General features: G+C 61.3%; 35 protein-coding genes. 6 read left to right on the top strand and 29 right to left on the bottom strand.

Features of this window, described 5'->3' with window-relative positions; all coding sequences use genetic code 11:
- Nucleotides 1-661: 661 nt before the first annotated feature.
- Both tyrS and Q0H50_RS00570 read right to left on the bottom strand, forming a co-directional pair.
- Nucleotides 662-1,873, bottom strand: coding sequence for a tyrosine--tRNA ligase (tyrS, locus tag Q0H50_RS00575; protein ID WP_294418210.1), 1,212 nt, complete (start codon nt 1,871-1,873; stop codon nt 662-664).
- Between the two features lie 48 nt (nt 1,874-1,921).
- The gene (locus Q0H50_RS00570; RefSeq protein WP_294418209.1) at nt 1,922-4,438 is read right to left on the bottom strand and encodes a U32 family peptidase; all 2,517 of its coding nucleotides are present in this window, start codon (nt 4,436-4,438) and stop codon (nt 1,922-1,924) included.
- A 141-nt stretch (nt 4,439-4,579) separates the two neighbouring features.
- On the opposite strand from Q0H50_RS00570, the gene Q0H50_RS00565 reads away from it, so the two are divergent.
- Entirely contained in the window at nt 4,580-6,781 is a 2,202-nt protein-coding gene (locus Q0H50_RS00565) for a transglycosylase domain-containing protein (protein WP_294418208.1), read from the top strand.
- Between the two features lie 245 nt (nt 6,782-7,026).
- Here the strand turns inward: Q0H50_RS00565 and Q0H50_RS00560 are convergent, their stop codons facing one another.
- The 10 genes from Q0H50_RS00560 to Q0H50_RS00515 form a co-directional block, all read right to left on the bottom strand.
- The gene (locus tag Q0H50_RS00560; protein ID WP_294418206.1) at nt 7,027-7,536 is read right to left on the bottom strand and encodes a hypothetical protein; all 510 of its coding nucleotides are present in this window, start codon (nt 7,534-7,536) and stop codon (nt 7,027-7,029) included.
- A gap of 35 nt (nt 7,537-7,571) precedes the next feature.
- Nucleotides 7,572-9,761 carry a transglycosylase domain-containing protein gene (locus Q0H50_RS00555; RefSeq protein WP_294418204.1) on the bottom strand — a complete coding sequence of 730 codons (2,190 nt, stop codon included), beginning with the start codon at nt 9,759-9,761 and terminating at the stop codon, nt 7,572-7,574.
- A 243-nt stretch (nt 9,762-10,004) separates the two neighbouring features.
- A complete protein-coding gene (argH, locus tag Q0H50_RS00550; protein ID WP_294418202.1) occupies nt 10,005-11,393 on the bottom strand; it encodes an argininosuccinate lyase in 1,389 nt (462 codons plus the stop codon).
- A 3-nt stretch (nt 11,394-11,396) separates the two neighbouring features.
- Complete coding sequence (locus Q0H50_RS00545; protein WP_294418198.1) at nt 11,397-12,731, bottom strand: argininosuccinate synthase; 1,335 nt, start codon at nt 12,729-12,731, stop codon at nt 11,397-11,399.
- A 261-nt stretch (nt 12,732-12,992) separates the two neighbouring features.
- Nucleotides 12,993-13,421, bottom strand: coding sequence for an ArgR family transcriptional regulator (locus Q0H50_RS00540; RefSeq protein ID WP_294418196.1), 429 nt, complete (start codon nt 13,419-13,421; stop codon nt 12,993-12,995).
- Nucleotides 13,422-13,683: 262 nt separating this feature from the next.
- Nucleotides 13,684-14,949: an acetylornithine/succinylornithine family transaminase gene (locus tag Q0H50_RS00535; protein ID WP_294418195.1), complete on the bottom strand. Its 1,266-nt coding sequence runs from the start codon at nt 14,947-14,949 to the stop codon at nt 13,684-13,686.
- Between the two features lie 33 nt (nt 14,950-14,982).
- A complete protein-coding gene (gene argB, locus Q0H50_RS00530; protein WP_294418192.1) occupies nt 14,983-15,981 on the bottom strand; it encodes an acetylglutamate kinase in 999 nt (332 codons plus the stop codon).
- Complete coding sequence (gene argJ, locus Q0H50_RS00525; protein ID WP_294418189.1) at nt 15,978-17,303, bottom strand: bifunctional glutamate N-acetyltransferase/amino-acid acetyltransferase ArgJ; 1,326 nt, start codon at nt 17,301-17,303, stop codon at nt 15,978-15,980. Before argJ ends, argB begins: the two co-directional genes overlap by 4 nt.
- A gap of 46 nt (nt 17,304-17,349) precedes the next feature.
- Nucleotides 17,350-18,414 carry an N-acetyl-gamma-glutamyl-phosphate reductase gene (argC, locus tag Q0H50_RS00520; RefSeq protein WP_294418188.1) on the bottom strand — a complete coding sequence of 355 codons (1,065 nt, stop codon included), beginning with the start codon at nt 18,412-18,414 and terminating at the stop codon, nt 17,350-17,352.
- Entirely contained in the window at nt 18,411-20,234 is a 1,824-nt protein-coding gene (locus Q0H50_RS00515) for a nucleoside-diphosphate sugar epimerase/dehydratase (RefSeq protein ID WP_294418186.1), read from the bottom strand. The genes argC and Q0H50_RS00515 overlap by 4 nt, the downstream gene beginning before the upstream one ends.
- Nucleotides 20,235-20,401: 167 nt before the next feature.
- Here Q0H50_RS00515 and Q0H50_RS00510 point away from each other — a divergent pair, with 167 nt between their 5' ends.
- Together Q0H50_RS00510 and Q0H50_RS00505 are read left to right on the top strand one after the other, a co-directional pair.
- On the top strand, nt 20,402-21,712 hold the full coding sequence (locus tag Q0H50_RS00510) for a glutamate-cysteine ligase family protein (protein ID WP_294418184.1): 1,311 nt from the start codon (nt 20,402-20,404) through the stop codon (nt 21,710-21,712).
- Nucleotides 21,713-21,822: 110 nt separating this feature from the next.
- Nucleotides 21,823-22,251, top strand: coding sequence for a peptidylprolyl isomerase (locus tag Q0H50_RS00505; protein WP_042436837.1), 429 nt, complete (start codon nt 21,823-21,825; stop codon nt 22,249-22,251).
- A gap of 63 nt (nt 22,252-22,314) precedes the next feature.
- On the opposite strand, the gene Q0H50_RS00500 is transcribed toward Q0H50_RS00505, so the two are convergent.
- From Q0H50_RS00500 to pheS, 5 genes are all read right to left on the bottom strand, one after another.
- A complete protein-coding gene (locus Q0H50_RS00500; RefSeq protein WP_294418180.1) occupies nt 22,315-22,821 on the bottom strand; it encodes a hypothetical protein in 507 nt (168 codons plus the stop codon).
- Nucleotides 22,822-23,122: 301 nt separating this feature from the next.
- Nucleotides 23,123-23,428: a hypothetical protein gene (locus Q0H50_RS00495; RefSeq protein WP_294418178.1), complete on the bottom strand. Its 306-nt coding sequence runs from the start codon at nt 23,426-23,428 to the stop codon at nt 23,123-23,125.
- 230 nt (nt 23,429-23,658) lie between these two features.
- Nucleotides 23,659-24,543, bottom strand: a complete 885-nt coding sequence (locus Q0H50_RS00490; protein WP_294418176.1) for a methionyl aminopeptidase — start codon at nt 24,541-24,543, stop codon at nt 23,659-23,661.
- 128 nt (nt 24,544-24,671) lie between these two features.
- Complete coding sequence (gene pheT / locus Q0H50_RS00485) at nt 24,672-27,167, bottom strand: phenylalanine--tRNA ligase subunit beta (RefSeq protein ID WP_294418174.1); 2,496 nt, start codon at nt 27,165-27,167, stop codon at nt 24,672-24,674.
- 181 nt (nt 27,168-27,348) lie between these two features.
- On the bottom strand, nt 27,349-28,431 hold the full coding sequence (pheS, locus tag Q0H50_RS00480; protein ID WP_294418172.1) for a phenylalanine--tRNA ligase subunit alpha: 1,083 nt from the start codon (nt 28,429-28,431) through the stop codon (nt 27,349-27,351).
- A 415-nt stretch (nt 28,432-28,846) separates the two neighbouring features.
- Here pheS and Q0H50_RS00475 point away from each other — a divergent pair, with 415 nt between their 5' ends.
- A complete protein-coding gene (locus Q0H50_RS00475) occupies nt 28,847-29,449 on the top strand; it encodes a GNAT family N-acetyltransferase (RefSeq protein WP_294418170.1) in 603 nt (200 codons plus the stop codon).
- A gap of 257 nt (nt 29,450-29,706) precedes the next feature.
- Nucleotides 29,707-30,123, top strand: a complete 417-nt coding sequence (locus Q0H50_RS00470) for a hypothetical protein (protein ID WP_294418168.1) — start codon at nt 29,707-29,709, stop codon at nt 30,121-30,123.
- 154 nt (nt 30,124-30,277) lie between these two features.
- On the opposite strand, the gene Q0H50_RS00465 is transcribed toward Q0H50_RS00470, so the two are convergent.
- Both Q0H50_RS00465 and Q0H50_RS00460 read right to left on the bottom strand, forming a co-directional pair.
- Nucleotides 30,278-31,933, bottom strand: coding sequence for a lipopolysaccharide core heptose(II) kinase RfaY (locus Q0H50_RS00465; protein ID WP_294418165.1), 1,656 nt, complete (start codon nt 31,931-31,933; stop codon nt 30,278-30,280).
- Between the two features lie 15 nt (nt 31,934-31,948).
- Nucleotides 31,949-32,311, bottom strand: coding sequence for a hypothetical protein (locus tag Q0H50_RS00460; protein WP_294418163.1), 363 nt, complete (start codon nt 32,309-32,311; stop codon nt 31,949-31,951).
- 395 nt (nt 32,312-32,706) lie between these two features.
- On the opposite strand from Q0H50_RS00460, the gene Q0H50_RS00455 reads away from it, so the two are divergent.
- The gene (locus tag Q0H50_RS00455; protein WP_294418161.1) at nt 32,707-33,603 is read left to right on the top strand and encodes a LysR family transcriptional regulator; all 897 of its coding nucleotides are present in this window, start codon (nt 32,707-32,709) and stop codon (nt 33,601-33,603) included.
- A 219-nt stretch (nt 33,604-33,822) separates the two neighbouring features.
- Here the strand turns inward: Q0H50_RS00455 and Q0H50_RS00450 are convergent, their stop codons facing one another.
- From Q0H50_RS00450 to Q0H50_RS00405, 10 genes are all read right to left on the bottom strand, one after another.
- Nucleotides 33,823-35,592, bottom strand: a complete 1,770-nt coding sequence (locus Q0H50_RS00450; RefSeq protein WP_294418159.1) for a proline--tRNA ligase — start codon at nt 35,590-35,592, stop codon at nt 33,823-33,825.
- Nucleotides 35,593-36,648, bottom strand: a complete 1,056-nt coding sequence (gene ispG, locus Q0H50_RS00445; protein WP_294418212.1) for a flavodoxin-dependent (E)-4-hydroxy-3-methylbut-2-enyl-diphosphate synthase — start codon at nt 36,646-36,648, stop codon at nt 35,593-35,595.
- Between the two features lie 221 nt (nt 36,649-36,869).
- A complete protein-coding gene (locus Q0H50_RS00440) occupies nt 36,870-37,988 on the bottom strand; it encodes a site-2 protease family protein (protein WP_294418158.1) in 1,119 nt (372 codons plus the stop codon).
- Nucleotides 37,989-38,143: 155 nt separating this feature from the next.
- Complete coding sequence (dxr, locus tag Q0H50_RS00435; RefSeq protein ID WP_294418156.1) at nt 38,144-39,358, bottom strand: 1-deoxy-D-xylulose-5-phosphate reductoisomerase; 1,215 nt, start codon at nt 39,356-39,358, stop codon at nt 38,144-38,146.
- 66 nt (nt 39,359-39,424) lie between these two features.
- Nucleotides 39,425-40,351 carry a phosphatidate cytidylyltransferase gene (locus Q0H50_RS00430; RefSeq protein ID WP_294418155.1) on the bottom strand — a complete coding sequence of 309 codons (927 nt, stop codon included), beginning with the start codon at nt 40,349-40,351 and terminating at the stop codon, nt 39,425-39,427.
- Nucleotides 40,352-41,134 carry an isoprenyl transferase gene (locus tag Q0H50_RS00425; protein ID WP_294418153.1) on the bottom strand — a complete coding sequence of 261 codons (783 nt, stop codon included), beginning with the start codon at nt 41,132-41,134 and terminating at the stop codon, nt 40,352-40,354.
- A 280-nt stretch (nt 41,135-41,414) separates the two neighbouring features.
- Nucleotides 41,415-41,972, bottom strand: coding sequence for a ribosome recycling factor (gene frr / locus Q0H50_RS00420; protein WP_042436877.1), 558 nt, complete (start codon nt 41,970-41,972; stop codon nt 41,415-41,417).
- A gap of 51 nt (nt 41,973-42,023) precedes the next feature.
- Nucleotides 42,024-42,740, bottom strand: a complete 717-nt coding sequence (pyrH, locus tag Q0H50_RS00415) for a UMP kinase (RefSeq protein ID WP_042436881.1) — start codon at nt 42,738-42,740, stop codon at nt 42,024-42,026.
- A 122-nt stretch (nt 42,741-42,862) separates the two neighbouring features.
- Entirely contained in the window at nt 42,863-44,275 is a 1,413-nt protein-coding gene (locus Q0H50_RS00410) for a cation:dicarboxylase symporter family transporter (RefSeq protein ID WP_294418152.1), read from the bottom strand.
- Between the two features lie 441 nt (nt 44,276-44,716).
- Nucleotides 44,717-45,632, bottom strand: a 916-nt coding sequence (locus Q0H50_RS00405) for a trypsin-like peptidase domain-containing protein (RefSeq protein WP_294418151.1), incomplete at its 5' end; no start/stop codon positions are given.

The following is a 45,632-nucleotide window of genomic DNA, read 5'->3' as shown; positions in this document are numbered from 1 at the left end:
TTCGCTCAAGCGCTTTCGTGCTTGGCGCAAGATTGAATAATACGCGCACCCCCGGGCCGTGTCCAGAACTATTTTGCGTTCGACGCCATCTTCACATTCTGCACACATTTGGGGTTTGGAGGGGGTTGCGGGCGCGTTGCGCCCTTCCCTACGCTCTCCCTATATATATACGACTCACTGAGAACGGGGCGTCATGCGCTGCGCGGCGCACCGTGAGCCACGGCAATGGGAGCGCGAGGCGCCGCGCGGGATAGCGGCGGCCGCGAGGCCCGAGGCCGGGTGCGCCGCACAAGGCGAGGCATAATGCGCAGCGCTTCATCATCAGGCCGCGGCGACGGGAGCGCGAGGCGCTGCTTGGCATAGCGGCAATCGCAACCGCCAAAGGCGGGGCGTTGGACGACGCGGGGCGGGACACGCTGCGCGCCCCGCCTGCAGAGCGGGGCGACGAGGGCGCGGGGCGGCATAGCGGCAATCGCAACCGTCAAAGGCGGAGCGTTGGACGACGTGGGGCAGATCCAGGCAGATGCCGTTTGCATTCGCCAGGATAACGAGGCCGACACATCGTGGGCATATCATCCCTGTACGCAAACGGAGGGGGCCGACCTTCGGCCCCCTCCGTTCGATTCGCTATATATATTAGGTGCAGCTTCTAGCTTTCCGGCTAGACCAGGCGCAGGAACTTCTTCTTGCCGACCTGGATCTGCGCGCCTTCGAGGCGGGCGGCCTCCAGGTTGTAGGACTTCGGCTCGAGGGCCTCGCCGTTCACCTTGACGCCGCCGCCGTCGATGAGGCGTCGTGCGTCGGAGACGCTTTGCGCAGCGCCGGCGTTCACCAGCAGTTTGGCGAAGTACACGGTGCCGTCCTCGCCCGGGGTGAGATCGGCCTGGAACGTGGGCGCGTCCTCCGGGAAGCCGTGGTCCTTGAACTTCAGGTCGAAGTCGGCTTCCGCCTGCTCGGCCGCGGCTTCGTCGTGATAGGCGGCGACGATGTTGCGGGCCAGTGCGCGCTTGACCTTGTTGGGATGCAGCTTGTCTGCCTTCAGATCGGCCTCAAGCTGATCGATTTCGGCAACGGACAGCGTGGATGCGAGACGATAGTACTTGACCATGAGCTCATCGGGGATGGACATGACCTTGCCGAACATATCGTTCGCGTCGTCGGTGAGGCCCACGTAGTTGCCATAGCTCTTCGACATCTTGCGCACGCCGTCGGTGCCCTCGAGCAGCGGCATGGTAAGCGCGATCTGCGGCTCCATGTCCATCTTCTCCATGAGGTCGCGGCCAGCCAGGAGGTTGAACAGCTGGTCGGTGCCGCCCATTTCAACGTCCGCCTTCACCATGACCGAGTCGTATGCCTGCATGATGGGGTACAGGAACTCGTGCATGGCGATGGGCGTTTGGGACTGATAGCGCTTCGTGAAGTCATCGCGCTCGAGGATGCGGGCGACGGTGAACTTGCTCATAAGGCCGAGGAGGTCCTTCAGGTTCAGCGACAGGATCCAGTCGGCGTTGTAAACGATCTTCGTCTTCTCGGAGTCCAGGATCTTCATGGCCTGAGCGACGTAGGTTTCGGCGTTGGCCTGGACCTGTTCCTGGGAGAGCTGGGGACGGGTGGTGTTCTTACCCGACGGGTCGCCGATGAGCGCCGTGCCATTGCCGATGATGAGCGTGACGTTATGGCCCAGGTCCTGGAACTGGCGCATCTTGCGCAGCGGAACCGCATGGCCCAGATGCAGATCGGGGCTGGTGGGGTCGACGCCGAGCTTGATGTTGAGCGGCTTGCCGCGCTTGAGCTTCTCGAGCAGGCCGCTTTCGGGCACGATTTGCGCAGCGCCCGATGCGATGATGTGCAGTTGTTCTTCTGCGGACAGCATGGTTTCCTCTTTCTAAACGCGTATCTTCGGGATTCTAGCACATACGGCCTATTGCACGCCGCGGAACAGGTGCCCGCTGGTGCAGCCGGGTTCTTTCGGCAACGCCGTGCCCTGGGCGTGCGCCACGTTGCGGGCGCGCACGACGCGCTGAACCGTCTGCGTGGTTTCCTGCACGTTCATAAGCGTGCTATCGACCAAAAGCCAGGTGATGCCCGCCTGAACGATATCGGGCATGGCATGCGCCACGTCAAGCTGCACGCTGTTGTATAGGTGGCTGCGACCAAGCTGATCGGATACGACCGGGAACTCGTAGCCCTTGCGGTCCTTCAGGAAGTGCGGGCTTTTGCGACGCGCGCACGTAGCGCACTCCTGAGCGCAGGGACCCTGGCTCATGAGCATGCAGTGCTCCGTGGTCATGAGCTCCTGGCGCCCGATGACGGTCAGGCCGAGTTCAACGGGGCTTTCCTTCGCCAAATCGGAGATTTGGGCCAGGTTGAGCTCGGGCGAGAGCCAGACCCGCTTCGCGCCAAGGCGCGCTGCGGTTTGCAGGGCGAGCGCATTGGTGATGGGCAGGTGCGGCCCCACCTCCACGCAGGCGCCCGCCTCATGGGCGCGAACGAGTTGCCCGAGGCTTTCGGCCATGACCGGCTGATCGGCGTGAACGCTGCGCCAGGCGTCGAAGCCGCATGCGCGCTCGCGCGTGAGCTCGCAGTCGTCATGATCGGCGACGGGCAGCACGACGGCGCACGCCTTCGGGTAACTAGCCTGCTCGGCGGTTTCCGAGAGCTGGCCGGCGATGGTTGCCTGGCCGTGCGCGAGATTGACCGCGGGAACGTAGATCTCATCGGCACCGGCGCGCTTTGCCGCGCGAGCGCAGGCCGGATTGGTTGCCAGAACCGCGATATGGACGCCGTCCGCATGCGCCGGCATCATGCGGCTTGCCGCCTCCACGCGCGGCAGCGGGCGCTGGGACGCGCCCTCGAGCAGAGCCTGCTCGAGGGACTCGAGCGCCTCTGCGCGCACATGATGCAGCTGCGAGAAACCGATTCCCACGCCCTCGTCCATGTCGATATCAAGTTTCACCAGGGAAAACGGGGTTTGGCCCAACCTGTCGATATGGGCTCGGACATCGCCTTCGCTGACGGCCTTGGTGCGTGCGGGCTCGATTTGCTGCCCCTTGGCGGCCCCGACGGGCAGCTCGCCCTCGGCAAAGCGCTTACGAGCGCCACGCAGCGCGCGCGGGTCAGCAGGGTTGTCAGCCAAGCGGAACTCGATGCGGAGAGGCTGGCCGATACGCAGGCGAGCACGGCCCTGCACCTGGATGCGCGGCAGGCGGTCGTCGTCGACGAACGCGGCTTCAGCGCTGCGCACGCGGAACACGCGGTCGCCCTTCCCCACCGCGCGCTCGGGCGCAAGCAGCAGATTGCCGTTGCGGTCGGTATCCACCTGGGAAACGGTATAGGCGAAGTGGCCCTTGTTCGTCCAAAACTCGAGCACGTCTCCCGCGACGACGGGTCGTTCGCACGCCACGGCGGCCTTCCCGTTCTTGATGGACGCCACGCGCCCGACGAACACGCCGCGGTTGTTCGGGCGGCCGTAGCTCATGATCTCGTTTCCGCGCTTGCCTTCCAGATATGCGGTGGTGAAGCCTCGTGAGAACGCCTCGGCAAGCTGGGCATGCTCCTGCTCCGTTCCCCCGGGAGCGGTCCACTCCTGCACGCCGCTTTCGCGCGCAGCATCGCGCGCCGCGAGGACGCGATCGAGTGCGGCGCGATACGCGCTGGTCACCGCGTAAACATACTCGGGCGACTTCATGCGACCCTCGATTTTGAGGGACGCGACGCCGGCGCGAACCAAGTCGGGAAGCAGGTCGATGCTGCACAGGTCCTGCGGGGAGAGCAGGTGGTCGCCCGGTGCGGGAAGCGGCTTGTTCTTCGCCACGTTATGCAAGGCGTACGGCAAACGACATGCCTGCGCACACAGCCCGCGATTGGCCGAGCGCCCGCCGATAAGCGAGGACATGAAGCACTGGCCGGAATAGCACACGCACAACGCGCCATGGGCGAACGTCTCGATTTCCAGACCGAGCTCGTCGCCGACCTTCGCCAAATGCTCGATCTCGGGCAGCGACAGCTCGCGCGCAAGGGTCACGCGCGCGGCGCCGAGCTGAGCGGCAGCGCGCATACCGGCCTCGTTGTGCGTGTTCATTTGCGTGGAGATATGCAGGCGCGCCTGCGGCAGCGTGCGCGAAAGCTCGGATGCGATGCCGATATCCTGCACGATGAACGCATCGGCGCCGGCGCGATACGCCTGACGCGCGGTTTCCATAGCGCTATCGACCTCGCCGGGCAAAATGGCCGTGTTCAACGTGACGTACACGTTCACACCGCGCAGATGCGCGAAAGCGCAAGCATCAGCGAACGTGTCGGCGGTGAAGTTATCCGCACCACGTCGCGCGTTGAACGACTGAAGGCCCAGATAAACGGCATCGGCGCCACCGCGCACTGCGGCATGGAACGCCGCAGTGCCGCCAGCCGGCGCCAAAAGCTCCACTTCTTGATTCATATATTCAACCCCCATGAGTAGAAAAAAGCGGCTGCAGGTTCAAGCAGCGAAAGCCGCCTTGTTAATTCCAGTTGCAACAGCATAAGAAAAAAGCCACGGTAGTATAATCGAACAATGAAACTCAGACGAAAACAGCGCGAAATGCGCACCCATGCCGCCGCCTGGCTTTTGCTGATCGTCGTCGTATGCCTGTGCTTCACGGGCTACTGGGGCGTCAAGGGCGCCTTGCGGGTAATGGACGGCTGGTGCGACGACCTGCCGCCTATCGAGGACACCGACTTCACCAATCATGCGCGGGAATCGGTCATGTACGCCGCCGACGGTTCTACCGTACTGGCGGAATTCCAATTGGAAAAGCGCGATCCCGTTGAGTCCGACCAGGTTAGCGATCTGGTGAAGCAGGCTACGGTGGGCACCGAGGACGTGCGCTTCTACCAACACGGAGGGGTTGACCTTCCGGGCATTGCGCGCGCATTCGTTAACAACCTTGCCGGAGGCAGCCTGGAGGGCGCATCGACCATCACGCAGCAGCTTGTGCGCAACACGGTGCTTACCCAAGAAGCCAACGATATCTCGATCGAGCGCAAGGTCCGCGAAGCTCAGCTTGCTATGGACCTTGAGAAGCAGTACAGCAAAGACGAGCTGCTTATGATGTACCTGAACACCGTGAACTACGGCGACGGCTGCTACGGCATACAAGCAGCTGCGCAAAACTACTTCCAAACCGATGCCGCCGATTTGAGCCTTACGCAAGCTGCCACTTTGGCCGGCATTCCGCAGTCACCGACGTTTCTGAACCCGAAAACATATCCTGACGCTGCGCTGGAGCGCCGCAATCTCGTCCTTGATCGCATGCTTTCCGCCGGCGACATAACCCAGGAGCAATGCGATGCCGCGCAAGCCGAACCGCTGAACCTCGATCCCGCTCCGGAGGTTCCAGAGGACGGTATTTACGCATATCCGTATTTCACCAGCTATGTGCGCAACCTTCTTATGGAGGAGGACAACCCCTTCGGATGCTCTTACGCCAGCCTGTTCGAGGGCGGGCTGACCATTCATACTACCTTGGACCCTGCCCTGCAAGACGATGCGGAAGCGGCATGCGCTGCGCAGCGAGCCCGCATGAGTGGGGAACTTGATGCGTCTCTGGTTGCCATCGACCCCGCAACGGGCCATGTTGAGGCCATGGTCGGCGGCGGCGATTACGATATCAGCCAGGTGAACATCGCCACAGGAACGGGAGGCGGAGGCCGTCAAGCGGGATCCACGTTCAAAGCGTTCACGCTTGCAGCTGCTATAGAAAAGGGCATTTCGCCCCAAACGCGCATCGACTGCTCCTCGCCCATGACCAAGGAAGTCGATGGCAAAGAGCAGACGTTCGAGAATTTCGACAACATCGATTACGGGGTGCGAACCATTCAAAGCGCCACCGCGGTTTCGGCGAATACGGGCTATCTGCGGCTTTCCGAGGAGATCGGGCAGGCGGCGACAACCGAGATGGCCGAACGCCTTGGCGTCGAGTCGCCGATGAGCACGGTGTATACCACGACCCTGGGCGTGGCCAGCGTGACGCCGCTTGATATGGCCAGCGCCTACGCAACGTTCGCAAGCGGAGGCACCAAACGCGAGCCGGTGGTGATCACGAAGATCGAGGATAAGGACAGCAATATCATCTACGAGGCCAACGACACCTCTAAGCGCGTGCTCAGCGAAGAGGTCGCCGGAGCAACTACCAGCGTGCTTCGTCAGGTCTTCGAGGCATCTGACGGCACGGCGCAAACCGCAAAGCTCGGCAACGGTCAGCCCGTTGCAGGCAAGACGGGCACTTCGACCGATTTCGCCGACCATTGGCTGGTGGGGTACACCCCGTCGCTTTCCGTTGCCACCTGGATCGGCAATCCCGCCGGCAGCATAGCCACCGACACGCAGTTGAACTGCAACGCCTTGTGGAAGGATTTCATGGATCGGGCTTGCGCGGGCAAAGCGGTCGAGCAATTCCCCGAAACGAAAGCCCCTGCCTACAACAACGCCTTCAACGAGAAGCAAAAAGCAGCGCTTGGCGCCGAGGAAGAGAAATCCTCCGACAAGCAGACACCTACGACGATAACCTCAGGCTCGCAGACCGCGACCACATCGCAGACCGGCGGTGCAGCAAACGCTAAGACGCCGCCAGATGCCACGGGCAAAACACTTGCGGAGGCAAAGGAGCTGCTCAAAGACTGGAAGGCCGGCTCGGTGACGGAATACTCGAGCACCGTTGCAAAAGACAGCGTGATCAGGCAGTACGTTGCCAGCGATGGCATGGTGGTGGTCGTGCTATCCACCGGGCCGAAAACCAACTAGCAAGCCGAGCCGCCGCCGTTGGCAGTGCGGACGATCCTGCCGTAGGCTGTTTCGGCGAAGGCCTGCCACAGACAGCTTGGCGGAAAATCGGTACGGAGAAGCGCTGGATGCCATAACGCCCAAAAACCGCCAAAACGAGGACGATCCCCGCGAAACGGCATCGCGGGGATCGTCCTCGTTTTCGTGTTGTCGCCCATCGGCCTTGGACTCGATGGCGGCGCTTTCCTCCAGAAAGCTAGAAAGCCTTATTGCGGAAGATCAGCGGCGGTTTTGTCGCCTTCCTGCAGCTTCTCGATACCGCCGTTGTATGCGGCCTGGATATCGGCAAGGCGCTGGTCGTATGTGGACCAATCAAACGGCTGCGCATCCGTTGCGCTATCGATTTCCGTGTATAGCTGGATATAGGCGTTCAAGGCGTTTTCCAGCTGCTCGCTACCGTCGACATAGCACTGCTTCACATCTTTGAGAGCGTCAGGCGCTTCCTGGCCCTCAAGGTCATCAAGAGCTTTGAAAGCGTTGTCTGCCTGGGTGCGCATCGTGACCACATCGCCACGAGACACGGCATCCGAAAAACCATCCAAACGGGTCTGCAGCGTTTCCATGGTTTGGTTGACCTGCGTCATATAGGCGCGGTTGTCAGACTGCGCCTGCGAAGCCGCAGAGGTTTGCTGCTGGGGCATGCAGCCGCCCAGCACGGCAACGCTCAACGCCGCTGCGCAAACCGTTGCCGTCAGTTTTACCATCGTATGAGCCATTTCCGGTCCTGTTCTACCTATTGCCAAACCATCTGTTACTGGGTTGCCGCGCCGCCACCGGCGGATGCGCCTCCAGAGGCCGTGCCTCCTTCGGTACCTGCGCCGCCTGCACCGCCGGTCGTTCCACCGGTTGACGAGCCGGTACCGCCGGTGGTGCCGCCGGTTGACGTGCCTCCGGTTCCGGCACCGCTGTTTGATCCCGTACCGCCAGAAGTGTTGCCGTTCGTGCTGCCGCTACCATAACCGTAAGCATTGCCATTGTTGTTCGTGGTGCCGTACTGGCTGTTGTCCGAACCGGTGGAGCCGCCGTTCTGACTAGTGCTCGAGCTTCCAGCGGAATTCGCGCTGCTGGAAGACGAGCTGGAAGAAGTTGTCCCGACATGATACGTGGCATTCGAAAACGCCTTGTAGGTGGGGTTCGACGCCTGGGGGAACGTTTCGGTTTGCTTGCCGTACAGCGCCGCCGTCATGAACTTTTTGAACACGTCCGCCGCGCTGACATCGGTGGGGATGGTCTCCTGATTCGACGGGTCGCCGAACCAGATGGCGACGGACAGCTGAGGCGTGATACCGCAGAACGTGATGTCGTGATACTCGCTGGACGTACCCGTCTTCGCTGCCACTTCCTGGCCGTTGTCAAGCTTGGCCAGCGTGCCGGTGCCTTCCGAAGTGTTCACAACGCCCTTCATGACCTCGGTTGCCGCATGGGCGACTTCGGCGGAGATGACCTGCGTTCCCGACGGGTGGCTGTTATCCACGATAAGGTTGTTGTTCTTGTCGTAGATCTTCAGGATGGGCTGCGCATCGTATTTCGTGCCGCCATTGGCGATGCACGCATACGCATCCGCCATGTCGAGCATGGTCACGTTGGACTGGCCAAGCGTCAAAGACGGGTTCGCGTTAAGCGTAGAGGTGATTCCCATCTTCTTCGCGACATCGATGACCTTTTGGGTACCCAAAGCCATTTGCAGGCGCACGAAACCGGTATTGGACGACACGACGAATGCGCGTGCGATGCTGCGGGTCCCGTAGTTGATGTTGTTGATGTTCTGCAACGGGTTCGAGCTATCGTACCCGGTGTCGGGAATCACCGAAGGCGACGAGCAGTCCACCATGGTTTGCGGGTCGATCCCCTCCTCCAAGGCTGCGATCAAGGTGAACGTCTTGAAAGACGAACCGCAAGGACGACCGCCATTGGTTCCTTCGCCGGTAGCCAGGTTGGTTTTCTGCGTATCCCAATCCTTACCGCCAACCAATGCGCGGATGAAGCCCGTGGAAGGATCGATCGCCACGAGCGATCCGCTGATGGCGTCGCTGAGGCCTTCCTCCTTCGTGCGAACAGCATCTTCCGCAGCCTCTTGAGTGTCGACATCAAGCGTGGTGACGACAGTCAGCCCGCCCTTGAACACGTCAAGCTGGGAATACTGGTCGGACAGCACGTTTTTGACGTAGCTGGTGAAGTAAGGATATTTCTCGATGCCATCCGAAGACGGCACGGAGGGATTGAGCACGAGCTCCTGGGCTTTTGCAGAATCGTGCTCCTCCTGAGTGATATAGCCGTTCGTCAACATGCGATCGAGCACCAGGTTTCGGCGCGCGTAGCAATTGTCCGGATAATCGATAGGGTTGTTATATGTGGGCGATTGGGGAATGCCGACAAGCGCTGCCGCCTCCGCCAGCGTCAAATCGGTTGCGTCTTTGGAGAAATAGCGCTGCGAAGCCGCCTGGATACCGTATGCACCCGAACCGTAGTTAACCGTGTTCAGATACATAAGCAGGATATCGTTTTTGGAGTACATCTCCTCGATCTTGACGGACAGGTACATCTCGCGGACCTTACGCTTAAGCGAAATATCGTTCATCTCGTCGGCAAGCACCGTGTTGCGAACGAACTGCTGCGTGATGGTCGAGGCACCTTCACGACCCGACCCCGTAAGCGTGACGAACGCGGCGCGGGCGATGCCGACCAGGTCGAAGCCGCCATGGTCGTAGAATCGCTCGTCCTCCGTTGCGACCGTGCCTTGCATGACGTACTTGCTGATGCCGCTCAGCTCCACCGGCTCGCGATTCTCCACCTGGAAGCGCGCAAGCTGCGTCTTCTCGTCGGAAGCGAGCACCGTGGTCGGCGCAGACGTGTTTAGCTCGGATACCTCCGAGACATCGTAGGTTTTAAGGTCGCCGATCCAGGAATCGCCTAGGACGACGACGCCTATGCAACCGGCCAAGCAAATAGCCGCGATGATGCTGAAAAATGCAAGCAGGCCGACAAAAGGTTGCTTTTTCTTAATGCTCGGCCTGTTCTTTATCGAACGAGAAGCCACAAACCACCTCCAAGAAACTTGGGTAATTGTACCATCGGGGGAAATGGGGTTCTCAAAGCACACAAGTTCGTAGCAAAAAAGTCAAGGGCGGCCAAGGAATCGATTGCTCGTCCCCTGGCCGCCCTTTTGCTTTTCGAAGCGCTGCGGCTACAGCAGCGACTCGTCTGCGACAAGCGTCGCTTTAGCCTTCTCCATCTGCTGGGTCACGGCCGTTTCGCCCGTTCCCCCTTCCGTGGTTCGAGCCGCCACGATGCTGGGAAGGTCAAGCGCCTTGACGATATCCTCCTCGAACAGCGGGCTTGCCGCCTTGAAGTCCTCGAACGGCAAATCGTCGAGGTTGCAGCCGCGTTGCTCGCACAGCAGCACCAAATGCCCCACCACTTCATGCGCACGACGGAAGGGAAGACCCTTCTTCGCAAGGTAGTCCGCCACATCCGTTGCCGCCAAGTGACCGAGTTTCGTCTGCTTGAGCGTGTTTTCCGGCTTGATGCTCATGGTTTCTATCATGCCTGCGGCGCATTGCAGGCAGTCTTCCAGCGTTTTCGCCGAATCGATTGCCCCGTATTTGTCTTCCTGAAGGTCCTTGTTATACGCAAGGGGCAGCGCCTTCATGGTGACCAGCAAGGAAACCAGATTGCCGATCACGCGACCCGTTTTGCCGCGGATGAGCTCGGCAAAATCGGGGTTTTTCTTTTGGGGCATGATGGACGAACCCGTGGAGAACGCATCGGACAGCTCGATGAAGCCGAACTCGGACGTAGACCACAGAACCAGCTCCTCGCACAGGCGCGACAAATGCATGCAGGAAACGGCGCATGCGTAGTCGAGATCAAGAAGGAAGTCGCGGTCCGACACGGCATCGAGCGAATTGGGGATAACCGAAGCGAAACCCAACTCCCTTGCCGTCATCTGCCGATCAAGCGGGTAGGTTGTTCCAGCCAGCGCAGCCGCGCCCAACGGGCAGGCATCGGCCGCATCTCGCGCAGCCTGCAGACGGCGGCAATCGCGCGAAAGCATCCACACGTATGCCAGCATATGGTGCGAGAACAAAACCGGCTGCGCATGCTGCATATGGGTATAACCAGGCAAGATGACGTCGAAGTTCGCCTCTGCCTGAGCTATGAGCGCATGCCGCAGCGCGATGTTGGCGCGCATCAGATCGGTTGCACGCTGCTTGGCGTACAGACGCGTATCCGTTGCAACCTGATCGTTGCGGCTACGGCCCGTATGCAAACGCGCTCCCGCATCGCCGATGTCTGCCGTAAGCGCCTTTTCCACCGACATATGGATGTCCTCATCGTTGATATCGAATGAGAAATCACCCGACTCGATATCGGCTTTTACGCGATCGAGTCCCGCCGTGATTTGCTGAGCATCCTCTTCGGAGATCACACCGACCTTCGCCAGCATGTTCGCATGAGCCTTCGACCCCGCGATATCCTGCGCGTACAAAGCTTTATCAACAGGCAGCGAGGCGCCGAAGCGTTGCGTGAACTCGCTAACGTTTTCCGTGAATCTGCCCGACCAAAGAGCCATTGATTACTCCGTTTCCTTGTGAGCTTCAGCAGCAGGTTCCTGGCGGCTCAGCGGCGTAACGTCTTCGTAGCGACCGCGCTTAAGGGGGCCCTTTTCATTTTGCGCATCAAACAACTCAGCAGGGGCGCCTTCTTGACGACGATTGACCGCCCAGGTTTTCGTGGACAGCGTCTGAATCTCGATGAAGCCCTTTGCCGCGTCGCGATTAAAGGTGTCTCCCTTGTCGTATGTTGCCAAGCCCTGATCGTAGAGCGAGTATGCGGACTTACGGCCGACGACCGTGCACGAGCCCTTGAAGAACTTCAAGCGAATCGTGCCGTACAGGCAACGCTGCGTAGAGGCCATGAACGCATCGATGGCTTCTTTAAGGGGCGAGAACCATTGGCCGTTGTAAACGCAATTCGCCCAGGTCTGCTCCAGCGCAAGCTTATGATGCAGAACTTCGCGCTCGAGCACCAAATCCTCCAACGCCTTATGCGCTTCGATCAACGCCATTCCCGCCGGAGCTTCATAACACTCGCGGCTTTTGACGCCCACCAAGCGGTTCTCGATCATATCGATACGGCCATAAGCGTGCTTACCTGCGATTTCGTTGAGTTCGTAGATGATTCCCAGGTAGCTCTTTTGGTTGCCGTTAATGGCATAAGGCACACCGCGGGCGAAAGTGAGCTCAACATACTCGGGCTCATCGGGAGCCTGCATGGGATCTGCGGTCATGGTGTAGATATCCGCAGGGGGCTCGATCCAGGGATCTTCCAGAACGCCACACTCGATTGCACGGCCCCACAAGTTGTCATCGATGGAGTACGGGGAATCCTTAGTGGCGCCGACCTCCACGCCATGGGCCTGAGCCCACTCGATCTCGTCGGGACGGGTAAGCAGGTCCCACTCACGGACCGGGGCCAAGATCTTCAGCGACGGGTCGAGCATGGTGATGCTGGACTCGAAACGCACCTGATCGTTGCCCTTGCCCGTGCATCCATGGGCAATGTATTTCGCGCCGAACTTATGCGCAGCATCCACAAGATGCTTCGAGATCAGAGGGCGGGAAAGCGCCGACACCAGAGGATACTTGTTCTCGTACATGGCATTAGCCGCAAGCGCCTTCGTCAGATACTCCTGCGCGAACATTTGACGCATATCCACCACGATGCATTCAAGGGCACCGACGCGCAAAGCCTTTTCCTTGACCTTCTCCAGGCCATCATGCTCCTGCCCCACATCGCCGACCACGGCGATGACGTCCAGGTTCATTTCGTCCTGTAACCACTTTATGCAACAAGATGTATCAAGACCACCTGAGTATGCGAGTACTACTTTATCTTTCTGCTCTGCCATGATAATCAGCCCTTTCGTCTGCGATTCGTTTTGCAATAAGGTGAGTTGGGTCCACGAGTGCCACAAGATACAGGTATGCCCCGTACTGCCTGGTTACAGATTAGTTTCCCAAGTGAAATTTCCTGAAACTACAGTAATCCCTTAGGAATTATACGTGCACGAAAAGCTGAAGATTACGCGCAGCGCAATGATGTAACAACTTGTAAATACAACGTGGGATATGCAAAGATAACCGTCTTTGCAACGGTAAAAACTAGACGATTATCGTCGTCGCAGACGGTCGATGGCTCGCTCGACCTCCACCGCAGCCTCGGGGCTTTCTGCTGCGATCATAATGGTGTTGTCGCCGGCAACGGTACCAAGCGCTCCACGAAGACTGGCTTTATCAAGGGCTGCGGAGACGCCGGCTGCACCGCCGGAGAACGTCTTCACGACAACCAGGTTACCAGCGACGTGCACCTCTTCAACTAATTCGGAAACCATGCGCTGAAGACGCATTTCCTCGGGGAGGACATAATAACCCTCGCGAGACTTCACGAGACCCATGTCCATGATGTCGCGGGAAATGGTAGCCTGAGTGCACTCGTAGCCGGCAGACTGCAGCTGATTTGCGAGATCGCGCTGCGTCTTGACATTGCAATCGCGAATGATGTCGCGAATCACATCATGTCTTTGTTGCCGTTTCCTCATGCCTCGTTACTTCCCGCCCCAGGTGGGGCATTGTACCCGGTTTCCTCCAATGATTCTTGATGCATATGCAAAATAATGTAAGTGCCCTCAAGAATATGCAGTTCATAATACCGCAAGTTTTAACGATGAGCGAGATGAAATCGAAATTTGCGAAGAATATGCCGCTTCTTTCGAATTGGCTTACCCTTGCAGCGGAATCACACCTACCTAAACGCCAGGGGCCCGCTTAATCGCGTGGCCCCTGGCAGACCTTGCAAAGCCGTTAGGCCTCGATCATTTGATTGAGACGCTCCACCATTACATCGATATCGCCCTTCTCGCACACCAACGGCGGAAGGAAACGCAGGGTATGGGCTCCCGTTGCATTGAGCAGCAGGCCTTTTTCCAGCGCCTTCTGGACCAAAGCGGGCGCATCAACCGATTCGTCAAGGTCGATAGCGTTCATGAGGCCGACGCCGCGGACCTCCTTGACCTTCGATACGCCGGCAAGCTGCTGGCGCATATACTCACCGGTTTCCTGCACATGCTGCTGAAAACCATCGGAAAGCGTATCGAGCGTTGCCGTTGCAGCCGCAATCGCCAGGCAGCTGCCGCCGAACGTGGTGCCGTGGTCGCCAGGCTGATACGCCTTTGCGATATGGGCAGGAGCCGCGCAGGCGCCCATGGGCATTCCGCCGGCGATGCCCTTTGCCATGGTCACGATATCGGGGGTGACCCCAAAATGCTGGAAACCGAACGGGGTACCGCAACGGAAGATTCCAGTTTGCACCTCGTCGCACACCATAAGGGCACCATGGTCCTTGGTGAGGTTACGCACCGCCTCCAGGAACTCCTTCGTGCACGGATGCACGCCGCTTTCACCCTGGATGCACTCGAGCATAACAGCGCAGATATCCCGACCCTGCTGCTCGAACAGACGCGTAAGGGCTTCAACATCATTGATGGGGGTGCTCACAAAACCACCGGGCAGCGGCTGGAACGCCTCCTGCTTCGCAGGCTGAGCAGTGGCGGCAAGCGTTGCCAGCGTACGGCCATGGAAGCTGCGGTCCAAGACCACGATGGTGCGGGGAGCGCCATCGAACGCCTGCTTAATCCCAGCTTCATCCGCACCTGCAGCTCGCGCCGCCTCTTCGGCGTTCTTGCGCGCATACAAGCGAGCGAGCTTGATAGCGCACTCGTTGGCCTCGGCTCCGGAGTTTGCGTAGAACGTCTGCCACGGCTCGGGACTTGCCGAATCGCCGCCATTGAGTAGCGCGGAGATTTTACGGGAAAGCTCGCCACGGCCCTCGATGTAGTAGTAATTGCTCACGTGAATCAGACGCTGAGACTGGTCTTGCAAAGCCTTGGTGATGGCGGGATGGCAATGACCGAGGCTACACACGCCGATGCCGGCAATGAAGTCGAGGTACTTATTGCCCTCAGCATCTTTGACTTCCATGCCCTTGCCGGAAACGAGCTCGACGGGCTTACGGGCAAACGTATGCATTACATACTGCGATTCAAGTTCCTGCTGTTGCTCTAGCGACATGCTATCGACTTCCTTCGTAAGGTAACGGTTGTTTTAATGCACGGAAGAACTTTGGATAGAGGCCTTCTGGGCAGCCTCGACTTCTTCACGGTTCTCCAGAAGCTTCGAAGCGAATTTGCCCAGAGGATGGCTATCGAAACGATAGGCCTCCTCAGTGGAATGCATGGTCGTGCCGACGCCGGTGCTGGTAAGCATTTCGAGCAGCAGAGAATGAGGCGTGGTCCCGTTGATGATATGCGCACGCTGCACGCCGTTTTCCAGCGCATGGATGCACGACTTCAACTTCGGGATCATGCCCGTGGACACCACGTTGTTCTCGACCATATAGCGCGCCTCGAACACGGTAAGGTTGGAGATGAGCGAGCTTTTATCCTCAAAGTTCTCGTACAGGCCGTCAACGTCGGTGAGGAACACCGCCTTATGGGCGCCGATGGCGGCAGCGATATGGCCTGCAACCATGTCGGCGTTCACGTTGTAGAAGCCGCCGTCCTCTCCGATCGCGACCGATGCGATAACCGGAATATAATCCGATGCCACCAAGTCATCGAGCAGAGGGCGATTGATGCGCGTGATATGGCCGACACGACCTAGATCAGGACTTGCCTGTTCGGCCACGATAACGCCACCGTCAGCGCCGGAGACGCCCACGGCGAAATTGCCATGATGATTCAAGGCCTCGACCAGTTCCTGGTTAACCTCGCCCATAAGGACGGTGCGGACAAGATTCATAGCCTCAGGCGTGGTAACGCGCTGGCCATCCTTGAACTCGACGGGGATTTCCATGAGGTCCATCGCCCTGGTGATGGCCTTTCCGCCACCATGGACGATGACGGGGTTCACGCCGACGATCTTGAGCAGCACGATGTCGCTCATGACATCCGCGCGCAGCTTCTCGTCGACCATGGCCGATCCGCCGTATTTGATGACGACGGTTTTACCCGTGATGTTCTTGATCCACGGCAGCGCCTCGACGAGGATCTTAGCTGCCTCAGTTGATGCGCCCTCGGGGCGCGTATCCTTTGCGTACTTCATGAGCGGTAATCTCCATTGATAGTGACGTATTCGTGCGAGAAATCGCATGTCCACATGGTTGTTGCGCAGTTGCCGGCGCCAAGATCGACATCGATGACGACCTCGGGATCTTCGAAACGGCGAAGGGCCTCTTCCTCATCGAATTCCACGGTAAGGCCTTTTCGGCATACCGGAAGTCCCATGATGTCGATGGACACATCGCCTTGGGAAAACGCCGCGCCGGACCTGCCGAGCGCCGCAGCGATACGGCCCCAATTCGCATCATGCCCGTACACCGCCGTTTTCACCAGCGGCGAATTGGCTACGGTACGCGCTGCCTTATCCGCATCCGCCGAATCCGCAGCGCCTGCCACGTTGACGGTGATCAGACGCGTGGCGCCTTCGCCATCCACCGCCATCTTTCGGGCGAGCGCAACGCAAACGGTGCGCAATGCGTTTTCAAACGCATCGAAAGCAGGCGAGCCGGGCTGCATGCACGCGGAGCCTTGCGGCGCCGCAGCGCCGCTTGCCATAAGGAAGCAACAATCATTCGTAGAGGTGTCGGAATCGACGGTGATCTTGTTGAAGCTGATCCCGACCGCCTTCAAAAGAGCCTCATGCAGATGGTTTGCGGCAACGGGCGCATCGGTGGTGATGACGCTGATCATGGTGGCCATATTGGGCATGATCATACCCGACCCCTTGGCCATGCCGCCGACCGTGAACGAGCACTCGTCATAGCCCAAGCCGTTGCCGCTGAACGTCACGGCGCATTCCTTCGGCTTGGTGTCCGTGGTCATGATGGCTCGAGCCGCATCGGCGCCGCCCGCAGCGGACAACGCCGAGACGGCCAAAGGCGCACCGCTCTCGAACGGCTCCATTTGCAGGTGCTGTCCGATAACACCCGTAGACGCCACCAAAACCTCCTGCGCCGGGCAACCGAGGGCATCGGCGACGATACCGGACGACTGACGCGCCGTCTGGAGGCCCTTATCCCCGGTAGCCGCATTGGCGATTCCCGAGTTGATGGCAACCGCACGCGCTACGCCATACCCCGCACCATCAAGATGCTCTTTGGACACCGTTACCGGAGCGGAGCAGAATACGTTCGTGGTGAACACCGCAGCGCATGCCGCCGGCTGATCGGCGGCAACCAACGCGAAATCCAAACGTTTTGGATCGGCGCGGAATCCCGCATGAATGCCGCAAGCCTTGAAACCCCTTGCCGACGCAACGCCGCCTGCCGGCAGGAACGGCAGGTCCGCGTAGGAGTCGGCGGTGCTTGCGTTATGCAGAGGCTTCACCGCGTCCCCCTTAGACGCGGCGGAAACTGCATGAGTCATTTACGCCCTCCTTCTGAAACGCCCGCCGAAACGGCGGGCGGATTGGCTATACGGGAACCGCCACCTTATCGAGGCCAAGGTCCTCTGGCAGCCCGAATACAATGTTAGCGCACTGAACAGCTTGATTAGCAGCGCCTTTGCAAAGGTTGTCTATAGCTCCGACGGCAATGAGCATGCCAACCCGCTCATTGACGGCAAGCCCGATATGAGCACAATTCGTGCCCACGACGGAAGACGTTTTGGGCATAACCCCTGCATCGAGCACCGTTACGAACGCGCTGTCTTGATAGAACTCTTTATAGCTCTCGACGATCTTCGCCACATCGCGCGTTGCCCCGGCTGCCAAGGGCAGGTTCACCGTAGACAGAAGCCCCCTGTTCAGCGGCGCCAAATGAGGGGTGAACACCAAGCGGTCGGAAACGCCCAGGATCTGCTCGATTTCAGGCGTATGGCGATGCGTTGCCACGCCGTAAGCCTCGAGATTCTCGTTTGCGAAGCAGAAATGGGTGCGCGCCGTAGCCTTCTTGCCCGCTCCGGTCACGCCCGAGATGGCATCTACGACGATAGGAGCCTTGTCGTCAACAAGGCCCAGACGTACGGCGGGCGCCGCGGCAAGCGTGGTTGCCGTAGGATAGCAGCCGGCGCAACCGACGACCGCTCCTTTGCCTTCCTTACGCTGCTGCGCAGCAGCGACAAGATCGTCGGGGAACAGCTCGGGCAAGCCGAAGGCGGCGCGCTTGAGCAGCTCGGTTTGAGTATGAGGGACTTTGTACCACTGCTCGTAAACAGCAGGGTCCTTCAAGCGAAAATCAGCGGACAGGTCGACCACCACGCCACCACGCTCGACGATACGAGGAGCCATAGCCATTGCCGCGGTATGAGGCACAGCAAGGAACACGACATCGCACTGATCGAGAACGGGATCATCGTGCCTGGAGAAGGCAAGGTCGGTAGCACCCGTGAAGCAGGGGTATTCCTTAGCAACGGGAGTTCCGGCAAGCTCATTGGAGGTAACGGCGACCAGTTCGAACTCGGGGTGCCGTAGCGCAACTCGGACCAGCTCTATACCAGCAAAGCCGGCCGCACCGACAATACCGCATTTGATGCTCATACTATGCCCTTCCCATTCGAGGTGTAATGGTACGTTGGGACCGCCTGTTCAAGCATGCGAATAGCTTCCCCATCAGTTGCCGAAAGCGCGTTTTCCAACTCATCGAGCTTTGAGGCTACCTGATCATAGCTGATTTCCTGGCCCGTGGAGATCATGATGGACTGGTTATCGGTGGGAAGCGTGCTCTCCTCGTCCATGAGCAGTTCCTCGTACATCTTCTCACCTTCGCGCAGACCCGTAAACTCTATTTTGATATCCACGTCCGGCGTAAGACCCTGCAGCTGGATAAGGCCTTTTGCCAAATCGACGATTTTGACGGGTTCGCCCATATCCAAAATGAAGATCTCCCCGCCATCTGCCATGCCTCCCGCCTGGATAACCAGTCGTGACGCCTCGGGGATGGTCATGAAGAAGCGCTCGATATCCGGATGCGTAACAGTGACGGGACCGCCGGCGGCGATTTGGCGCTGGAAGACCGGGATCACGCTGCCGTTCGATCCGAGCACGTTGCCGAAACGCACCGCAGTGAAAATAGTCTTGGAGGTACGCGCATAATACTGCACGATCATTTCGCCCATACGCTTGGTAGCGCCCATAACGCTGGTGGGGTTAACCGCCTTGTCAGTGGAGATGAAAATAAAGCGCGCAGCACCGTATGCGTCGGCGGCGCGAACGGCGTTCAACGTGCCGAACACGTTGTTGTGAACCGCCTCGCGCGGGCAATGCTCCATGAGGGGCACGTGCTTATGGGCCGCCGCATGGAAGACCGCGCCCGGGCGATACTTCGCAAACACCTCGTTAACGCGATCTTTGTCGCAGACGTTTCCGATCTCGATGACGATATCGATGTCGTCGTATTCGGACAGAAGCTCGTTGCGCAGCATATACGCATCGTTTTCGTAAATGTCGAAGATAACGATGCGAGCAGGCGCAACCGTGCACAGCTGACGGCAGAGCTCACTGCCGATAGAGCCGCCGCCACCGGTGACCAAAACCGTTTCGCCGGCGATATAACCGGAAACCGCACGAGTGTTGAGAACGATTTCCTCTCGACCAAGCAGGTCAGCCACATCGACGTCTCGCAGGCTAACATCCCCGATCTCATCGAGGGACAAGGCACGGACGTTAGGCAGCGTGCGCAGACGGCAATCCGTTTTAGTGCATTCGCCGTAAATGCGCTTACGCTCCTCAGGTGTGGATGAGGGAATGGCGACGACGATCTGCTCGATATCGTAGCGATCAACTAAATCGACGATATCGGAGGTTCCGCCAGAGACCTTCACGCCGTGAATGCGCTGACCGCGCTTGGCGGGATCGTCATCGGTGGCAACGATGGGGATACCGGGCATGAGCGGGTCTTTCGACGCCATGCGCCCGATTGCCAACGAACCCGTTTCACCTGCACCGACCACCAGCGTGCGCGGGCGGTCGCATGTGCGCTGCGACGAGGCGATTGCCCTTCCCTTCTGGCGCATGAAGCGGAACACGAAGCGGATACCGCCCATGAAGAAGATCAAAAGGAAACAAGAAACGACGAAAACCCTGATGGGAAGCCTGGTGCCGATAATCCACAGAAACACGGCGCCGCCCAACGTGCCCAGCACGGTCGCACCGACGATCTGGATAACCTCATCGATGCTGGCGTATTCCCATAGGTTGTTGTACAGGCGAAACGTTGCCAGCACCACAACGTTGATAAACGCGAGAATGCCCAAAACGAAGTAAATCTCGTTATTGACGAACACTTCTCCCTTAACGTTGGTGAGAATCGATGCAAGCCAATACGACAGATACGTGGCGATGATGTCGAGCAGCAACAAAAGCGCTGTTCTTTTTGTGATATGCACGTCCAAACCCGGCCCCGTCTTCATCTTCAAATAGAACAGTTCATAGTGTCAGATTACCTACAAAGGCTGCCGACTGAAGGCCTATTGTAGCCAAACTGGCGTATGATTGCAGCGATATTACCGGCCAAGGAGCTTGTTACATGAATATTCCAGCCCCCAAAAAGCATACGGACGTCGCCGCTGGCGATGTTTCCCAGCCTGCTCGGAAGCTCAACATCGAAGCATTGACGGCTTTTTTCCGAAGCGGCATCAAACCTGCTGGATCGCACGGGAAACTGGGCATCGAGCTAGAGCAGGCTATCGTGCGCCCCGACGGCTCCCCCGTCTCGTATAGCGAGGAAAACGGCGTTGCTCACCTGCTTGAACAACTGAGCGATTCTTACCCGCAAAGGACCGTAGACGAAGAGGGCGACCTTCTTGGCGTAGCTCGACCAGGAGAGGCGATCACCATCGAGCCTGCCGCCCAAATCGAATTGTCAGCAGGCCCGTTCGAGGACCTTCAAAAAGCAAAAGAGGTGTTTACCGCATATCGGGAAACGCTTGATAATCTGCTTACCCCCAAAGATATGCGCGTGGTGGCGCAGGGCTATCACCCTACCGCTACGGCACGCAGCCTGGACTTAATCCCTAAGCGCCGATACGCGTTCATGAACCGATACCTTAGCGCCAAGGATATCTACGGCCCTTGCATGATGCGCGGCAGCGCCTCAACGCAGATCTCCATCGATTACACGAGCGAACAAGACTGCCTCCGCAAGATGAGGATCGCCTATGCGCTCACCCCTATTTTGAGCCTGATCTGCGACAACTCGCCGGTGTTCGAAGGCAAGCCCCGCACGCATAAGCTGATAAGGACCGACATTTGGCGCCACACCGACAACGACCGATGCGGTCTTGTGCCCGGCGCGCTTTCAAGCGGCTTCTCGTTCGAGAGCTATGCGGAATACGTGCTGGACACGCCCGCTATCGTGGCGCCCGACGAGAAGGAAGGCTGGCGTTATTGCGAGCAAACCTTCGGGCAGCTGTACGCCGACAAGCCTATGACCCGAGAGCAAGTCGAGCACGCGGTTTCCATGCAATTCCCCGATGTGCGTCTTAAAACATATCTGGAAATCCGCCCGGCGGACTCTATGCCCATCCCCTACGTCATCGCCTACGCCGCCCTGATCAAGGGCTTGTTCTACGACGAAGGCAACCTGCAGCAACTCGAAGCCCTTTTCGTCGATGTCGACGCCGACGCATTCGAGCTGGCGAAAGACGACCTGATGGAGCACGGCTATGATGCCCATGTCTACGGGGCTCCAGTAGCAGACCTATGCGACCGGATTATCGCGATAGCCGAAAACGGGCTGAGCACCGGCGACCGCACGCTCCTTAAACCGCTTGCCGATTTGGTTGCCCAGCGAGTCACGCTTGCCGACCTGGCGGAGAGAGAAGGTGCGCAGGCGTAAAGCAACGGCAAGGGAACTTTTCACGGTTCCCACGGCATTACCGGGCTTGGCTTCGGGTTTGTCAGGTAGACTTAACCGAGCGAGATATCCATACGACAGGAGACGTTTCGATGAGCAACAAAGGCAAAAAGGTCAAAGTTCATTACACCGGCACGCTGGATGACGGCACGAAGTTCGACTCTTCCCTGGATCGCGGCGAGCCCTTGGAGTTCACGTGCATGGCCGGGCAGATGATCCCCGGCTTCGATGCGGCAGTTGAGCTTATGGAGCAGGGCGAGACCAAAACCGTGCACATCCCCGCTGCCGACGCCTATGGAGAGCGCAACGAGGAACTGGTGCAGCGCATTCCCCTGGATCAGATCCCCAACGGCAACGAGCTTCCCGTGGGCCAGACGGTGTACATGCAAAGCGGCGATGGTCAGATCTTCCCCGTGTTCGTGCAGTCGATCGAAGACGGCGTGGCAACCTTCGACATGAACCACGAGCTGGCAGGCAAGGACTTGAACTTCGAGATCACGCTGGTTGAGATCGAAGGCTAGCCGGTATCGTTTTTCAAGGTTCTCCAGGGCCGCTCTAACGAGCGGCCCCTTTCTTTGCCGACGCTATGCCGCCTGCAACCGGTCCATCAGGTTTTCCACCCTGTTGAGAAAATCGCCCTCGCAAGCTTCATTGAGCTTCTCGACCCTGGCGAGGAGGCGCTCATGACACGCCTCCTCCAAGGCATCCGGCACATACAGGCCCATGGACGCAGCACGTGCGGCCGCAAGCCTGCTGACGGAATCGGCCGCAGGACATGTGTCCTCGAAGCCGATAAAAGAGCAATCGCGGCAGGGCAGAGATTGCGCATCCGCCTTAAAAGACCCGCTTTCCGAGGAGGCATCGAAAACCCCGGATTCAGATTCACCTTGCCGAGATACCGGCACCTGATGCGTCAGATGCCAGAAGGCGCTTGCAAGAACCATATAGCGCTCGCAGCAATCCCAAGGACCTTCAAGCCAGACGCGATACGAAAGAGCTTGCGACCAGGGCACGCAGCCGAACATATGGGAATCTGCGGCTTCGTCTTGCTGCAGATTGTCTGCAGACAAAGCCGCCACACGCGCCTGCACAACGCGCTCGATGCTTGCTTGGCCGCGCCTTGCATGCACGATGAAACGCTCTTCGGGAAACACGCATAGGGCTTTGCCGCTCTTTCGCTTCACGGCGCAGTCGAGCATAGCGTCCAAGGCACGGGCCATGCGCTTGCGAGCGACGCGGCGTTGCTGCGGAGTTGCCTGCCTCCACCCCGGCAAGCGGCATGCATAGCCCTGCTCGACCATGGAAAGCAATGTTTCCCTGTCGCAGCACAACAGGGCGTCTTGCAATGTGGGGACCTGCTTTCGAGACACCGACCGCGCATCCCAGAGAAGATCAGAGCACAACATGGCCGACCTCCTGCACCAGGGATACGGCATCGTCGCAATCCATGACGCATGCGCATCGAAGCGGAAAGACGCCGGATAAAACCTGATCAAGCGCAGGATCATAGCCGATTTGATCGAATCCCGGCCAATCAGCAGCACCCTCGGTGCCGCAGCGCCCCTGGATAAGCCCCTCTTCGAACAGCTGGTATTCCATTGATTCGAGCGCGTTGTGCAACTGGCACAGCGGAAGCGCCGCTATAACGACCAATGCACCCGGTTGTGCGCAGCAAGACGTAGACCCGTTACCGGACATGGCAAGCACCTTCTTCGGTTGTTCCAAAACGGAGAGGATCTTGCAAGCGTGGCACGGGCAGCGAGGAACACCGCTGCCATCTACGGACGACCTTGGAAGGAAGCGCTTGCACTGGCTCTGATGTGTTGACGAAAGTATAGCACGATTTCGTACGTTTGTTCGTTATAATGTCGAAAAAAATCCCGGCAGGGTGGGCATTGCGGCCCGATTCCCCCTGCCGGGATGAAAGACTACCAGCTCAGAAGCTCGTAGCCGGTTTCCGTGACCACCAGCTGCACCTCCCATTGGGCGGAAGGCTTGCGGTCCGCGGTGCGGACGGTCCACCCATTGGGGTCGGTCATATCGATATCGTGGGCACCCATGTTGATCATCGGCTCGATGGTGAAGCAGCAGCCCGGTGCCAGCACCATGCCCGTTCCGGGGTCGGACACATGGCTGACGAAGGGGTCTTCATGGAACTCAAGGCCAATGCCGTGGCCACCGAACTCGCGCACCACCGAGAAACCCTGCGCGTGAGCGTATTCGTGCACCGCGGCGCCCACATCGCCCAGCAGTCCCCACGGCTTCACCGCGGCAAGACCCGCCTCAAGCGCCTTCTTGGTTTCCTCGACCAAGCGGCGCTTCTCATCGGACACCTCGCCGATGCAGAACATGCGCGAGGAATCGGAGTAGTAGCCGTCCAGGATGGTGGAGCAGTCGACGTTGACGATATCGCCGTCTTTCAACACATCATCAGGAGACGGGATGCCGTGGCAGACGACCTCGTTGATGGATGTGCAGACGCTTTTCGGATAGCCCTCGTAATCAAGGTCGGCCGGGACGCCGCCGTGCTCGACGGTGTAATCGTAGATCCACTTGTCGATCTCCTCGGTGGTGACGCCCACGCCGATGCGCTCGGCCACAAGGTCGAGCACGCCGATGTTGATGGCGGCGCTTCTCTTGATGCCCTCGATCTCCTCCGGCGTTTTCAGCAGGCTGCGCTGAGGAACCTCGAAGCCCTGCTCGTAAAGGCTTTGCAGGCGCTCGTCGAAATCGAGATGGCACTTCTTGTATTTACGCCCGCTGCCGCACCAGCATTCGTCGTTGCGACCGGGGCTTTTCAGATTGTCGTACATACCGCATCCTTTCGTTTGCGACCTATTGTAACGCTGTTAGCCATGGTTAAGTCTTACAAACCGCCTAAAACAAGGAAACCGCCGGGCATGGACTCGGCGGCTTCCCTAGACGCGTGGACTGATCGCCTTTACGCGCGGACCTCGGCGCCGGTGGCGCCGCAGACCTTCTTCACCAGCTTCGCATGGGCCTTGTCCACCTCTTCGCCGGTAAGCGTGCGGTCGGCAGCGCGATACGTCAATGCGTACGCCATAGATTTCTTGCCCTGGCCGATGCGCTCGGAGTCGCGATACACGTCGAACAAGCGCACCTCGGCCAGCAGCTTGCCGCCCGCAGACGACATGCACTGCTCCAGACGCTCGTGCGTGACATCCTCGTCGACCACGAACGCCTGGTCGATGGAAACGGCCGGGAACGTGGGCACGTCGACGTAATCGCGCGCGGGGCGGCAGGCCTTGGCAAGCGCCTCGACGTCCAGCTCGAAGGCCACGACGGGCGCCTGCGCGTCATAGGCTGCGCAAGCCAGCGGATGCAGCTCGCCCACCCAGCCGAGCACCGTGCCGCCGGAGAGCACCTGGGCGGCGCGGCCGGGCTGCAGATGCGGGGCCTCTTGCGCGGCCAGCGCCTTGTAGCGGACCTTCGGGATGGCCAGCTCGCGCATCAGGTTCTCCACGACGCCCTTGCCGTCGAAGAAGTCGAACGCCGCGGGCTGCGCGTTCCAGGCCGGGTCGCCGAACGCGCCGGCCATGACGCCGGCCAGGCGACGGCGCTCCTTGGGCTGTTTCTTGCCTTCGTGGGCGAAGAACACCATGCCCTGCTCATAAAGCTGGATGTTCTTCACACCACGAGCCTGGTTGTGCGCCACCGAGCGCAAAAGGCCCGGGATGATGCTCTGACGCATGACCGACTGGTCGGAGTTCATGGGGTTGATGAGCTCCACCGGGTCGCCCAGCCCCTCGACGGGCATGCGCAGACGCTCGAGCTCGGTGGGCTCGGCGAAGGAATACGTCATGGTCTCATTCAGGCCGGATGCGGTCATGGTGCGGTTGACGGTATCCAACACGTGCTCCATATGGGAGCGCACGCCGAAGCGGCCGCGGCCGCCGGGCAGCGTCTCGGGGATGAGGTCCATGCCGTACAGGCGCAGCACCTCCTCGTACAGGTCGATCTCGCGCGGCAGGTCGGGGCGGAACGTGGGGGAAACCACGTCGAGCACGTCCTCATCGGCGGTGTCCTCGGCCTTGCAACCCAAACGCTCCAGGATCTCGACGATGAACTCGCGCGGGATATCGGCGCCCATCATGGAGCGGAAGCGCGGGATGCGGAACTTCAACTGCGCAGCGACGGAAGGCTCGGGCCAGACATCGATGATGCCCTGTTCGTTGGCAGCGGCGGCGCTTACGGTGCCGCCAGCGACCTCCACGATGAGCGCAGCGGCGGCAGCGGAGCGCGCCTCGATGCCGTGGTCGTCCACACCGCGCTCGTAGCGCATGGAGCTTTCGCTGATAAGCCCAAGGTTGCGGCTGGTGCGGCTGGTGCGGCCCGCCTCGAACGTGGCGGCCTCCAGCAGGATGTTCACCGTGCCGTCGGTCACTTCGGTATCAAGGCCGCCCATGACGCCCGCCAAGGCCACCGCGCCCTGCTCGGGGGTGGAGATGACGGTCATGTCGCCGGTAAGGGTGCGCTTCTCGCCGTCGAGCGTGGTCAGCGGCTCGCCATCCTGCGCGGCGCGCACCACGATGTGCGCACGGCCGTCGGCGTTCTTCAGCTTGTCCAGGTCGAACGCGTGCAGCGGCTGACCGAACAGGAACAGGATGTAGTTCGTGACGTCGACGATGTTGTTGACCGAGCGCTGGCCGATGGCGGCAAGGCGCTCGACCATCCAGTCGGGGCTGGGGCCGACCTTGCAGCCGCGGATGACGCGCGCCGTATAACGCGGGCAGCGCTTGGCATCCTCGACCGTGATCTGAACCTCATCGTCAACAGGGGTTGCGGAGGCGTCGAGCTGGAGCTTGCCGGCCATCTCGGACAGCGGGTCGTTCCAATCGCGACGGTACATCGCGCCCACCTCGCGGGCCAAGCCGGCGATAGAGAGGCTGTCGGGGCGGTTCGGTGTGATCTCCAGGTCGAGCACGGTGTCGGTAAGGCCGGCGTACTCGGCGAACGGGACGCCCACCGGGGCGTCTTCGGGCAAGATCATGATGCCGTCATGGTCGCCGCTCAGGCCAAGCTCGCGCGCGGAGCAGTTCATGCCGAAGCTGGCAACGCCGCGAAGCTTGGACTTCTTGATCTTCACATCCCCGGGCAGCTCCGCGCCGACCATGGCGGTGACGATATGATCGCCCTCGTTGAAGTTCTGCGCGCCGCAGACGATCTGCAGCGGCTCGGGGTTGCCTTCCTTGTCGACGTTAAGCTCGCCCACGTCGACCGAGCACACCCACATGTGATCGGAGTCGGGATGATGCTCCTTTTTGAGGACCTTGGCGGTTACCACATGGTCGAACGCGGCGCCAAGCGTCTCAACGCCTTCCACGCCCGTTCCCGTAAGGTCGAGCTTGTCGCAGAACGCCTTGATGTCCGTGGGGACCTCAACGTATTCGTTCAGCCATTTCAGCGATACTTTCATGACATTCTCTTTCTATAGCATCGGCGCAAGCCGATGAAAGTCAGTGGGACGACCGAGTTTGCCGGTTTCTACCCGAGCGACGGGCCGTGCCGCATCGCCCGTGCGCCGAAAGCGGGAACCCGAACCGGATCCCGCCCATCCGCACAGCCGAGCGGTTTCGGCCGCCATCAGGCAGGTGGGGCTAGAACTGGCGAAGGAAGCGCATATCGCCCTCGAGCAGCATACGCAGGTCGGGGACGTTGTACTTCAAGCACGCAACGCGCTCGACGCCCACGCCGAACGCGAAGCCCGAATACTCCTCCGGGTCGATGCCCGACATGCTGAGCACGTTGGGGTCGACCATGCCGCAGCCCAAGATCTCCAACCAGCCCGTGCCCTTGCACATGCGGCAGCGCTCGCCGTCGTGCAAATGGCCCGTGCCGCCGCACACGCCGCAGCTAACGTCGGCCTCGGCGGAAGGCTCGGTGAACGGGAAGTAATGGGCGCGGAAGCGCGTTTTGCGATCGGGGCCGAACATCTGCTTGCAGAAGTAATCCAGCGTGCCCTTCAGGTCGCCGAACGAGATGCCTTTGTCAACGACCAGGCCCTCGATCTGCGTGAACTGCGGCAGGTGGCTGGGATCGGCGACGTCGCGACGATACACCTTGCCCGGGGCGATGATGTAGATGGGCGGCTTCTGCTGCTCCATGACGTGCACCTGCACTCCGGAGGTTTGCGTGCGCAGCAGCACCTTGGACTCGCCGCGCACCGCGGACTCCTCGCCAGAGCGGTCGACCACGTAGAAGGTGTCCTGCATGCTTCGGCTGGGATGGTCCGCCGGGGCATTGAGGGCCTCGAAGTTATAGTAGTCGGTTTCCACCTCAGGACCTTGCGCCACGGTGTAGCCCAGACCCAGGAAAATCTCGGAAATCTGATCGGTGATGGCGTTGATGAGATGGCGCGTGCCCACCTGCTGGCCGCGGCCCGGCAGCGTGACGTCGACGGCCGCCGCATCGATGGCGGCCTCAAGCTCCTTGGCGGCAAGCTCGCGCTTGCGCTCCTCGAGCGCCGCCTCGACGGCGCCGCGCACCTCGTTCACCGCTTTGCCCACGGCGGCGCGCTCCTCCTTCGCCACCTGGCCCATGCCGCGCAGGTAGCCCGTCAACGTGCCGGCCTTGCCCAGCACCGCCACGCGCACCTCGTCGAGCGCGGAAGTGTCCGCAGCCTGTTCGATGGCAGCCAGCGTGCTCGTGCGCAACGCCGACAGCTCGTCCACGATTGCCATGTGTCCGATCCTTTCCACATTTGCCGACGACCGCCGGATGCGGCCGATAAAAAAAGAGCCCTCTTCGCCTTTGGCCTGGGATCTGCCCAGTCCAAGGACGAGAGAAGGCTCTCGCGGTACCACCTTGGTTGACGGACGCGCCTACGCGCGAGCCGCCCGCTTCATTCGCCCCGATAACGGAGGGCCGCCGCCATGGCCTACTAAAACGTCCGCGCTGCCGCGCCCCGCTTTCAGCCGTGATGCTCGGAAGGGAATCAGCGCGCTTGCCGCCCGGGTCCTTTCAGCCGATGAGACCCGTCTCTGCCGACCGCGATGATGCGCGCCGCTGTCTTCGTCTGTGCATGTGCTTACGGAGTATACCGCAAAGCAGTAGTACCATGGGCTCTGAATCGAAAAACGAGAAGGAGCCCTTTTCATGACCACTCCCGTCATCCGCCTTGCGACCAGCGCCGACTCCGACGCCATCTTGGATATCTACGCACCTTATATAGGCACGTCCATAACGTTCGAGGAGGAGGTGCCCGCGCGCGAGGCCTTCCAAGCCCGCACGGACGGCGTGCTTGCCGCCCACCCCTACCTGGTCGCCGAGCTCGACGGCAAGGTGGTGGGCTACGCCTATGCCCACGAGCTGCGCGAACGCGGCGCCTATCGATGGAACTCCGAGCTTTCCGTGTACCTGGCGCCCGCCGCGCAGGGCCATGGGCTGGGCGCCGTGTTGTACCGTGCGCTCATCGATTTGTGCGCCGCACAGGGAATCACGGCGGTATACGGCATTGTGACCAGCCCAAACGACCCCAGTCAGCGCTTGCACGAGAACCTCGGCTTCGAAGTGATGGGGCGTCAACGCCACGCCGGCTTCAAGTGCGGGCAATGGCACGACGTCACCTGGTACGTGAAGTTTTTAACCGACCGCTTCGAGGACGACCCCGCCGAGCCGATTCCCTTCCCGCTGCTATGCGATCAGCACCCGCAAGCGGTGAAGAACGTCCTTGATCGGGCGAACTCGTCCCTGCGATAAGACGCGGGCTTGGTCGCAGCCAGCGAGGGGCGCGGCGGACCATGGCGATCCGCCCCTGTAGCAACGTGTGCAACGGCTCACGGCGATCCGCCCCTGTTCGCGAAGCTGCGCGGAGAACGGTAAACCGTTAGGTAACGCCCGCCGGCACGCGCCCTTTGCGCAAGAAAAGAACAATACAGTAAACACCGCGCCCTGCAAGGCCGCAAACTCACCTTGCAAGGCGCGACACATTGCATCACCGAAACGTTAGGCTCCTCATGAAAAACTACTTCCAACGATTAGCTCAACGCATGGCTGTGTGGATGCAGGGCCGTTACGGCAACGACGACCTTGGCAACGCGCTGGTGGCGTTGGGCATCATCACCATGCTGGCCTCCATCCTGCCGCACTGCGGATGGCTTTCCTATGTCGCGCTTGCGGCGATGGCGCTGGCCATTTGGCGCACCTGCTCGAAGAACATCGGGAAACGCCGTCAAGAGAACCAGAAGTACCTGCGCCTATCCGCCAAACCCCGACGCAGCTACGAGCTGGCGAAGAAGAAGTGGGTAAACCGCAACACCACGAAGTACTTCCGCTGCAAACACTGCGGACAGGAGCTTTCCGTGCCGCGCGGAAAGGGAACATTGCGCGTGGTGTGCCCGAAATGCAAGACGGAAACGAAGATGAAGTCGTAGCAGGCGCCATTTTGTCGAAAACAAAAACCGAGAACACAACGAAAAAGCGCCTGAAAAGGCGTTTTTTCGTCATCCATGGCACTCGAACTCTCAATGCTTCCCGACACGCGCGCCGCAAAAGGCCGCTCATCAGGCGCATATGCCATCTAAGGCGCTATCTTCGCTTTCGTAGGATGTCCGTAACCACCCAGATGGACAACACCAGCGCGCCCAGATAGCCGAAGAAGGACAGCACGGGAACCCCGAGAACGCGCGGCTCCATGGTGGACAGCGCCACCATGGACGAGCCGATGAACAGGCCGGCGACGATAATGCCCAAAGATAGCCTGTTGATGATGATCGAAAGGCCGCGCATGGGCGCCTCGGAGCCCAGGACCTCCATGTTCACCTTAACCTGCCCGCGCGTGAGCATATGCAGCGCCTGACCTGCATACTTCGCCGTGTCCAGCGTGCCCGATCCCGCAGCGCGCAGCGCCAGCGCCAATTCCTGCATAGCGCTTATCAGCTCGGCTTTCGTATCCTTCGTGCGTTGGATATGCGCATTGATGATGGACACCATGTTCTCATTGGGAATGAGAGGCATGACGGTGCCCTCGAGGGTGACGATGCCGCGCGACACGCTGGTGATGGACGGCGGCAGCGTGACCTTGCATTGACGCGTAAGGTTCAAAATGTCCGAAAGCAGCTGGCCGACGTCGATGGCGCTGACGTCGCATGAACCGTAGTCCTTCAGCAGCAGATCCAGGTCTGCCAAAAAGCGCGTATGGTCGATGGCGTTGTTGTCGCGCTGGATGGCGAACGCCAGCAGGGCGTCTTTGAGCTCCGAGGCGCTTTGCATGCCCACCGCCTTGATGATGGAGCCGAACCCCGCGCGGTCGCGCGGGGAAAGGCGGCCCATCATGCCAAGGTCGATGTAGACGATCTTCCCGTCGCGCACCAACATATTGCCCGGATGCGGGTCGGCATGGAAGAAACCGAAATCCAGCACCTGCGTGGCGTAGTTGTCCAGGATCTTCTCGCCGATTTCCTGAAGATCGTATCCCGCGGCGCGCAGCTTCTCGAAATCGTCGATGGGGATGCCGTCGACGTACTCCATGACCAGGATGTTCTCGCGACACAGCTCGGGATACACCTTCGGGCATGCTATAAAGGCCACATCCTTGTTCAGCAGCGCAAACTCCTGCAAGTTGGCAGCTTCGCGCTTGAAATCCGTTTCCTCGAGAAACGTTGCCCACAGCTCCTCGACCACATCGCGCAAGTCGAGCATCTGCCCGTCTTTGATGACTCGCGACGCCTGTCGGGCCACGATGCGCATGATGTCGATATCCTGCGCCATAGTGGCGCGCACCCCTGGCCGCTGAATCTTCACCGCCACCACGCTGCCATCGGCAAGACGCGCCTTGTGAACCTGCGCCAAAGAAGCGCTCCCGAGCGGTTTGGGGTCGATCTCGGCGAACAACTTCTCGCGCTCATCCCCATAGATGGCGTCCATGGCCGCGAGCATCTCATCGAACGGAAGCGGCTTCGACCTTGCCTGCAGCTTCTTGAGCTCGTCGCAATAGGCCTTCGGCAAGATCTCCGAACGGGTGGAAAGCGTCTGCCCGATCTTCACGAAGCTAGGGCCCAAGCCCTCCAGCATGCTACGGAAGGATTCAGGCGTGAACCCCTTCGTGAAATGATGCTTCTGCATGATGGTGTATATCTCGCGCAGCCTTTGCGCGCGCGTTTTGCGCGTGAGGTTGAACTGCCCCTCGGGATCCAGATCGGAACCCGAGGAGAAGAAGTATTTCAACAGCGTGTTGTCGGCCATGGAAGCACGCGACCCCTATTGCTCGGCGGACGCTTCGGCCTGGTCGGAGGAATCCTGGGGATCCTCGGCCTGCGGCTGCTCCTGCACGGGCTGCGCCGCCGGACGCGCGGCGATCTCGGCCGCCTTCGCGGCGAAGGCCTCGCGCTCCTCGGGGGTCATGACCGACATGCGCGCCTCAAGCGCATCGAAACGCGCGGATTGCGCGGCGTTGGCCGCCTTATGCGCAAGCTCGGTGTTGATCTGCTTGCCCTGCTCGACGGTAAGCTCGCCTTTCGCGATAAGCGTGCTCACCAGATCCGTTGCCTTCTCGCCCGTGATGGCCATAGCCCCCACGCCAGCCAGGAAGATGTCCTTGAAACCATCGCCGATCGTTGCCATGTCGGCCTCCCCTTCTTCACATGCTCGCACATTCGGCAAGCCCCTACGGTTCCCATAATGCTACACGCCTGGGCGCGAAAGCGACCTCGAACGCGAAGTTGAAGCCGAAACGATACCTTGCGCGGCTCGGCGGTCGCGCCAACGGCGCAGCGCGTTGCATTCCCGACGCCGGTCCCCCGCGCAAAAGGGGGCTTCGTCGCCTTCCCCATCGCCTTACCGGATGCATCCCATGCCGCTACCGCTACAATGCTCAATTGCTGGGGGGCCTCCCCCAGTGGCGCTCATCGCCTCGGCTGAGCGCATATGCACATGCGGATGACCCGTCCGCATCGTCGCGGCGCGAGACCATCGCCGCCGCCTGCAAAAAAACGCTGCATCCCACAAAGGAGCATCATATGGTGAACCAGAAATACCATGCCCTGCTGCGCGTTGCCGAAACCGGCAGCTTCACGCAAGCGGCGTACGATCTTGGCTACTCGCAATCGGGCATCAGCGGCATGATCTCCTCCTTGGAAAAGGAGATGGGCATGCCGTTGCTCGTGCGTGAACGCGGGGAAGCCCATCTGTCGGCCGAGGGCGAGGACCTGCTTCCGTGGATCTCCAACGTCTGCAACGGCGAACGGCAGCTCGCAAGCCGGATAGCCGAGCTGAGACGCCTGGAGTGCGGCGTGGTGCGCGTAGCCGCGCCCACCAGCGTCTCCACCCATTGGTTTCCCGGCATGGTGAAGGCCTTTGAGCGAAAATGCCCCGGCGTGGAGCTGAACCTGATGTGCATCGACGACGAAGCGGAGCTTGAACGCGCCATATGGCACGGAGACGCCGACTGCGGGTTTTTGGTCACGCCCGCGAAACGGGCGCTGAAAGCCATCCCCTTGCACGACGACCCGATCTTAGTGCTGCTGCCGCCCGACCATGCGCTCGCGCATGCCGACCGCGTCCCTGCGCAAACGCTTGCCGAAGAGCCTTTCATCCAGCCGCGAAGCAGATCGTTGCAGGAGGCGGAAGCGCTGCTGCGCAACAGCGGGGTGAAACCGCGCGTGCGCTTCGCGGTGGATAGCGACTACAGCGTCATGAACATGGTGAGCGAAGGGCTGGGTTTCAGCATATTGCCAGGATTGCTGCTCGAGGACGCCTCGCTTCCCTTGACTGTGCTGCCGCCGCAACTGGAGATGCGAAGGAGGATATCCGTTGCCATGCGGTCTGCCGACACCGCCTCGGCCGCCACGCGGGCATTCGTGCAGACCGCGCACACTTGGGTAAGGCAACGCTACGAAGATCGGCAAGAGCGATAAAGGGGCAGCCCGCCGACCGGGAGTCGCCTCCGAACACCCGCGAGCGCGGCAACCCGCTTATCGCAGGCCGCCCCAAACAACCGCGAGCACGACGGCCCGCCGACCTCAGGCCGCCCCAAACAACCGCGGGCCCGCAGCCAGTCGAACGCAAGCCGCCTTGAAATCAAAACGGGCCCGGCAAATGCCGGGCCCGCGGTCATATACGCGTTCGCGCAAGCGCTATTCGGCCTTCTCGGCGAACAGGCCGGCGAAGGCGTTCAGGTTGTTGCCCCAGCGACGCTGCGCGCCCTTGGCGAAGGTCAGCGCCTCGGACAGCGCCTCCAGCGAGATATCGCGACGCTCGCCCGTGGCACGGCGCTTGATCTCGACCTTGCCCTCGGTCAGGCCGCGCTTGCCCATGACGATCTGCAGCGGCCAGCCCATCAGGTCGGCCTCCGCGAACTTCACGCCCGCGCGCTCCTTACGGTCGTCGATGACGACCTCCAGGCCCAGACCGGCCAGTTCCTCGGCCAGTTTCTCGGCAGCAGGCTGCACCAGGTCGTCGCCGGTGGCGAGCGGCAGGATGCACACGTGCGCCGGGGCCACGGACATCGGCCAGATCATGCCGTTCTCGTCGTTATGCTGCTCGATGATGGCGGCCAGGGTGCGGGACACGCCCACGCCGTAGCAGCCCATGATGAACGGCTGCTCCTTGCCGTCCTTGTTCATGAACGTGGCGTTCATGGCGCGAGAGTACTTGTCGCCGAGCTGGAACACCTGCGCGACCTCGATGCCGCGCGCGCCCTTGAGCTCCATGCCGCACTTCGGGCAGCAGTCGCCGGGCTTGACGGTGATGATGTCGGCCCACTGGTCGACCTTGAAATCCTTGCCAAGCTGAGCGCCCACGTAGTGGTAACCGTCCTCGTTGGCGCCGACGACCCACTTCGGCACCGCCTTCAGGCTGTTCGCCGCGATGACGAAGGCGTCCTCGGGCAGGCCGACCGGGCCCATGGAGCCCTTGTGCAGGCCGTAGGCCTCCATGTCCTCGTCGGTGAGGATGGTGAAGCCGCCGGCTGCGCGGGCGGCCTTCTCCTCGTTCACCTCATGGTCGCCGGGGACGAACAGCACGACGAGCTTACCCTCGTCGTTCTTGCCGGAGAGCGCCTTTACCGTGGAGGATTCCGGGATACCCAGGAACTCGGCGAGCTCGGCGATGGTGTGCACGCCGGGCGTGGCAACCTTCTCCATCTCGGGCACGTCGTAGACCGTGGGGCGCGCCAGGCCCTCGCCCACCTCGTCGCTTGCGGCGTAACCGCAATCGCAGTACACCAGCGCGGACTCGCCCGCCTCGGCAAGCGCATGGAACTCGCAGGTGACCGCGCCGCCGATCTGGCCGGCATCGGCCTGCACGGGGCGGAACTCAAGGCCGCAGCGGGCGCAGATGCGCTCATAGGCTGCGTACATCCTGTCGTATTCCTCCTGCAGCGACTCCTGCGTGTCGTGGAAGCTGTAGCCGTCCTTCATGACGAACTCGCGGCTGCGCAGCAGGCCGAAACGCGGGCGGATCTCGTCGCGGAACTTCGTCTGGATCTGATACATGTTCAGCGGCAGCTGCTTGTAGGAGCGCAGCTCGGCGCGCACGAGCGCGGTGATGAGCTCCTCATGGGTGGGGCCCAGGCAGAACTCGTGATCGTGACGGTCGTTGAGGCACATGCGCTCGGGGCCGTATGCGTCGGCGCGGCCGGACTCCTGCCACAGCTCTTCGGGCTGGAGCATGGGCATGCGGATCTCCTGGGCGCCGCACGCGTCCATCTCCTCGCGCACGATGTTCTCGATCTTGGTCAGCACGCGCTTGCCCAGGGGCAGAAACGTGTAGATGCCGGCCGCCGTTTTGCGGATGAAACCGGCGCGCAGCAGCAGCTTATGGCTGGCGATCTCGGCATCGGTGGGATCTTCCTTCAGCGTGGGAGCGTACAGGGCGCTCATGCGCGTGATGTTGGCGTTGTTCATTTACAGGTCCTTTATCTCTTCCAGTAAAGCGTCGACGATGGCGCCTTCTTCCACTTTTCGAACGGTTTGGCCGTGGCGGAACACCACGCCCACGCCCTTGCCGCAGGCCACGCCGATGTCGGCATCGGCGGCCTCGCCCGGCCCGTTGACGACGCAGCCCATGACGGCCACCTTGAGCGGCTTGTCGAGGCAGGCGATGCGCCGCTCGACCTCTTGCGCCAGCCCGATCAGGTCGACCTGGCACCTTCCGCACGTGGGGCAGCTGATCAACTCGGGGTTGCGACGACGCAGATCGAGCGCGCCGAGCAGCGCCCAGCAGGCTCGCATCTCCGTGACCGGATCGTCGGTGAGCGAGATGCGCATGGTGTCGCCGATGCCCTGCTCGAGCAGGATGCCCAGGCCGGAAGCGCTTTTGATGACGCCTTGGAACGTGGTGCCCGCCTCGGTGACGCCGATATGCAGCGGGATATGCGGGATATCGCGTGCCAGCTGGCGGTACGTGCGCACCGTGGTCATGACGTCGTGGGCCTTCGCGCTGACCACCAGGTCATGAAAGCCGCGACCTTCGCAGTATTCCACGTACTGGCGCGCGGAGGCGGCCAGCTTCTCGGGAAGCGAAAGGTCGTCGCGCTCGGCCAGCGCCTGGTCGAGCGAGCCGGCGTTCACGCCGATGCGGATGGGGATGCCCGCCTGCCCGGCGGCGTCGAGCACGGCGTCGGTCTTCGCCAAACCACCGATGTTGCCGGGGTTGATGCGCAGCTTCGCCGCGCCGCGGCGCGCCGCCTCGATGGCGATGACGGAATCGAAGTGCACGTCGGCCACGACGGGCAGAGGCGACGCTTCGCATACGGCCTGGAACGTGTCCAGGCAGCTGCGGCGCGGGATGGCCATGCGCACGACCTCGCAGCCGGCATCTGCCAGCTGCTGGATTTGCGCAAGGTTGGCCTGCGCGTCATCGGCCGGGGCGTTGAGCATGGACTGCACCACCACGGGAGCGCCGCCGCCAAGCGCCACGTTGCCCACGTGAACCTGGTGCGTTTTCTGATTGGGGCGCATAGCGTCCTGCGGCAACGGGCAAGCCGCGGCCCCCGAAGGAGCCGCGGCGCGCGCGTTGCCCATGTTCTCGTTAGTTTCCATAGCGGCTATTCTACCAGCGTAGCGCCCCTCGTTGGCGAAACGTATACAAGCAACAGGCGAAGAAAAAAAGCCGGCAGGGCAAACCCCCTGCCGGCTTTTGCGATATGCGTGATGAGCGACGGCCAGAAGGCCCGACGCCCCTACTGCCCGAAGAACGTCCCCGAGATGATGCGCTGCACATCCTGATTGACCATGACCAGGAAAAACATCAGGAACAAGGCCATGCCAGCGGCGCTCATGGCGTTCATGGCGCGCATGGAGACCACCTTCTTCGACAGCTTCTGGAAGACCTCGATGACGAAGCGGCCGCCATCGAGCGGCGGGATGGGGAGCAGGTTCATGATGCCCAGCGACACCGATATCATGGCCATGAACTGCATGAACGGCACCAGACCCGCGTCGGCGAACTGCTTCGACATCACGGCGATGCCCACCACCGACGACGAATCCGACACCGTCTGCGCCGCCGTTGCGGGGTTGAACAGGCCCGCAACGGCCTGCACGACCATGCCGATATAGGTGAAGCCCGCCACGATGGCGCGGCCCGGATCCACCGTCATATGCGTTATCTCGCCCGACTGCAACCGAACATCGAAGCCGATGACGCTGAACAGCACCACGAACACCAGCATGGCGAACAGCAGGTTGACCGCGATGCCGGCCAGCAAGATGACCGAGCGCTTCCAAAACGGCAGGCTGCGGTATTGCTGCCGATACTCGCTCTCGAACAGCGCATGGGCGTCTTCCACCGGGCGCGCCTGCCCCTCGGCGTAGCGCTCCGGTGCGGGCTTGCCGGCTTGCGCCGCCGCGCGGATCTGCTTCTTGGAGGGGATAACCTCTGCGGCGCGATACGTGTTGTACTCATCCTTCTTCGTGGGGCCCGTGCAACTTCCCCAGTCCACCAGCTCGTCGAGCGCCTTGATCGCCTCGTCATCGGAGATGCCGCAATCGCGCGCGATATCCTCCATGTTCGCCGTGCCCCGGCGGTACAGCGCCGCCAGCACCGGCTCCAGATGCGGGCTCATCTCGCCCGGCTCCATGCCGCATACGCGCGCGTAACCGCCCAGCAGGATGGGCGTGACGCCGAACTTCGTGCCCCATTTCTTGAAGCCGATGTTCGGGCCGGGCATGCCCAGCATGAACTCGGTGACGCGCACGCCGAAGGCGCGAGACACCAGATAGTGGCCGCCTTCGTGGATGACGACCAGAATGCCCAGCACGATGGTGCAATACAAGATCATGAGGATGACGTTCAACAACCGGCTCCTTGCCTTGGCTACGGACACGCGACTAAACGGGACCTCACTCGACGGTCCCGCCCATTAGAATCCGCTTCATTATAAAAAGAGGTTCCGCCTCGTTACCGAAGCGGAACCATAACCACACGATGCACGCGATTTGCAGCTTGCGAACCTTAGCGCACGGACTTCCAAGCGGTTTCGCGGGCCCATGCATCAAGCGCCTGCAGCTGCTCGAGGCTTTCCACCTTCTGCACGCCTTCGCGCTCGTGCGCGTCCATAACCGCTTCCACGCACTCGGCGATGCCCAGGTAGCTGCCCTGCTCCGCCAGAAACGCCGCCACGGCCACCTCGTTGGCGGCGTTCATGACGCACGGCAAGGTTCCGCCCACGCCGCCCGCATGACGGGCAAGCTCCAGGCAGCGGAACGTGTCGGTATCGGCCGGGGCGAACTCCAGGCTTCCCAGCTTGGTGAAGTCCAAGGGCTCGACAGGCGCCTCCCAGCGCTGCGGATAGCTGAGCGCGAACTGGATGGGGATGCGCATATCGGTGGTGCCCAAATGCGCCTTCACGCTGCCGTCGGTGAACTCCACCATGGAGTGGATGGCGCTTTGCGGCTGGACGACCACGCTGATCTTGTCGTAGGGCATGTTGAACAGATGATGCGCCTCGATGACCTCCAAGCCCTTGTTCATAAGCGTGGAGGAGTCGATGCTGATCTTCGCGCCCATGTTCCACGTGGGATGGTTGAGCGCCTGAGCAGGGGTGATGCCCTCAAGGTCTGCGCGCTTCCTGCCGCGGAACGGGCCGCCGGATGCCGTCACCCACAAACGGGAGACCTCTCGCTCGGACTCGCCCAGCAGGCATTGGTAGATGGCGCCGTGCTCGGAATCGATGGGCATGAGCGCGCCTGCCGGACCCACCGCCGGCGCCGTGCCGGCTGCGCGCCGCTGCGCATCCACCTGCGCTGCCAGCGGCATGATCAGATCGCCGCCCACCACCAGGCTCTCCTTGTTCGCCAGCGCAAGCACCTTGCCCGCGCGCAGCGTTTCGAAGCTTGCGCGCAAGCCGGCGGCGCCCACCAGCGCGTTGACCACCACGTCCGCCTCGGGCAGGCGCACCAGGTCGACAACGGCATCCATGCCGAAGCCCCATATGCCCTGGGCGCCAGCCTGCTCGCGCACCTCGGATGCGACCGGCTGATCGGCCAAGCGCTCATCGCCCACGGCAAGGTTGCGCACGTTATGGGCACGTGCTTGCGCGAGCATGTCGCCCACGCGCGAGTTCACCGCCAAGCCGACGATCTCCAGCTCGTCGGAATGCTGCCGAACCACGTCGACCGTTTGCGTTCCGATAGAGCCTGTGGACCCGAGAACAACGATGCGTTTCATGAAAGCCTCCGAATCATCTGCGAAAACAACTCGAGCCAACGCCGCAAGAACGTTGGCTCGTTCGATTTACCAGCTAAAGGGGATGCACCCGCCCGCCACCAGCAGGATAGCCGAGGCGACCGCCACCAAAAACAGGCTGTCGCAACGATCGAGCAGACCGCCGTGGCCCGGCAGCAGCTTGCCGGAATCCTTGAAGCCCACATTGCGCTTGATGCGGCTTTCGGCCAGATCGCCCAGCACGCCGCACAGGCCGCTGATCACGCCGAACGCCATTGCCATGGGGATATCCAGGTTCAACCCCGGTATCAACGTGAACAGGCACCAGAACAGCGCCGATCCCACCAAGCCCGCGAAAAAGCCCTCCCAGCTTTTCTTCGGCGAAACGCGCGGCGCCAGCTTATGCTTGCCGAACTTGCTGCCGATCAGGTAAGCGAAGGAGTCGTTGGCCCACACGCTGAAGAAAATGCCAAGCACGAGCACGCCGCCCCATGGATGCGGCAGCGCCTGGCGCACCACCACCAAGCCGGATAGCAGCATGCCGCAATACGCTGCGCCGAAGAAGCTGACGCCAACATCGGGGATGCGGGCGCGCATCCAGAACACGTACCACACGATAAGCGCCAACAGCAGCACAAGGCTGACCATGAGCGCGCCCGACAGCCCGAAGAAGTGTACGCTGAGCGGGTAGAGCGCCGCCGCCACGATGCCGAGCATCTCGTTGGGCAGCTTCGCGTCGGCGCGCAGCATGTAGTAGAACTCACCTGCGCATACCGCGGCGGTGGCAGACAGCAAAGCCAGCGTGGTCCATTCGCTTGCAAGGATGCACAGCACGGAGACCGTGACGTAGATGAACCCCGTGCGGAAGCGAACCTGCAGGTCGGAAGCGTTCTTGAACTTCTGCGGCGTCTTCCGATACGCGAAATCCTTCAAGCGCTCGCCGCGCGAGCGCTCATCCGCGCGCTGCTGCTCGCCGTCTTGCGGATCCCCGGACATTTATTTCACCGCCCCGAAGCGCCTATCTCGGGATTGGAACTCCAACAAGCAGCGCAAAAACTCGTAGCGGTCGAAATCGGGCCAGAGCACGTCGGTTGCCACGAACTCGGAGTAGGCCACCTGCCACAGCAGGTAGTTCGACAAGCGCATCTCGCCGGACGTGCGGATGACCACCTCGGGGTCGGGGATGTCGGCCGTGTACAGCCCCTGGGCGAACTCTGCCTCCGTCAGCGGCGCGGTGGGGTCGCCACCCTCGGCTGCCGTTGCCAGCGCGCGGCGCACGCACGCCTCGGCGGCGTGCAGAATCTCCTGTCGCGAGCCGTAGTTCACCGCAACGACCAAGGTCATGCCGGTGTTGTCGCGCGTTTTCAGCCACGCCCTCTCGAAGGCCTCGCGCGTTTCGGCGGGCAGCGCTGAAAGGTCGCCAATAGTGCGCACGCGCACGTTCTCCTCATGCAGGCCATCGACCTCCGCCAGCATGGTCTTGGCGAACAGGTCCATCAGGCCCACGACCTCTTCCTGGGGCCTCTTCCAGTTCTCCGTGGAGAACGAATAGATGGTCAAATAGCGAACACCCAGGTCGGAGGCGCAACGAATGGTCTCGCGCACCGCCTCGATGCCGGCCTTGTGGCCCTTCAGGCGGTTCAGCGCGCGCTTCTTCGCCCAACGGCCGTTGCCGTCCATGATGACGGCGACATGCTCGGGGATCGCCCGCGGATCGAGCGCAGCAGGGTCGAGGCCCTTGGGCGGATTCGGGAATATGTAATCAAGCGTCTTGTTCATGGGCAGCCTCGTACATAAGGGAAAAGCCAACCGGCGGGGAAAACCGCCGGCTGGCACTAGGGAAACGCTCATAAGAGCCGGATGACGCAACCCGGTTGCGAACATGGGTTACGCGGAAATCGGAGATGCGCAGGACGAAAGCAGGGGCCGCTCCCCCACCATCGGCCTGGCTGCTCGGACGAGCCCCGGAGCAGCCGCGCCTGCGCAAACCGCGTAAACGCGGTGCGCCGGGGCTCCCGCAGCACCGAGCAACGGATTCGCCGGCAGGCGAACGCCGTTTCTAGATCTCCATGACCTCGGCTTCCTTCTTCTTGAACACCGCGTCGACTTCGGCGACGTACTTGTCGGTGAGCTTCTGGATTTCAGCCTCGGCGCGACGCTGCTCGTCCTCGGGAAGGTTGTCTTCCTTGACGGACTTGGCAACGTGGCTGTTGCCGTCGCGGCGGGCGTTGCGGATGGCAACGCGGGCCTCCTCGGCGTACTCCTTGCACTGCTTCACCAGCTCGCGGCGACGATCCTCGGTGAGCGCGGGGAACGGCAGGCGGATGACCGAGCCGTCGTTGTTCGGCGTGACGCCCAGGTCGCTTTCCATGATGGCGTGCTCGATGGCACCCAGGACGCCCTTGTCCCAAGGCTCGATGACCAACATGTGCGCGTCCGGCGTCTTCACGCCGGCCATCTGGTTGATGGGCGTGGGGACGCCGTAGTAGTCCACCTTGATGCGGTCGAGGACCATGGCGTTGGCGCGGCCCGTGCGGACGGTGCCGAACGCGTTGTGCAGGCCGTTGACGGCGCGCTGCATCTTCTCCTCGGTTTCAAGCATGATCTCGTCGATCATTTCGGTTCCTTTCCCTTTTGCGCCCGCCCTGCACGGGCGGCGCGGAAGACGTTACTCTACGGTGGTTCCGACGTCCTCGCCCTTCAGAGCGCGGGCGATGTTGCCCTGCACCGTCAGGTCAAACACGATCATGGGAACCTTGTTGTCCATGCACAGGCTGGTGGCCGTGGAGTCCATGACGTTGAGCCCCTGCGAGAGCACCTCCATGTAGCTGATGCGGTCGTAGCGCTTCGCATCGGGGTTCTTCACGGGGTCGGAGTCGTAGACGCCGTCGACCTTCGTGGCCTTCATGAGCACGTCGACGTCCAGCTCGCAGGCGCGCAGCGCCGCAGTGGTGTCGGTGGTGAAATAGGGATTGCCCGTGCCGGCGGCCAGGATGACCACGCGGCCCTTCTCCATGTGGCGGATGGCGCGACGACGGATGTAGGGCTCGGACACTTCCTGCATGTTGATGGCGCTTTGCACGCGGCTGAAGATGCCGTGGCGCTCGAAGGCGTCCTGCAGCGCCAGCGCGTTCATGACCGTGGCCAGCATGCCGATGTAGTCCGCCTGGGCGCGGTCCATGCCGTCGGTTGCGCCGGAGACGCCGCGGAAGATGTTGCCGCCGCCCACCACGATGGCAAGCTGCACGCCGTCATGCACCACGTCGGCGATCTCGTCGGCCAGGGAATCGACCACCTTCGGATCGATGCCGTAGCCAAGGTCGCCCGCCAGTGCCTCGCCGGACAACTTCAGCAGCACGCGCTTGTATCGGTATTCCTCGGCCATATGCAACCTCCCGGTTAAATCGTAAAGCGTTTTAAGCTTCCCTATCTTACCTGAAAACGGAAACGGCCGCCCATCGGGGCGGCCGTTTCCAGGCTTTTCACGCAAAGGACAAACGAGCAGGGCTAGGCCTTCTCGACGCCGTCGGCGTTGATGACCGCGGCGGGGTCGTTGTACATGTCGCGGTCGAGGCCGCCGGTGAAGTTCGACGACGTGACGCCTGCCACCATGGAGTCGCTGACGTTGAGGGCGGTACGGCCCATGTCGATGAGCGGCTCGACGGAGGCCATCAGGCCCACGATCTCGATAGGCAGGCCCATGGTGCCCAGCACGATGAGGCTGGCGAAGGTTGCGCCGCCGCCCACGCCGGCAACGCCGAACGAGCTGATGACGATGATGGCGATCAAGCCGATGACCCACGTGGGATCGAACACGTTGATGCCCACCGTGGGAGCGATGAGCGTGGCCATCATGGCCGGGTAGATGCCCGCGCAGCCGTTCTGGCCGATGGACATGCCGAAGCTTGCCGCGAAGTTGGCCGTGGCCGGATCGACGCCGAGCGCCTTGGACTGCGTCTCGATGTTCATGGGAAGGGCGCCGGCGCTGGTACGCGACACGAACGCGAACGAGAGCACGGGGAAGGCCTTCTTAAGGTACGTGATGGGGCTGACGCGGTTGCCCGCCAGGATGAGCAGGTGCACCAGGAACATGGCGATGATGGCCACATAGCTGAAGATGATGAACTTGCCCAGGTCGAGGATGGCGGCGTAGTCGCTGGTGGCGGTTACGTTCGCGATCAGGGCGAGCACACCGTAGGGGGTAAGGCCCACGACCATCTTCACGATGCACATGACGATGCCGTACAGGCTGTCGATGAGGTTGCTGAAGAACTGCGCCTGCTCGGAATCGCGGTCGCGCAGCTTCAGGTACGCCAGGCCGACGATGGCGGAGAAGACGACCACGGCGATGGTGGACGTGGAACGCGTGCCGGCAAGGTCGGCGAACACGTTGACGGGGATCATTGACAGGATGGTCTGCGGGATGGTGGTATCGGCGACCTTGTCCTGACGCGTTTGCAGGGCGTCAAGCTTGGTTGCATCGACGCTGCCCTGCGTGAAGTCGGCACCCGCCAGGCCCGACAAGGCGATGGTCGCCCAGCCGAACAGCGCCGCGATGGCCACCGTGATCAGCAGGACGGCAAGGACCGATCCGCCGATCTTGCCCAGGTTGTCGACGGCCTTCGTGCGCGTGAACGCACCGACGATGGCCACGAACACCAGCGGCATGACCAGCATGCGCAGAAGATCGATATAGCCGGTTCCCACCAGCGACATCCAGTCGAGCGCGGTGGTGGCGGCGTCGCTGCCGCGGCCCAGCGCAAGCTGGATGCCCGCGCCCAGCACGATGCCCATACCCAAGGCCGTGAACACGCGGAACGTGAAGCTTTTATCCTTCGCCTTCAGATAACGCAGCACCGCGATGAGCGCCGCGAAGATGACCAGCACGGCAAGCACCGGCCCCAATACGTCGAACGACATGTCTCTCGTCTCCCTTTTTCGTTTCGAAGCGATACGACGGGCGGGCGAACCACCGGGGAAACGAACCCAGGGCATTCACCCGCCCGTCGCAGCTCCTGCTTACAGCGTGTCGCTTATTATGCGCCTACTTTACCTAGTAGTGCAATGGGCTTACTACGCTATTTTCAGACGGCCGGCTATCGGGTAAACCGCATGCGGAGCGACCCGCTGAGAAGCGGACGGCTGCCCCATCGGCCCGCTAACGCATGGTAACCGTCTATGACGGGCCGAAACGACCGGAAAAATGGGAACGGCCCCAAAAGAGGGGCCGTTCCCGCGGGAAAAGGGAAAAGGAAAGGAAAAGGGGCTTTCGGCCCCATGCGAGGCGCGCGGATCGCTCGCCTCGCATGGGGCCGCTCGAGCGAACGTCGAGCGGCCCGCGAATGCCTGAAGGAGATGGTGCTAGGCCGCGTCGCTCTTGCTGGAAGACCCGCTGTTGTTCAGCAGGCGGTTGAGCATCTCGCTGGAGCTGTTGCTGGAGTTCTGCTGCGTGGCCGCTGATTGGGACGATTCGTCGGAGCCCAGCGTGACCTCGATCTGCTTCGTCTCACCATCTCGGTTGACCTCCAGCGTCACCTTGTCGCCGGGGTTCTTCGAACGGACATCGAGCATCAGGTCGCTTGCGGAATCGACGGCGTTGCCGTCGAACTTCGTGACGATATCGCCTTCCTCGAGACCGGCATCGGCCGCGCCGGAACCGCTGCTGACGGCGGAGATGTAGGCGCCGCTATCGACCTTCAGCCCATAGCGCTTAGCGTTCTGGGAGTTCACCGTGGAAAGGGACACGCCGAGCTGCGCATGCGTGGGGGTCTTGCCCTCGATGATCTGCTGCGCGATGTTGACCGCGTAGTTCACCGGGATGGCGAAGCCGACGCCCGAGTAATTGCCGGAATACGAGGTGATCAGCGTGTTGATGCCGATGAGCTTGCCATCGGAATCCACCAACGCGCCGCCGGAGTTGCCGGGGTTGATGGCGGCATCGGTCTGGATCATGTTCGGGTAGATGGTGTAACCGCTGGACTGGGACGACGAGTTGCCGTAGCCATATCCATAGCCATCGCTGCCGCTGCTTTCGGAGTTGCTCATGATCTGCGAGCGGCTGGTGGCCGACACGATGCCGGTTGCCACGGATTGCTCAAGGCCGAACGGGCTGCCGATGGACATGACCCATTCGCCGATGGTCAGGTTGTCGGAATCGCCGATCTCGACGGGGGTCAGGCCGCTGGCGTTGCGCAGCTTGATGACGGCGATGTCGCTGGACTCGTCGGTGCCCACCACGTCGGCATCGTATTCCTCGCCGCCCACGGTGACCTTCAAG

This window comes from uncultured Senegalimassilia sp. (genome assembly GCF_934632265.1).
GTDB lineage: Bacteria > Actinomycetota > Coriobacteriia > Coriobacteriales > Eggerthellaceae > Senegalimassilia.
This window is presented reverse-complemented; position numbering and strand designations above follow the sequence as displayed.

Coding starts and splice junctions, on each gene's coding strand:
- tyrS (WP_294418210.1), bottom strand. CDS start 1,873: ATGCTGTCCGCAGAAGAACAACTGCACATCATCGCATCGGGCGCTGCG.
- Q0H50_RS00570 (WP_294418209.1), bottom strand. CDS start 4,438: ATGAATCAAGAAGTGGAGCTTTTGGCGCCGGCTGGCGGCACTGCGGCG.
- Q0H50_RS00565 (WP_294418208.1), top strand. CDS start 4,580: ATGCGCACCCATGCCGCCGCCTGGCTTTTGCTGATCGTCGTCGTATGC.
- Q0H50_RS00560 (WP_294418206.1), bottom strand. CDS start 7,536: ATGGCTCATACGATGGTAAAACTGACGGCAACGGTTTGCGCAGCGGCG.
- argH (WP_294418202.1), bottom strand. CDS start 11,393: ATGGCTCTTTGGTCGGGCAGATTCACGGAAAACGTTAGCGAGTTCACG.
- Q0H50_RS00545 (WP_294418198.1), bottom strand. CDS start 12,731: ATGGCAGAGCAGAAAGATAAAGTAGTACTCGCATACTCAGGTGGTCTT.
- Q0H50_RS00540 (WP_294418196.1), bottom strand. CDS start 13,421: ATGAGGAAACGGCAACAAAGACATGATGTGATTCGCGACATCATTCGC.
- Q0H50_RS00535 (WP_294418195.1), bottom strand. CDS start 14,949: ATGTCGCTAGAGCAACAGCAGGAACTTGAATCGCAGTATGTAATGCAT.
- argB (WP_294418192.1), bottom strand. CDS start 15,981: ATGAAGTACGCAAAGGATACGCGCCCCGAGGGCGCATCAACTGAGGCA.
- argJ (WP_294418189.1), bottom strand. CDS start 17,303: ATGACTCATGCAGTTTCCGCCGCGTCTAAGGGGGACGCGGTGAAGCCT.
- argC (WP_294418188.1), bottom strand. CDS start 18,414: ATGAGCATCAAATGCGGTATTGTCGGTGCGGCCGGCTTTGCTGGTATA.
- Q0H50_RS00510 (WP_294418184.1), top strand. CDS start 20,402: ATGAATATTCCAGCCCCCAAAAAGCATACGGACGTCGCCGCTGGCGAT.
- Q0H50_RS00505 (WP_042436837.1), top strand. CDS start 21,823: ATGAGCAACAAAGGCAAAAAGGTCAAAGTTCATTACACCGGCACGCTG.
- Q0H50_RS00495 (WP_294418178.1), bottom strand. CDS start 23,428: ATGTCCGGTAACGGGTCTACGTCTTGCTGCGCACAACCGGGTGCATTG.
- Q0H50_RS00490 (WP_294418176.1), bottom strand. CDS start 24,543: ATGTACGACAATCTGAAAAGCCCCGGTCGCAACGACGAATGCTGGTGC.
- pheT (WP_294418174.1), bottom strand. CDS start 27,167: ATGAAAGTATCGCTGAAATGGCTGAACGAATACGTTGAGGTCCCCACG.
- pheS (WP_294418172.1), bottom strand. CDS start 28,431: ATGGCAATCGTGGACGAGCTGTCGGCGTTGCGCACGAGCACGCTGGCT.
- Q0H50_RS00475 (WP_294418170.1), top strand. CDS start 28,847: ATGACCACTCCCGTCATCCGCCTTGCGACCAGCGCCGACTCCGACGCC.
- Q0H50_RS00470 (WP_294418168.1), top strand. CDS start 29,707: ATGAAAAACTACTTCCAACGATTAGCTCAACGCATGGCTGTGTGGATG.
- Q0H50_RS00465 (WP_294418165.1), bottom strand. CDS start 31,933: ATGGCCGACAACACGCTGTTGAAATACTTCTTCTCCTCGGGTTCCGAT.
- Q0H50_RS00460 (WP_294418163.1), bottom strand. CDS start 32,311: ATGGCAACGATCGGCGATGGTTTCAAGGACATCTTCCTGGCTGGCGTG.
- Q0H50_RS00455 (WP_294418161.1), top strand. CDS start 32,707: ATGGTGAACCAGAAATACCATGCCCTGCTGCGCGTTGCCGAAACCGGC.
- Q0H50_RS00450 (WP_294418159.1), bottom strand. CDS start 35,592: ATGAACAACGCCAACATCACGCGCATGAGCGCCCTGTACGCTCCCACG.
- ispG (WP_294418212.1), bottom strand. CDS start 36,648: ATGCGCCCCAATCAGAAAACGCACCAGGTTCACGTGGGCAACGTGGCG.
- dxr (WP_294418156.1), bottom strand. CDS start 39,358: ATGAAACGCATCGTTGTTCTCGGGTCCACAGGCTCTATCGGAACGCAA.
- Q0H50_RS00430 (WP_294418155.1), bottom strand. CDS start 40,351: ATGTCCGGGGATCCGCAAGACGGCGAGCAGCAGCGCGCGGATGAGCGC.
- Q0H50_RS00425 (WP_294418153.1), bottom strand. CDS start 41,134: ATGAACAAGACGCTTGATTACATATTCCCGAATCCGCCCAAGGGCCTC.
- frr (WP_042436877.1), bottom strand. CDS start 41,972: ATGATCGACGAGATCATGCTTGAAACCGAGGAGAAGATGCAGCGCGCC.
- pyrH (WP_042436881.1), bottom strand. CDS start 42,740: ATGGCCGAGGAATACCGATACAAGCGCGTGCTGCTGAAGTTGTCCGGC.
- Q0H50_RS00410 (WP_294418152.1), bottom strand. CDS start 44,275: ATGTCGTTCGACGTATTGGGGCCGGTGCTTGCCGTGCTGGTCATCTTC.